Here is a 57,671-nt window from a genome sequence, read left to right on the forward strand (position 1 = left end):
CGGGTACTGACAGGCTTCCGGGTAGATCGTACCGCGATCGTCAGTACGTTTAACACTACGCAGCACGATATCACCAATAAACAGTTTTCCGGCTTTTATAGCAACAAAGTCATATCCGGTCAAACGGGTCCTGATGGCGCCGCAGAGGTGGACGCTCTCCTGGATATTATTTTTGCACAACCGGAAGTAGCTAAGTTTATCTGCCGTAAACTCTACCGCTTTTTTGTATACTACGATATAGACCAGGCTACGGAAGCGAATGTGATTCTGCCGTTGGCAGATATCTTCCGCAGCAGCGGCTATGATATCAAAGCTACGCTCAACGCGCTGTTTACCAGCGAGCATTTCTTTGATCCGCTTAATATGGCCTGTCTGATTAAAAGCCCTGTGGATTTCTGTATCGGGATGTGCCGCGAATTTGGCGTGACATTCCCGACAGATTACACCAACCAGTACCAACGCTGGGGTGATCTGCACAGCGCCATGGCCGTTATGCTGCAAAATCTGGGTGATCCGCCGCTGGTAGCCGGTTGGGAAGCCTATTACCAGGAGCCGGCCTTCCATGAGCTATGGATCAACACGGCCACCTTGCCCCGGAGAAACCAGTTGAGCGATGGTTTGATCACCACCGGATATAAGAATGCGAAAATCGATCCGCTGGCATTTGCAGACAAGCTGTCCAACCCCGGCGATCCGGTAGCACTTGTCAACGATTCGCTGGATATCCTCTATCGTGTAGGCGTGTCCGATAATGTGAAGACTTTCCTGAAAGATACCATCCTGCTGGCCGGACAAAGTACCAACGGCTACTGGACCAGCGCCTGGAACACCTACAAATCCAATCCCGGCGACGCTGCGAATACGAAAGAGGTGACCAATCACCTGCAAGCCCTGTACAAATACATCATGAACCTTTCAGAATATCAATTGTCCTGAAAAACCTTTCTATGAAAAGAAGAGATTTCCTGAAATATACAGCCCCGGCCGCAATATTACCAACCATTATCAACGGCTTTTCTATCAAGGCTTTTGGAAGCTCGCCTATGTTGGCTGCATTAAGCGGCGCTGCTGCTGACAATGACCACGTACTGGTGATGATTCAGCTGACCGGAGGAAATGATGGGCTTAACATGGTCATCCCACTGGATATCTATGGTAAATACCAGTCTGCCAGGACAAATATTGCTATTCCGGAAGGAAAGGTACTGCGGCTCGACAACTATCTTAAATCTGGTCTGCACCCTGCCATGAAAGGTGTGCAGCAGTTATACAACGAGGGCAAGGCAAGCATCATCCAAAGTGTTGGTTATCCTTCTCCCAATTTTTCGCATTTCCGCGCTACGGATATCTGGCTCACCGGATCAGACTCCAATGAGATACTGACGTCCGGCTGGGGCGGCCGTTATCTCGATACGAAATACCCCGGACCGCAGGACACCTACCCTAACGCTGATAATCCGGACCCGCTGGCGATCCAGATCGGCTCCATTGTGTCTCCGGCTTTTCAGGGGGCAGATGCCAGCAGGGGAATGGCCATCACCAGCGCAACAGATTTCTACAACCTGATAGATGGGGTAATGGATCCTGTTCCCAATACCAAAGCCGGTAAAGAGCTGGAGTATATCCGGATGATCGCCAAACAGACCAACAGCTATGAAAAGGCGATCAAAGCGGCAGCGGCTAAAGTGACTTCTCAGGGACCATACCCTGCTAATAATAATCTGGCCGATCAGCTGAAGATTGTGGCCCGTCTAGTGGCCGGAGGGCTTAAAACCCGCATGTACATGGTGAGCACAGGCGGCTTCGATACCCATGCCAGCCAGACAGAATCCGGTGATACCACAACAGGTGGTCACGCCAAATTGCTGGGTGGTGTGTCCGACGCTATCAAAGCCTTTATGGACGACCTGAAAGGACTGAAAGCTTCCCGCAGGGTAGTAGGGATGACGTTTTCCGAATTTGGCCGCCGTATCAAATCCAACTTCAGTATGGGTACAGACCATGGCGCCGCTGCACCTATGATCGTCTTCGGTGACTATGTGAACCAGGGCGTATTGGGTAATTCCCCGGCTATACCTGACAATACCAGCGTGGCAGATAACGTGCCCATGCAGTACGATTTCCGCTCTGTTTACGCATCTATCCTGGAACAGTGGTTCTGCGTGGACCAGACCGATCTGAACAAAATCCTGCAGAAAGATTACCAACGGCTGCCGCTGATCAGCGGTGTGGCCTGTGGTGTAATTACCAATCTGCCTGATCTGAATACAGATGACAAAAAACTGATCACTAACAGCCCCAATCCTTTTACCAGCGCTACTACCATCACCTACATCACGGGCAATGGCAATACCATGATACAAATATTTGATACCATGGGACGGCTGGTGAGCGTGCCTGTCAATAAAACGCATACTCCTGGTACCTACACTTTCACTTTCGATGCGGAATACCTGCCCAACGGGGTTTATTATGCCCGGTTCCAGAATGGTTCCGTACAACAGGTGAGACCTATGCTGAAAGTGAAATAGTGCAATATAAATGCATCGTTGTTGCAAATGAGTAAAGTTTATTACCTTTGTCCCGGTGTATAAACATTTTCAAAAAATATTAGCGGTCATCCTGCTGGGCGTATTCACCCTGAATACGGTCCCACGGGAGTTTATACACCTGTTCGCCGGTCACCACGATACGCAGGATGCGCACACGCCGGTGGGCGGCACCGCGATATCGGAGCAACACCGCCACTGCGATTTTCTGCAGATAGGGGTGGAGCCGTTTGACCAGTACACTACTGATTTTATTTCTCCGGTACGTCCGGTGATATGGGTATTTCAACTGCGGCCGTTGCCGGAAACCAGCTATATTACCCATCGTGATCTCTCTCCCAGGGCGCCACCATCTGTGTTTGCCTGATTTCAACCACACATCATGTATAGCTGTTATTACCTCCAGGTAATAGTCAGTTATTGTTATCCACTGTTTTCTTATTTCTTATTACTTACGTATGCATTATTTGCGTGTATTTATACTCGGATTAATGGCGGCGTTGCTGTCGTTGCATCCCACCGCCCAGGCCGGAACTCCTGAAGACGGCACTTTCTCTAACGTGCTCACCGGAAAAGTAACTGATAAAGTTACCCATGCCATCATTCCCGGCGCTTCTGTTTATCTGCCTGACTTGCATGTTGGCGCAGCTGCTGACGCGCAGGGAAATTATACCATCAAAAATCTGCCGAAGGGAAAATATATTGTGGAAGTACACTCCATCGGATATGCCGCCTACACGGAGACTGTCAATGTAAATGGTACTACCACCAAAGATTTTGAACTGACCGAAACACTGATCGAAAAAAATGAAGTGGTGATCACGGGTGCCAACCTGGCTACTTCTGTGAAAAAAACACCTACGCCTATCAGCATCATCCGCCGGGATGTCCTGGACCAGAGCATTTCCACCAATATCATCGATGCGATCGCCAAAGTACCGGGTGTGAGCCAACTCTCTACCGGTCCGGCTATCTCCAAACCTTTCATCCGTGGTCTCGGCTACAACCGGGTGGTGGTAGTCAGCGATGGTGTCCGCCAGGAAGGCCAGCAATGGGGAGATGAACATGGTATCGAAGTGGATGACTACAATGTCAGCAAAATAGAAATACTGAAAGGCCCTGCTTCACTGGTGTATGGCTCGGATGCGTTGGCTGGCGTGGTAAATATCGTGCCTCCCACTCCGCTGCCGCAAGGAAAAATTAAAGGCAACGTAGAAGCCAACTATCAGACCAACAACGGTCTCATGGCCTATCATGCTGATATCGCCGGCAATAACAACGGCTTCAGCTGGGGAGCCTACATTACCCAGAAACAGGCACATGACTATAAGAATAAATACGATGGCTATGTGTTCAACTCCCGCTTCAACAACACGAACTACGGCGCTAATATCGGTATCAACAAACAGTGGGGCTTCTCCCGCCTGAGCTTTACCTCTTTTAATCAGCACCTTGGTCTGGTAGAAGGCGAACGTAACAGTGAAGGCCGCTTTATTAAACCAATTAATGATAACGGTAATAAAGAAGAAGTACCTGTTACGGATAGCGATAACAAGTCCTACAGTATGACGGTGCCCAAACAACAGATCAACCATCAGAAACTGGTTTGGGACAACAGCCTGTATCTGCATAATGGTGGTCGTATCGGGTTAACACTGGGTTATCAGTGGAATAACCGCCGTGAATTCGGGGAGGTTCTACATCCAGATGAGCCGGGACTCTGGCTGAAATTGCAGACATTCAACTACGCGGCCAAATATTATCTCCCGGAAATGAACGGTTGGCAGACAACAGTAGGCGTAAACGGGATGCAACAGAAAAATGACAACTTGGGAGAGGAATTCCTCATCCCCGCCTATAACCTGTTTGATATCGGCGCTTTTGCTGTAACAAGCAAAACCTTCAACAAACTCACCCTGAGCGGTGGTGTACGTTTTGATAGCCGTTCACTGCGTTCCAAATCACTCTTCCTCGATGCTGATGGCAAGCCCGCAGCATCCGGTGAAACAAAATTTGACGCGTTCAACCGCAATTTCTCTAATGTGTCCGGTAGCGTGGGGCTTAGCTATGAAGTCAGTGATCACGTAGTGCTGAAACTCAATGCTGCCCGCGGATTCCGCGCCCCCAATATCTCCGAACTGGCTGCCAATGGTGTACACGAAGGCACTATCAAATACGAATATGGCAACCAGGACCTGAAGCCGGAAGTAAGCACCCAGATAGACGGAGGAGTAGAATTCAACACCCAGCACGTTTCACTGACTGCCAACGTGTTCTACAATCACATCAACAACTTCATCTTCTCCCGCAAACTGTTTAATGCAGCCGGTACCGACTCTATTCCGGTTAATGATAACGCAGAGGGATTCGCCGCCTTTAAATATCAACAGGCAAACGCTAATCTCTATGGCGGTGAGCTGATGTTGGATATACACCCACATCCTATTGACTGGCTGCATTTTGAAAATACAGTCTCTTATGTACGCGGTACCGCCGTTAATGGTACTGATTCAACTAAAAACCTGCCCAATATTCCGGCCGCCAGATGGCTGTCTGAGCTGAAAGGCAAGTTTAAAAAAGTGGGCGGCCCGCTGCGTAATGCTTACGTAGGGGTGCAGATGGATATGAATTTTGCCCAGAATGATGTGTTCTCTGCTTATCAGACAGAAACCACGACAGGAAGCTATACGCTGCTGAATGCCGGTTTGGGTTCAGAGTTTGTGAATAAACATAACAAAACCCTGTTCTCTCTGCATTTTGCAGTGAATAACATCGGTGACGTGGCTTACCAGAATCACCTGAGCCGTTTGAAATACGCGCCGGTGAATGAGGTAACAGGACGCTCCGGGGTCTTTAACGTAGGGCGTAATTTTAGTGTTAAACTAGCTATTCCTATTGATTTTAAATAGGTTTTGTCCTGATTATTCAGTCATACAAGGCTGGCCCTGCGGGCCGGCCTTTTTTATGCTGCTTCATTGCTGCGCCGTTGTATCCTTCGTTTTCGTATAGGTGGCCCTGTTATCTTTTATTTTAAAGCGGAATGCATCCTGCCGGATATTAAATGTAATAACGGTATCTTTTCCATTGATCGTCATATACGGTGTAGGCAGTGTCTTCTCCGCCGTATCCGCCGACCGGATATAGTTGATCAACCGCTTTTCGTCCTTTTTGATACTGATGGTCTGTGACGCATCAGCTGTTTGATCAAATGATACCGTTATCCCTGATAGCACAAAGGATGCACTACTACTGTCAGGATGCCCGGACTGCAGCTTAAAAGCCACCGGTTTGCCGGTTTTGGAGGTGAAAATACCGCCACTGCTGCGATTGCCAGGTTGCTCCGACTGGTTACAGGCTCCTAAGGATAATACTACTACAGAAAACGATAAAAGGATAATAGCTTTATTCACAATTCACGGTTAAGTTGAATATAAAGCTATTGAATTTTTTTACTTTCCCGGCTATGTTTTAACAGATAGGTCTTCGTCGTGTCTTCGAGGATAGCACTGGAAATGATGTAGTAGTTGGTATCTTTTCGGAAGATTTTGAAAAGAGGTAGTTCAGCATTCCAATATCGCGCCATACCACGAGTATCGTAGCAAAAGTATCCCAGAAGTGTGTCCTTATTGGTTTTAAGCGCACATTTGGCGTCAAAGGCGTATTGTATGCCATCACCAGTGAAGATGCAGCTGTCATTTGTAGTGTTGATTTCGTAAAGTGTACCAACTTGCAATCCATTCATATATTCATTTCTTGATGCGCCTACCTCGTAATGCCCTTGCCAAAATTGTAGATCTTTTTCATTAGAAGAACTATCACATCCTTGAGTAAACATTTTTAGAAAAGAAAGAAAAGCTACAGGTATGTACTTATTTAGCATATTGGTTCTTTTGATTAGGGTTAGTAATTTCTTCTGTATTAAGTTCCTTAATAGCCGATAATGGATCTACTCTTCCTTCAAATCCTCTTCCAACAGGATTCTTTTCTCGTACTTCGAAGTGGAGATGCTCTTGTTCTGGCCTCATGCCTGATGCATTTCCCGTCTTACCCGCATAACCTATGATTGTACCGGCAGTTATACTGTCTCCCACCTCACGGAGTGATTTTTCTTGTAGATGAGCGTAGAAAAAATAGTAGTTGCTATCTTCATAATCTCCATTTAGTATTACGACATAACCATATGAAGTTGAATAATAAGAATCTGTTATGACACTATCAACACATGCATATACGGGTGAACCAGAGGGGGCATAAAAATCTAATCCCTGATGTTTACCACTTTTCCTCCCTTCGATAAATCCATACAAGCTTCTGGAAGGAGCCCAGCAATCATACCACCCTCGGAGCTGTAACCTGTCCGTCGGAGGATGCCAATGAGAACTTTGAATAGCTTTGCTGGAATACCAAAAGGGGCAATCTGAACTACAGCCGTTTTTGTAGTTTAATCCCTCTGTGTATTTTTTCTGGATAATAACACTGACTTCTTTTTTAGTAATTCGACTATCGTCATTTGCATCGAGCCCCTTGTTTTTTACATACCATTGTTTCTTTAATTTCTGGTCTAAATCGGTACTAAATACAGTATAGTTTTCACTCTTTCCTACTCCATCTGGTTTTAGGATAGTCAAATAGAAATCTTCCAGTGAGCTAAGCTTCCCTTTAAAATCACGCAGATAATGATACACATACTCCAGCTGTTCTTCTGCCGACATATGTGCCAACTTCTTTTTTGTAGTCTTTAGCTTCCATCGACGATTCATTTGGTCAATCGCCGTCTGCGTAAACTGCACCAACCCCACCGCATGCTCAGCCAATAACCCCTCTGTTAATTTCTCTACTGCCGGTGTAGTCCCCGGCTTATACCCATTCAATAAATACGGCAGAAATGACCCTCCTGTTTCAAACGCCATGCAAGTCATCAGGTGATTCGGATCTGCCTGTAACTTTCGCGCAATACTGATGACTTTCTTCCGGAAGGCGCAACTTACCTTACTGCCCCATACCAGTGACTGACACGCTGATGGGTCTTGTAAAACAGCTACCCGCTCTATGACAGTGGTGGAACGTGCTTTTATCGCAGGAGATAGCCTGAGCTGTTGCCCAGGGTATACAAATAGCTGTTGTGAATAAACAGCATTATATCCGGGAAGTTGAATCAATGCATAAATCAGGCTGATAGCAGATAAAGATCCCAGTGGAACAGGAAGCAGTGCCGTTCCTGTTTTATCGATCACTACCTGTTGTTTGCTGATGGTGATATCGTGTTCCAGTAATGGCAGCAGTTCCGTCGTCGGGTAGGGGGTGAGTGGCTTTTGTAATGGTGGTGAGCTTTTTCGCCGCAGGATCGTTACTTGCAACTGTTGCCCGGCGAGATTGACGGCGTATATTTTCAGGGCCATCTGTTGATGATGGTCGGTGATGAAATATATCCGTTGGTCCTGGGGATCGGTGAAATACGCTTTCACGATACGTTGCCGGCGATGTAATAACAGCTGTGGGCGGCTTTGCTGCTCGATCGGGATGTTGTCTGTTGGTTTGATCTGAAAATAGAGTTGAGGCTGTCCATTGTCCCATCCCGATGGGAGCTGTGGCTGAAGGCTGCTGACAGATAACGGGTACGATACTTTGGATGCTGTGGTAATCTGTATGGACCGGGAGTATACCAGTTTGCTATGAAACGCTTGCCGGACATATATTTCCAGTGATACTTTTCTCTTTTCGAGGCCGGTATGTTCAAAGTAGAGACAGACTTCCTGATCATGCCCTGCCTGGCGAATGACGTACCCGTTGAGTGTCGTCCATTGCGCGGCGGTAATGGTGGCATTTTTTACTTCGAAACGTAATGTTGCTTCCTGTTGTATGTTATAGAGATACGCATACAGCGTGTAATGTCCACAGTGGATGAACAGATGCCGGAACGTTGTTTCTCCTGCGCAGTGTGTGCTTTCAGGGCCTTCGAGTTTCCAGTGAAGTTTAAGCTGTTCCCTTTCTGTTAAATCCGGTAATGTGGTGGCGATATTAAATGTTACCACTGCACCACTAACGGGCTGTCGGTCGGTTTGAATATTTTGGATCTGATTATTACAGATGGTGACAGCCTGTTGCCATGTCTGATCGCCTGTGATAGCCCGGACAATGTAATGCCCCGGTTGCTCAAACGTCAGTTGAATTTCCGGGCCGGTATTTTCGGGGGCGCTTCGAAAACCTTTGTCATCTGTCCATTCCCACCGGAATGTATCGGTAGGTGTGGCCTCGGCCACGGTGAAGCGGATGCTTTGTCCCGGCCTTGCTGTACGCTGCGAACAGACGATGCCGGTGGGCGTTACCTGTATTGTCTGTGTCAGCATGATGTCTGAATCCTCTCCGCTGAAAATGCGCAGGGTGTAATGTCCGTCGTGTAGGAAACGATGACGGAAAATACTTTCGCCGTGTAAGGAGACTTCCGGTATGCCCTGATCGTTTTCAAGTACCCAGTGTAACAGGTCAATATCCCCGGAAGAAGGTAGACGGTCAAAGGTCACTTCCCAGGAGGCATTGCTGAGTTGACGCACTTTCTCAGGGCCTTTGAGCCGCAGGATGCGCGGTGTTTGCCGAGGGAAGGTCATCGACTGTTTGTCGGCGAGGGCCTGGTTATCGCTGCTATACAGCCCGGGAGGATCGTTGTCGCCGGTGGGAAACTGTCCATGAGTGAGTATCTTCAACAGGCCTCCTTTGGTGAGGCATTGTGCGGTAGCATTGTCCGGCAGGGGATAGGCGCCGTTAGCCAATGCAATGCGTTGTTGACTGGCGGGTATCTGCCATAACAATTGCGGTGTGCACGGAGCAGGCTGCCCACCGGCAAGGCAGCTGCTGAAATGCAGTGCGCGGTGATCATTCTCCTTGGTGGTGACTACCGGACGATCGGTGCCACTGCTGCTGTGAACATAATACCGGTCATGCGACACCACTTTAACAGCGGTGGGTGCTACGGCCTTATCGCAACTGCAAAGGGCGCCTTCGCATACCAGGTGCCTGGCGGGGTTACTGGATGGTATCATATCACGACAGTTTTATTTTTTCTACACTGTTAATAGCAATGGTGCCGGAAGACATCAATGTCAGGTCTTCCCGGATACTGTTGATCAATATGCTTTCTGCCTGTTCTTCCAGTTTGCGTGAAGTGCGGGTGAAACTGTCGTGCGCCTGTTGAATAATATGTGTGGCTAATACCGTGGTGTGACTGCCGGCATACAAACTGATGTTCTCTCCTGCTCCCTGTGTAAGATTGCCGCCTGCGTGCATGTCCAGCTGATCGGCCGCTTCAATGCTGATATGATTGGCTTTCAGGTGCAGCTGACCTGGTGAGGCGATCGTGATATTGCCCCGGTGCGTGTCAAGCTGTATCATGTTACCGTTGCGGTCATGAATCTGTAGTTGTTCTGCACCGCTGCTGTCGTCCAGTTGTATGGTGTGGCCGCTGCGTGTTTTGATGATCTTCAGATTATTTCCGGCATCGCTGAATTTCGTACTGTCTTTGCCGTTATATGCGGTGCCCATGGCAAAAGGTAACTCAGGATTACCACCTTCAAAGTCTACCCATACTTCTTCTCCTTTTTCGGGGATAAAATGAAACCCTTTACCGGCGCCGCCGTGCGGGGCTATCAGCCTTATCCAGGGTGAGCTTCCCTGTTGTTGCCAACGGTACCGTATCCGGATGCGCCCCATGCCTTCGGGATCATGATTGTCGGTGACGATGGCGCTTTGTGCTTCGCAACACGGTGCAATACCGTTATGGCCGGATGGGATGCAACAGTCTGTAGGCGTACAGCTGAACTGATTAAAATAAGCGCCATTTCCCTGGCAATGATGGTCAATACGGGTGACGGTAAAAGTCCCTTCGAGGTCAGGTGAAGAAAGAGACGCTGCGGCTTCAATGATATCACCGATACGGATGCCCGGATGCTCACTTTTCCCGGTAAGTTCCACGGAGGCGGCCAACTGCCGTTTTTCGTGTAGCTGTGCCTGTAAGGCAATACCGGCCAGATGCTGAGAGGCTGTTTTATCATAACCTTCTTCCTGGTAAAGCTGCCTGCTGGCGGCTCTTGCCCGCGCGGTGAGCGGTCCGGCGCCGGCGGTGGGCATCGAAGATAGATCGCTGCTAATGGCTGATCCGGTCTCATAATCATAGCCGGTAAAACGCCGGTTGCCGGAAGTCAGTTGCAGCCTTATATCGAAATGCACGAGCTCTCGCGGATGTGACAGGATAATTTTAGCAGGGGCGTAGGCGCCAAATACCATCTGCTGGCCATTGTAGAAAAACCATTCTCCAAAACGGGCTGCCAGCCGCTGCAGAAAAGCATAATTACTTTCCCTGTACTGTACGAGGTAAGCATGGTGGACGGCGTTGCCCGGCGCTATCTGCAAATCTATATGGGCTGACGCTGCTTTCAGGCAATGCCGCGCAATATGGGAAAGGGTTTGGTTTTCATATACCCGTAACTGAGGTTCTCCGTCCAGTACAATACCCGGGTCTGTGCCTTTCAGTACACAAAATCCCTCGGTGGCATCGCCTTTTTTGCCGGTATGAATGGCGGTGACAAGCCCCTTGAAATGCAGGGTGCCTGTCTGCGGCGCTTTGGCGGCGGATATCTCCACCCATACGTCTTTCCCCAGCAGGTCCTGTCCCTTGCCGGAAGCATCCGGCCATAAGCTGGCCATCCACCCCTGGTCAATATGTATTTCAAATGTATGATGTCCGTCGATTCGCTGCTGTATCAGCAACTCCCGGAAATGCGGAAATGTTTTTCCATCTATGGTTATCCTGGTCAATGTGTTTAAGGGCATGACAATTAGTTTTTTCGGGTTAACAGTAACGTATATACGAATCAGGAATGCGGCCAGGGGTTGTGATAAACACTCTGGTTCAAAGCCAGCTCCCGGGCCGATAATTTTAACCGTACCTGCATCGGGATTTGGCCACTGGCATTGAAATGCTCGCCATACCGGACGCAATAAGCATCGGTGAACCGTAACTCTTTCATCCGCGACATCACATCGCGCCGCCAGAAAGTAACGGTCCCGCTTTTAACGCCGGTATTGGAAATCATCCAGTCGAAAAGCCGGCTGCTGCCGTCTGACTCGATAATAATACGGATAATGCCCCCTCGGGGACGATGGGAAGGTTTGCCGGTTTCGTCCGTTGCCTGTGAAAAGGTAAAATGACATTCCAGCACATTCATGGTCGATCCTTCCAATAACAGGGTCGCTTTAAAAGACATATAATTGCTGATTTATTGGTGAATAAACAACAAGTATATAAGATGAAGACTGGTAGCGGGCTTGATAGGATTTTCCAAAGGAAATGGGGCAGCTGCTTGAACAGTTTTGATCGTCAGAAAATCAGATCATCGCCGTTATTACTGAAGTTACAAATATTCTGTTTACGGATCATTTTCAGCGACGTTTTTTTTCTGTTCATCGCAGAAGATTTACCATTTATATAAAATTATGATTTTTATGTTGACGGATTTTGTAGCTTCGCCATGCTTTGTAAGACTGTGTGATTGGTTGTCCCGCCTTGGAGGCTAAGCAGTTTTCCCTCTGGTTATTTTATTATTGGTTTTTGCTGGTAAAGATTTTCTGACCACCATTGGTTCAGATTTTGGTTGAAAAAGAAAGGGGCTGTTTTCACAGCCCCATATTTTTTTTCAATGAATTCGTTCATGAATTTTTTTAATGATGATGTTGTTGCCGCTCCGGCGCTTTTAACCCGGCTGTACTGTCGTCATAATACACAAAAAAATACAGGTAGATAACACGGGAAATACGCATCAGCCAGGGCTGTATCAACACCAGCAACACACCATTGATGCCCAGCCAGATGAAAATACTGTTATCCCTCCAGGTGATACCAAAAAACAATGCGTACCAAATCAGGTTAAACACACTAAATGCCACGGAAAGCGCATAACTCACATAACCTGTCCCAAACCAGAACCCCGTTTCCAACTCATACTTCTGACCACATACCGGACAGTTATCATACATGTTGAAAATTTTGGAGAACTTCAGATGAAAAGGGTTTTTGTCTTTGAACATATCTCCTCTCCGGCATTTGGGACATTTCATCGTTAACAGGCTGACGAAATAATTCGGGCGTTTGTGTTCCATACTTTTTTACACTGATTCGGTGCAAAAATAAGTTTTTTAATTCACTAGACGGTCTCCAGCTTGCGCTCGCCTATCTGCTGGCGCCACATAGCGTAATACAGGCCTTTTTCTTCCAGCAATTCTTCATGCCTGCCCGTTTCTACGATATGCCCTTTTTCCAGTACGTAGATACGGTCTGCATGCATAATGGTGCTCAACCGGTGGGCGATCATCACGGTGATATGCTGCTTGCTGGCGGTCACCTGGCGCACCGTTTTGGTGATCTCTTCTTCTGTGATGGAATCCAGTGCGGACGTAGCTTCGTCAAATACCAGCAAACGTGGCTTGCGCAATAATGCCCGGGCAATAGACAAACGTTGTTTTTCTCCTCCGGAGATTTTAATGCCGCCTTCTCCGATAACGGTCTCCAGGCCTTTGTCTGCCCTCGCCAGCAGCGAATAACACGCCGCCTTGTTCAAGGCGTCCATGATCTCTGCGTCTGTTGCGCCAGGATTCACAAACAACAGGTTCTCCCGGATAGTGCCGGCAAACAACTGCGTGTCCTGCGTTACAAAGCCCACCTGATGCCGCAGATCGTCCATGTCTGCTTCATTGGCGTCTACGCCATTGTAAAGGATATGGCCGTCATTGGGTTTGTACAGCCCTACCAACAGCTTCACCAGCGTGGTTTTACCGGAACCGGACGGCCCTACAAAGGCAATGGTTTCTCCTACCTGGGCGGAAAAATTCACCTTATCCAGCGCCTTGGTGGCGGCTGTCAGATGTTTGAAGCTTACCTGGCGGAAGGTGAGATCGTCAATATGATTGATCTTCACCGGGTGTGCCGGCGTTTCTTCTACAGGGGTATTCAGGATACCCTGGAAATTCAGCAGCGATACCTGCGCTTCCCTGTAGTTAAGGATAATATTGCCCAGCTCCTGCAATGGGCCGAAAATGAAGAAGGAATACAGCTGAAGCGTCATCAGTTGCCCGATGGACACATAATCCCGGTAGATGTAAAACAACAGCAAAAACAGGATGCTTTGCCGCATCAGGTTCACAAACGTGCCCTGTACAAAGCTGATGCTGCGGATACTGCGTACTTTCTTCAGCTCCAGCATCAATATCTTGATGGTGGTGCTGTTCAGCCGGCGGATCTCCTGGTGGGTAAGCCCCAGGCTCTTCACCAGCTCTATGTTACGCAGCGATTCGGTAGTGGAACCAGCCAAAGCGGTGGTCTCTTTTACGATCGTTTTCTGAATTACCTTGATCTTACGGCTCAGTACACTCATTAGTATGGTCAGCAGCACGCAGCCAATGAGATAAACAAATGGTAAGGTCCAGTGTACCATAGCGGCGTACACCATCACGAACACTACCCCGATCATCGATACGAACAAGACGTTCACAAAAGCGGTGATGAACTTCTCACAGTCTGTCCGTACTTTTTGCAGGATAGCCAGTGTTTCCCCGCTACGTTGGTCTTCAAACTGCTGATAAGGTAGCCGCAGGGAGTGTTTCAGGCCGTCGGTATATACCTGGGCGCCGAACTTCTGTACAATGACGTTCACAAAATAATCCTGGAACGCCTTCGCAATACGCGATACCATCGCCACGCCAATGGCAGCGCCGATCAGCAGCAATACGCCGGACAAATACTGCCCCTCCGGCCGTAAAATATCACCTCCCTTCAAGGTGGTGTGCGGATGGGAGGCAAACCGGTCAATGATCCACCCGAAAATTAACGGGTCCAATAAGGAGAAAAGCTGGTTAATGCTCGCCAGCGCCATAGCCAATACTACTAGCCATTTATATTTCTTCAGATAATGTAGCAACAGTTTCATAATATGTTCTTTACAGGTGCACAAAGTTACTGCATGTTGCAACATATTATGGGTAATCAAAAGGTCATTTTTTTGCGCAAAAATCAGTAACTTAATAGTAGTAGCTCTTTGTTTGGCAACGGTGATAATCGATTACCTGATTAAATCTCCACATATGAAAACGTATGATGAAAAACATATCAAAAACATCGTACTGTTGGGCGCACCCAAAAGCGGCAAAACCACCCTCTCCGAAACAATGCTGTTTGAAGCCGGTATCATCAGCAAGCGCGGGACAGTAGAAGAAAACAATACCATCTCGGATTACCATGAAATAGAACACGAACGCGGTAACTCTGTCTATGCCACCACATTGCACTCCGAATGGAAAGACTACAAAATCAATATCATAGACACCCCCGGCCTGGAAGACTTTATCGGCGAAGTAATTGCCTCCATCCGTGTATGCGATACCGCAGTATTACTGCTCAATGCGCAGTACGGCGTGGAAGTAGGTACTGAACTGATCTGGGATTACGTCGATAAATACCGTAAGCCCACCATCCTGGCGGTGAACCAGCTGGACACGGAACAGGCCAATTTCAACAAAACGGTGGAAGATGCCACCCGTATCCTGGGCAACGCTGTGACGATCATGCAGTACCCCGTCAATCAGGGCCCCGGCTTCAATGCTATCATCGATCTGCTTAAAATGACCCTCTACCGCTTCCCCGAAACCGGCGGTAAACCGGAAAAACTCCCCATCCCCGACAACGAAAAGGAAAGAGCGGAAGCATTGCACAATGCATTGGTGGAAAAAGCAGCGGAAAATGATGATACCCTCATGGAACAATACTTTGAAAAGGGCAGCCTCGATGAAGATGAGCTCCGGCAAGGCATCAAAATAGGCATGCTCAAACACCAGGTGTTCCCGGTTTTCTGCCTGTCGGCTAAAAATGATATGGGCAGCGGCCGCCTTATGGGCTTCATCGATAATGTGGCCCCTTCGGCTGTGGAAATGCCCGCTGAAATGACGGGCGACGGCAGGGAGGTGCCCTGCGACCCCGCCGGCTCCCCCTGCCTCTTTATCTTCAAAACGCTGCAGGAGCCACACGTCGGACGGCTCTCTTTCTTTAAGGTGATGTCCGGCGAAATAAAACCCGGCATGGAGCTGTTCAACGAGGAAGCCAATACATCCGAACGCATCAGCCAGATCTTCATCACCGACGGTAAAAACCGCAACAACGTAGAGTCCCTCAAAGCCGGCGATATCGGTTGTACTATCAAACTGAAAAATACCTTCACCAACCAGACCCTCTCCGATAAAAGTAAATCCATCCAGATAGACCCTATACAGTTTCCCACTCCTAAAGTCCGCGTAGCCATTGAAGCTCAGAATAAAAGCGATGATGAAAAACTCAGCGAAGTGCTGGCGGAACTCCATATGGAAGATCCCACCCTGCTGGTGGAATTCAACCGGGAACTGAAACAGGTGATCCTCCACGGCCAGGGTGACCTCCACCTGCTGGTCACCAAATGGCGCCTGGAAAATATCTACAAAATGCAGGTGGCTTACCTGCCAGCTAAAATACCTTACCGCGAAACCATCCGTAAACCGGCCCTGGCTTCCTATCGCCACAAAAAACAATCCGGTGGCGCCGGCCAGTTTGGAGAGGTGTACATGAAAATTGAACCCTGGTATGAAGGTATGCCGCCCCTGAAGGAATACCCGGTAAGGGAAACGGAAGAGGTGCCGCTGCAGTGGGGCGGGAAACTCGTCTTCAATAACTGCATTGTAGGTGGCGCGATAGATAGCCGGTTCCTGCCCTCCATCCTGAAAGGCGTGATGGAAAAAATGCAGGAAGGGCCGCTCACCGGCTCCTATGTACGCGACATACGGGTAAGCGTATACGATGGGAAAATGCACCCGGTCGACAGTAACGATATCTCCTTCAAAATAGCCGGTATGATGGCTTTCCGCGATGCTTTCCACCAGGCTGCCCCGCAGCTGCTGGAACCGGTATTCGATGTGGAAGCTACGGCTCCCGATACCATGATGGGCGATATCATGAGCGAACTGCAAAGCCGTCGCAGTATTATAACGGGAATGGATACACTGAATGGGTACCAGGTGATCAAAGCCCGTACACCACAGGCGGAACTGGACAAACTCTTCGCTGCGCTGCGTAACGTTACGCAGGGCAAAGCCAAGGTCCACTCTGAATTTGCGGAATACGCGCCCGTTCCCCCTGAAATTCAGAAGAAACTGAGCGACGAATACCAGAAGGAAGAAGTAGTGTAGGTCGTAATTTATTTTGATTTACATCCAGCCTTCCCTGTCAAGGCTTCTGTACTGGATGGCTTCTGCCATATGCGCTACCTCTATGTTGTGGCTCCGCGCCAGATCGGCAATGGTGCGGCTTACCTTCAGTATCCGGTCATACGCCCGGGCAGACAGCTTTAGTTGCTGAATGGCATTTTTCAGCAACTGGTTGCAGTTTTCCTGGATGGTGCAATATTTCCTCAGTTGCTGGCTGCTCACCTGCGCGTTGCAATAAATACCCGGTAAAGCGGCATACCGCGCCGCCTGTACCTCTCTCGCGGCCATCACACGGTCACGTATATACGTGCTTTCCTCTTCTTCCCGGTTACCGGTCAGATCACTGAAAGATACCGGCGTCACTTCTACGTGAAGATCAATACGGTCCAGCAATGGCCCGGATACCCTGTTGAGATATTTCTGCACCATGCCAGGTGAACAGGTACATGCTTTTTCAGGATGATTGAAATATCCACAGGGACAGGGATTCATAGAAGCCAGCAACATAAACCCTGCAGGGAAGTCAATGGCGGACCGTGCCCGCGAAATCGTTACCCGCCGCTCTTCCAGTGGCTGCCGCATCACTTCCAGCACCTGCCGTTTGAATTCCGGCAGCTCATCGAGAAATAACACGCCATGGTGCGCCAGCGATATCTCTCCGGGCTGGGGCTGACTACCTCCGCCTACCAGCGCGGTATCGCTGATGGTATGATGCGGTGAACGGAAAGGGCGCTTCAGTACCAGCGATGCATGTTGCGGTAGCTTGCCGGCCACGGAATGGATTTTGGTGGTCTCCAGCGCTTCCTGCAACGTAAGCGGTGGCAGGATGGTCGGCAGCCGTTGGGCCAGCATCGTTTTGCCGGCGCCGGGCGGCCCTATCAGAATAGCATTATGCCCGCCGGCAGCGGCTATCTCCAAAGCCCGCTTAATGTTGTGTTGTCCTTTTACATCGCTGAAATCAAGATCAAAAGATACCTCCGCCTGCGCTGGCGGCAGTGATGGCAGGGGCGTGAGGCTTTCCGGTTGACTGAAAAACTGCATCACGTCCGACAGATGGGATACGCCATATACTTCCAGTTGTGCTACCATGGCTGCTTCCCGGGCATTTACGGCCGGCAGCACAAATCCCCTGAAGCCTTCCTGCTGTGCCTGTATGGCCATGGACAAGGCGCCACGGATAGGCAGCACGCTGCCGTCCAATGATAACTCACCCATCAACAGGTAACGGTCAAAGGCCCCGGCGGGTATTTTGCCGGATGCGCCTAATATCCCGATGGCAATAGGCAGGTCGTATGCTGCGCCGGCCTTACGGATGGCTGCCGGCGCCATATTAACGACCGTCCTGGTACGCGGCATCCGGAAGCCAAGATGGCTGATCGCTGACTCGATCCGGCGCTCACTCTCTTTGACAGCGCTGTCCGGCAGCCCGACCATGTAAAAACGGTTCCCCTGCGGGGATACATTCACTTCTATGGTGATGGTAATGGCATCTACGCCGTAAATGGCGCTGCCGAAGGTTTTAACAATCATATGGCGTTGGGTTAACAGCTACTAATATAACAAAAAGACTTCTACCGGCCCATTCCTGCTGTTTACCGGTATTTCGGGATGGTTTAACCTTACGGCCGTTGTCCGGCGCTCCCCGGGCGGATATTTTTACACCATGAAAACAAAGACAGTATTGATATCCGGGGCCAGCGTGGCAGGCCCGGCACTGGCCTTCTGGCTGCATAAATTTGGTTTTGAAGTGACCATCGTGGAACAGGCTCCTGCTATCCGGCCTGGCGGCTACGCGGTGGACTTCCGCGGAGCGGTATTGCCTATCATCGAACAAATGGGATTGATGGAAGAAATCCGCCGCTATGAAACAAGATCGGGGAAAATACGGATGGTGGACGAAAACAACCGCACCATCGCCCGTTTCCCGGATGGCTTTACCAGTGGTGAACTGGAAATCATGCGCGGCGACCTGGTAAAAGTACTGTACGAAGCAACCCGTGAGCAGGTCAATTATATTTTTAACGATTCTATTACTGCCCTGTCGCAGGATGAAACCGGCGTGGATGTTACTTTCCGCAATAGCCGGTCTGCCCGCTACGATCTCGTTATCGGGGCAGATGGTGTACATTCCAAAGTGCGCGCTGTTGCATTCGGTGAAGAGAACAAATACCTCTCCCATCTGGGACTGTACATCGCTATCTTTACCACGCCCAATTTTATGAATGTGGGCATGGACGGCCTGTATTATGGTTCACTGGGAAAACGTGTAGGCATTTTCGGTGCCTGTGAAGGTAAAGAGGCCAGGGCTTCTTTTTACTTTTCATCCGAACCTTTGCATTACGACCATCGCGATGTGGAACAACAAAAGACGATCATCCGTAAAAAATTTGCCGGCGAATCATGGCAGGTGCCGCAATTGCTGGAAATGATGGATACGGCGCCTGATTTTTATTTTGATTCCATCAGCCAGATTAAGATGAACAGTTGGTCCAATGGCCGTGTGGCACTCATAGGCGATGCGGCGCATTGTGCGTCACCAATGGCGGGAATGGGTACCAGTATGGCGTTTATCGGTGCCTATATTCTCGCAGGGGAACTGCATGAAGCAAATGGCGACTATCAGAAAGCTTTCCAGCATTATGAAACAACCATGCGGCCGTTTGTAAAGCGCTGCCAAGACCTGGCTACAGGCTCCGACTGGTTTGTGCCCAACACCAGGTTTAAACAGTGGATGAGCAACCAGTTCTGGAAAATACTGCCTTATACGCCGTGGAAAAACATGATGATAGAAATGCCGATGAAGATCGCCCGTTCGATCACACCAAAAGTATATGCGTAGCCCTGGGTATATGCGTCACCGTTAGTGTATCTGGTCAAGCAGGTCCAATACTTTCTCCCGTTTAAGGATCAGATAACCGATTTTCTCTCTGGCGATCCCATCTTTCAACAGATAGGTAAAATGCAGGTCATCCTGGATGACGTCAGATTCAAAATATTTAAAGAGAATTTTGCTCTCGTGGCGCAGGTCTTCTGCTACTTCATACAAGTGGGTAGAAAGAATGAAAAGGCAGTTAGAGCTGCGCAGCAGTCCCCGGATAACTGCCAGTGAACAGTTTTTGGCGTCTTCCACATTAGTGCCTTTAAACATTTCATCGATCAGTACCAGCCAGTTTTTACCATCGTTGACCTGCATGATGGTGTTTTTGATACGTAATACTTCACTATAGAAATAACTTTCTCCTTTGAAGATATTATCCTGTACCTGGATATTGCTGACAATGCCATGGAAGAAACTCAGCTCCATGTGCCTGGCGGGCACGCCCATGCCTATATGCGCCATGAACACGGCAATACCTACGGCTCTGATGAAGGTGGTTTTACCGGCCATGTTGGCACCGGTGAGGAACATAAAGTGGTTCTTTTCATCCAGTGTTACATCGTAGGCAACGGGGTCCTGCAGGATGATATGATACAATTGTTGTGCTTTGATCGCAGGCCGTGGGCTGTCAGTGACAATGGGGAACTGCAGCTGGTAGTGCTTCATCGCTTTGGCCATGGCATAGTAGGCATCCAGCTGATGATAAAGGGTCACCAGCTCTTCCACTATCTTTCTATGTCTTCTCCGGATATAGTTATCATACCGGAGAATTTCTACATAGTTCATTTTACCGGCTGCATCAACTTCCAGGATATCGCTGAAATCTTTTTTGTGCAACAGGTGTTGTGCCCGGTCCAGTAATATTTTCAGTGTCTTGGGAGCATGGTCGGAATTGAATACGTCCACGAAGGTCCGGAAACCACGAAGCAGGTTCACTAACTGTTCAAAGGAGAATTTAATATAGCCGAAGTCCGGTGCATACAGTGTTTTGTTGATGATAGCCTGAATCCGTAATGGCAGGCCCTCTGTATTGGAAATGGGTTCTATCTGGGCTTCCATGTAGTTTTCCACCACTACGATGGTACCGTTGGATATAATGGAAGGCCAGCTGCTTTCCAGTTCGAGGATATATTGCAAGGCTTTCTGCCGTTGCTGGATCGCGTGAATGTCCTGTAGGGGTGAACTGAAAAGCTGGCGCAGATAATCTCTCCCGCCTGCAGTGGTGGTGAAGTCCAACCGGTGGAACAAAGAAAATTCTTCATCGCGGTTGAAAATGGAAAGGTCGTAATAGGAGGTTTTGTCCAGCTGCATGCAATATTCTTTTGGTTAATATATAGGGGAAGATGCAATCATCAGGATTTTCCACATCAATTTATATATTTTGATAGATAGATATTTATTCTAAGGTAGCAAGGCCTCAAAAGATAAGCCAGGCATCCTCAGAATAAATATCTGCATATCAAAATAACTAAATTTCAAAAAGAAGGCGCTCGCCTTTGGTGGATTCGTTGAACTGACCGTTTGCATAAGCGAGGTGACCGCTCACAAACGTATGGGTGATGGCAGCCGGGAAGGTATGGCCTTCAAACGGGCTCCAGCCGCATTTATAGTAGATATTTTCTTTGGCTACAGGTGTTTTGTCGTGCATGTCCACGATGACACAGTCGGCATAGTATCCTTCCTTCAGGAAGCCTCTTTCTTTGATACGGAAGCAGATAGCGGGAGCGTGGCTCATTTTCTCTGCTACTTTTTCAATGCTGAGCGCGCCTTTTTTCACGTATTCCAGCATCAGCAGCAGGCTGTGTTGCACCAGCGGTACGCCTGACGGAGCTTGTTGGTAGGGCTGTTGTTTTTCGGCCCAGGTATGTGGAGCGTGGTCGGTAGCGATGATGTCCAGCCGGTCATCGAGGAGGCCCTGCCACAGCGCAGCTTTATTCTCCGGTGCTTTGATAGCGGGGTTACATTTGATCAGATTGCTGTACAGTTTATAATCATCGGAAGTGAAGTGAAGGTGATGTACACACACTTCGGTCGTGATGCGTTTCTGTGCCAGCGGCATCATGTTGGTGAACAGTTGCAGCTCCTTGGCGGTGGAGATATGGAGGATATGCAGGCGTGCATCATGTTTTTTGGCAAACTGCACGGCTGTCCAGGATGATTCAAAGCAGGCTTCCACATTGCGGATCAACGGGTGGTCGGCGGCGGTGAGATAGTCGCCTTTTTCCTGTTTGAACGCTTCCATGTTGGCGCGGATGATCTTCTCATCTTCGCAGTGGGTAGCGATCAGCAGTTCAGTTTCGGAGAATATTTTTTCCAGTGTCAGGAAATTATCTACCAGCATGTTACCGGTGGATGATCCCATGAATATCTTCACACCGCATACACGGTCTTTTTTGGCGTTGGTTTTCAGTACTTCTTCTGTGTTATCGTTAGATACGCCCATGAAGAAGGAGTAATTGGCAAGGGAATGTTGCCGGGCAATATCATACTTGTCTTCCAGCAGTTCCTGTGTAAGGGCGGCAGGTTTGGTATTGGGCATTTCCATGAAGCTGGTGGTACCGCCGGCAACGGCAGCGCGGGCTTCGGTATAGATGGTGGCCTTTTCGGTGAGCCCTGGTTCACGGAAGTGCACCTGGTCATCGATCACGCCGGGCAGGAGGTATTTGCCTTCACCGTTGATTTCCTGGTAATTGCCGTTCACAGTGAGGTTTGGGCCCATTTTCGCGATGCGGCTGTCCTTAATCCATACGTCCTGTACGGTGGTCGTTCCTTCATTGACCACAGCGATATTCCTGATGAGATATTGTTGCATGGTTACAAAGATAGTTCACACCGGGATTATGCAAAGGAAAAATGCTTATCCTTCCAGGTGGATGGAAAATACAATCATCCGGGACTGCAGTTTGTCAATCACATTGGCATAACGCAGGTTCGGGTCTTTGACCAGCACATTGCCAAAACCGTTGCTGATCTTGAATTCGGGAGAGAAAATGAAGCTTTCAAAGTAAAATTCAAAGCCGGCGCCTACTTCATAACCATAATCGCTTTTCTGGATTTTGATCAGGTTTTCTGCCCGCCGGGCGCGTGCATTGGAGGCCAGGTCATAATCGTATTTCAGGCCGCCAATCACATATACCCGCATGTTGCCGATACGGTCCGATTTGAATTTCAGCTGTAATGGAAAACTTAGCAGGATGGATTCTATCTTTTTATCGGTGCTTTCCGGTTTGGGATAGGTATCACGGTAATACAGGTTTTTGGACGCAAAAAGCAGCTGGGGATTAAAACGGAGGTCAAAATGCTCCGACAGGCGGGCATTGGCCAGTAATCCCAGGTTGAACCCCATTGTTTTCAATGGTTCCGCAATCATGGTCGAATCATCGGCCAGGAAAGCAGTGGAGTGCTTCAGTTTGAAAAAAGACTGGTTGGCGGCCAGTGTAATGCCGAAATAATAGGGTTTTGCATCATGGTCTATCATATTCAGGTTGGTTTGTGCTGTTGCCGGCAGCACAAACAGGATCAACAGGGATATCAGCGCGTAGCGCAGTAGATAGAACATATGCCGAAAGTGAGCGTTTTGCATGTAACGGCCGGGAATCCTGTGTTAAGTAATATGGTTCGCATTTCTTCGCCCTGCGGGAACGCTTTCACAGATTCTGGCAGATAACTGTAGGCCGCTTTGCTTTTGGCTACAAATTTCCCGATCAGGGGTACGATAAGACGAAAATACGAATTATATAATTGTTTAATGGGAAAAACTGTCGGGTTCGAGAATTCAAGAATCACCAATTTTCCGCCTGGTTTCAGTACCCGGCGCATTTCTGCCAACCCTTTTTCGAGGTTCTCGAAATTGCGGACGCCAAAGGCCACTGTTATGGCATCAAACGTCTCATCCGCGAAACTTATTGTCTCACTATCGCCCAACTGCAGGGTGATTTTATGCTCAAGGCCCAGTTTTTTGATTTTTTCCCGTCCATGGGACAGCATGCCTTCAGAGATATCGATACCAATAATACGCTCGGGTTGCAGCTTTTTTTCGGCCATCACGGCAAAATCTCCGGTACCGGTGGCTACGTCCAGCATTTTCTTGGGTTGCAGGCTTTTCAGGTATTTCAGGGCTTTCCGGCGCCAGATCACATCAATTCCCAGCGACATAAAATGGTTGAGGAAGTCATACCGGTAAGCAATATCATCAAACATGGATGCTATCTGCTCCTTCTTGCTTAATTTTGACCCTTCAAAGGGTACGATCTTCTGAACATTTGTATTCGCTGACATGGCCGCAAAGTTAAGTCATCTGAAAGGAATGCAAAAAGGAAGATGCGGGATTTTTAATGGAACAACGTAATATCATGATTATTAAATCTGCAGAATATCTGATCAGCAGCCCCGATTGGGAGAAATGCCCCACACCTAATATGCCGGAATATGCTTTCATAGGCCGGTCCAATGTGGGTAAGTCTTCCCTGATCAATATACTGGCCAATAATGAAAAGCTGGCCAAAACATCCGGTACGCCCGGAAAAACGGTGTTGATCAACCATTTTCTGATCAACAAGGAATGGTACCTGGTGGACCTCCCCGGGTACGGTTTCGCCAAAAGAAGTATGTCCCAGCGCAAACAGTGGGAAAAAATGATTGAAGACTACCTGCGCAATAGGACCAACCTGGTGACCATCTTTATATTGATCGACAGCCGCCATAGCCCACAGAAAATCGACATCGATTTTGTGAACCAGCTGGGTGAATGGAACGTGCCTTTCAGCCTCGTGTTCACCAAGGCCGATAAAAGCACGCAGGCGGAAGTTAGCCGCAACGTGAAAGCTTTCCTGAATAAAATGAGGGAAACCTGGGAGTTCCTGCCGGCTCACTTCGTCACTTCTACGGTCAAAAAATCCGGCCGCGACGCGATACTGGGTTATATCGAAGAATTAAATGCGCAGTTCAGGGCTATCGCCTGAGCTACCACATAACAAAACATTCCGGGCCTGACGTTTATCCTATAACGTTAGGCTTTTTTATTGGGTGGAAGGATGGTAAACAGGAGGTGAAAACGGTTGGATTAGGGGGAGAAAATCACCCGACGTGCAACACACGTCAAAATTTGAGGAAGGTACAAACTACTAACAGGGTTGGGGCCTTGCTTAATTTACGATCTTATTGGCGCAGCTGCTGCTGGCGAAGGCCTCCGGCTTAGCTTTAAAGGCGAAGCCCATACCAAGGATGTAGCCCATGGCTTCCCGCAGTGCCAGATTACTTTTGAACTGGGGATTAGTATTGATGTCAGCATGTACTTCCATGTCTACGTCATATTCAGTAAACAGGTCGCACAGTTCATACGCAGCCTCAATACTTTTGGCCACTTCCACCAGCATACGCTCCTTGATGGAATAGCAGTCCTTGGTCTTTTCATTGTGGATAAACATAAATCCGCCATGACCTTCCCGGAGGAATACGATCACTGTAGCAAATTCAGTATCCAGTCCTTTTACCTGGGAATCTGTGCCTATACATACTTTCAGACGATAACCCCGGGCGGTTTCCCGGATAATGGCCTGCCGCACTTCTTCCTTGATCGGAAGGTGGATAACCTCTCCATTAAACCTTCTCCATTGCATAAAATATATATTAAAGGGTGAAAATGCAATTGCGTCAGATAGGATATTGCCAGCCAAATGAAGTTAATGCCAAGCTATTTGGGTCAACAAGATGGAATCAGTCCATTGGGGGTTAAACGGCTAATCTATATTGATCGAATATACGAAAAGCTGCCAGTTATTTGCTAACAGCTTTTCATAAAATTTTTTTTTGGGGTGATGTACGCTAACGGATCAATACTGCCCGGTGCTCAACAACACCAGTGTGCAGGCTTCCTGCGGTAGGATGTTGTTTTGCCGCGCTAACTCCTCCAGTTCCTCGTTTTCAGCACCGGGATTAAAAATAATGCGCCGGGGCTGCAGCTGTAATATATAGTCGTAATACTCCTTTTGTAATATCGGGTTCATATACAAAGTCACGGTGTCTACATGTTCCAGCGGGGGATGTGTTGTAATGACCGGCACCTCTCCGATAGTGGCGGCCCTTTTACCAATAGCAACCACCGGATGCCCGTGGGCGGTCAACCGGTTAACCGCCAGGTAGCTGTATCGTTCCGGATTAGGCGATGCGCCCAATACAACAGTTAGTTTTTTATCGTTGGTGGTTTCCATATGCCTAAGGTACGAATTTCAAAACAAGTGATAAGCGCTTCGGGGCATATGGGCCAGAATGTCGGAGAAGGCGGTATCAATGTGCGGGTACTGAAAAACAAAGCCTTCCTGCAGGGCACGGGTGGGCAATACCCATCTGCTTTTGAGCAGCAGTTCCGTTTCTGTGCCGATAAGGGCTGCTCCGATGCGCAACAATGGCGCTGGTGCCGGCAGGCCAAACAAATGACCGGCAGTTTTTCGGAGCAGCCGCATGAAAGTATGGTTAGGTATAGGGTGAGGAGAGGTACAATTATATACGCCGCTGGTAGTATCATTTTCGTACAGCCAATCGATCATGCGACATACGTCGGTGATGTGTACCCAGGTAAACATCTGCCGGCCGGTGCCCTGATGCCCGCCCAGACCGAATTTCACAAGATTAAGGTAGGGGTGTATGACGCCACCGGGCTGCCATCCTAAGGTAACGCCTATACGAAGAATGGCTTTGCGTGTATGCGGCAGCGTTATCCCGTTAAAGGTTGCTTCCCAGCGTTTGCATACCTGTACGGAGAAGTCATCGGCTATTTCGCCGCTGAATTCATCCATCGGACGGTCTTCCGCATGGCGGTATATAGTGGCGCTGGCGGCATTGACCCACAGGCGGGGCGGCTTCTCCAGCGTTTGCACTACGGCGCCGAGAATGCGGGTGGCATCTGTACGGCTGTCAAATATAGCCTGACGGTTTTGCTCATTATAACGGCAGTTCACGCTCTTGCCGGTCAGGTTGATCAGCAGATCGGCGCCTTCCAGCGCGGTGGCCCAATCGCCGCGGGTATGGCCGTCCCACGCTACATATTGCACCCGCCCATTGGCCGCTTGCGGCCGGCGGGTCAGTATCACGATGTCATTGTCGGTCCCAAAATATTCTACAAGGCCATGCCCGATAAATCCACTACCGCCGGCTATGATGATGCGCTTGTTTTTCATTTTTTGTTTTTATCATTCAGAACTTTCAGTAAATATTGAAATATAATAGCAAAAAAATAAGCCTACTTGATAAGCTTAAGCAGGCTGCTGTAAAACCAGCTCTCTTCCGATTTAATGAAAGCGCTGATTGTTCTGTCAGTTTGCTGGGCAAACTTGTTGATATTGGAGATAGAATCTTTGAAAGCCTTCAGCTCTCTGTCTTTGGGATCACCCTCTGCCTGTTGCAGTTGCAGCAGCACTTTCATAATGGGATCCAGCTCCCGCTTTTTCCGCTCCCGGGCAATATAGGTCGCTACTTTCCAGATGTCTTTTTCCGCTACGAAAAACTCTTTTCGCTCACCCGGAATCAACACACGCTCTACCAGTCCCCAGTTGATCAGCTCCCGCACGTTCATATTGGTATTACCACGGGAAATATTCAGTTCCGCCATAATATCATCAGCGCTCAACGGGTCAGGCATCACCAGCAATAACGCATGGATCTGGGCCATGGTGCGGTTAATGCCCCATTGTGCTCCCAGAGATCCCCAGGTTTGAATAAACTGCGCTTTTGCATCCACTAAGTTCATGTAGGTCGATTTGTTGAACCCAAAAATATATCAAGTTTTTGAACTTTCAAAAGTTTATGAAACAAAATATGTAGGAGATGACACAGAGATGGCATTTTCAGGAGGAATAGTTGTGTCTTTTGGGTATTTCGGGAGATGGAAGGCGTTTTATCTGCCCGGCTATTTCTTTCCAGTGGGAGCTTTCTACCCCGGGCTTTGGAGGAATGAATATATCGGGGCTTATGTTTTTATATTTCGCAAGATGAGGGAGACTTTTACGAGGCCAGCTGTTTCTTTCCGGAGAGAGCCTTTTGTCCCAGGCCTTGGAGGAATGAATACATCGGGGGCTTATATTTTGGAAAATAAGAGGGCCCTTTATTTCCCTGGCTTACTCCAATAAGAGAAAAAAGAAGCTGCCTGAAAAGCCTGAAGAACATCGTAGCCCAGGGCTTTAGCCCTGGGAAAAAGAAGCCCGAAGCGATAGCTTCGGGCCCATTATTCATAATAAACAAGTTCGTATCGGGAACTACACCAGCATGGTTACCGGATTTTCCAGGTAAGTCTTCAAGGTAGCCAGGAAACGGGCGCCTACGGCTCCGTCCACGCTTCTGTGGTCGCAGCTGAGGGTCAGTTTCATGATATTGGCGATTTTCACCTGGCCTTTTTCAACGATCGCGGTTTCTTTAATGCCACCTACAGCGAGGATAGCGGAATCCGGTGGGTTGATGATAGCGGTGAACTCATCGATGCCCAGCATACCGAGGTTGGAAACAGTAAAGGTGTTACCGGTGAAGTCCTGCGGTTGCAGTTTTTTGTTTTTGGCTTTGTCGTACAGGCCTTTGGCTTCACCAGCGATCTGGCTCAGTGATTTCTGGTCTGCAAAACGGATTACCGGTACAATCAGGCCGTCTTCGATAGCTACAGCGGAACCGATATGTACGTGTTGGTTGTGGCGGATAAAGTCGCCCATCCAGCTGCTGTTCACATCCGGATGCTGACGCAGTGCCAGGGCGCAGGCCTTGATCACCATGTCATTGAAGGAGATTTTCACCGGGGACATCTCGTTGATGGCTTTACGGGCGTCCATGGCTTTATCCATATTCACATCTATCTTCAGATAGAAGTGAGGAGCAGTAAATTTGCTTTCGCTCAGGCGTTTAGCGATCACTTTACGCATCTGAGAGAGCGGCGTATCGGTGTAACCTTCCTGGCCGGCAGGTACGAAGGCCGGAGCAGACGGTGCAGCAGCGCTGGTTTTGGCAGCAGGAGCAGCAGATGGTACGAAGTTGTCCACATCTTTCTTCACGATACGGCCATTGTCACCGGAACCAGCTACCTGGTTGATGTCAATACCTTTTTCAGCAGCCAGTTTCCGGGCCAGCGGAGACGCTTTTACACGGCCATCGGAAGAAGTGGCAGCCTCAGGTGCTGTGGCAGCAGCTGCGCTGGTGGCAGCGGGAGCAGCAGCTTCAGTGGGGGCCGCTTTGGCAGGAGCAGCATTTTCACCAGCGAGGATCGCGTCCACATTAGTGCCCGGTTTACCTACGATAGCGATGATACCATTTACTTTGGCAGCTTCTCCTTCGTTAACGCCAACATACAGCAGTGTTCCATCCGCATAACCTACCACTTCCATGGTGGCTTTGTCAGTTTCTACTTCTGCCAGTACATCGTCGCCTTTTACTACGTCGCCTACTTTTTTATTCCAGGCAACTATTTTTCCTTCTGTCATCGTATCGCTCAGCAGCGGCATACGAACAACAGTCGCATTTTTCAGTGCTTCTTTTAATGCAGCATCATCAGCAGCAGGCGCGGCAGCGGCCGGTGCAGCTTGTGGTGCCGGTGCAGCGGCTTGCTGGGCAGGTGCCGCAGCTGTTGCGCCGGAATTCCCTTCCAGCAAAGGTTTATAGTCTTCGCCCGGTTTACCTACAATAGCGATAATACCATTCACTTTGGCTGCTTTGCCTTTTTCTACACCAATGTACAGTAATGTGCCTTCTACGTAGCCTATTACTTCCATCGTCGCCTTGTCCGTCTCCACTTCAGCAATAACATCGTCTGCCTTTACTTGATCGCCCACCTTTTTATGCCATTCCGCAATCACCCCTTCCGTCATCGTATCACTCAGGAGGGGCATTCTGATAACTTCTGCCATAGTGTTTATTAAAAATTTTGCTCAAACCTACATGTTTTTGCGCAAAAACGCAAAGAAGGAATGCTAAACGGTTTAAAAATGTCTAATGATCGTTAAGATATAATAAGTGAATCTCAATTAAAAATCGAGCTCCATGTTAAGCCTGTCTTTTAGCTCTTTTACCAACGGATATTTTTCCGACATATGTTGGAACTGCTCCCTGCTGGAAAGAGGCGCCGGCCCCAGGTCCTGCACTTGCTGGCTCTCATCCAGCTGAAGGGTCAGCACAAGGGTCGGATTATTGAATTTCTGCTTGAAAAACTCGGAAATCGCCATTTTCTCCTCTTCCATGAACCGGTGCTGCACAATGTTGCGACTCACAATACCAATCTCAGTCGCTCCCAGTAACTTCAATACGGCAAGCGCCAGATTGCTCACTACGGTCATCTTATTGGCCTGACGGAACCGCTCAATGAACTCTTCCCAATAAACCTCTAATGCTCCGGCTGTTAATGGGATGCTCTGTACCTGTGCACTGGTCTGCTGTTTGGCTGCCAGCGCTTCTTTCATGGCTGCCAGACCGGTCAGCTTGCTCGCGGGTGCAGCTGTTTTGGTGGCGGTATCAGGTTGACTGCCACCTGCGGCATAGGTTGCTGTGGGGCTGCCATGGCCTGTTGCGGTCGTGGTACTATTGGTTCCTGTGCTGGCGGCGGGGGCGGTCCGGGTTGGTGCCCCTGGCTGGTTACTAATGGGTGTATTTCCTGTGGATGGCCCGCCTGCATTATATCCCGCCGGTACACCGGTACTGCCGGTAGCGGTTGAGCTGGCTGATTGGCCAGGATTGCCTGCGGCCGGTTGCGCGGCTGCATTGGCGGCCGGTGCTGGTGTACTATCTACTGTCAATCGGGCAGTTTCGGGCGACTGGGCCGCGATGCTGTCTGTGGTCGCCGGTTTGGCGGCAGCCGGCTGTGCGCCGGGAGCTCTTAACCGCTGTGGTGGCGTGCCGTCAGCTACTAACTTTTTTTTTAATACTTCCCCGTTGTTGTCATCGCTCACCAGGCTAACAGCCTGCTGCAGGTAACAAAGCTTGATCAGCGCCATTTCTACGTGCAGGCGCTTGTTACGGGCCAACCGGTAGTTGATCTCCGTATCATTGAGCAGATGAAGGGCGGTAATCAGGTAGGCCGGACTGATCTTGCCGGATAATTGTTTATAACGGTCTTTCAGGTTGCCGGACACTTCTACCAGGTGAAAGGCTTTCTCCTCTTTACTGAGCAACAGGTTGCGCAGAAATTCGGCCCAGCCGTTCAGGAAGTTGTCTCCTTCAAATCCTTTCTGTAAAATTTCATCAAATATTAACAGGGCGGTGGCTACATCCTGCTGCAACACGGTGTCCATGATCCGGAAGAAATAATCATAATCCAGGATGTTCAGGTGCTCTAGCGTGTTCTGATAGGTAAGGTGACCGCTCGTGAAACTCACGATTTTGTCCAGCGTACTCAGTGAGTCACGCATACAGCCGTCCGTTTTCTGGGCTACCAGGTGAAGGGCATCCCCATCTGCCTGAATATGTTCTTTGTCACAGATCTCTTTCAGATGGTCTACAGTGTCCTGTATGGTAATCCGCTTGAAGTCGAATATCTGGCACCGGCTCAGGATGGTCGGTAGTATTTTGTGTTTCTCTGTGGTGGCGAGAATAAAGATCGCATAGGAAGGAGGCTCCTCCAGCGTTTTAAGGAACGCATTGAAGGCAGAAGAGCTCAGCATGTGCACCTCATCTATGATATAGATCTTGTATTTGCCGGCCTGTGGCGAAAAACGTACCTGCTCCACCAGCGTCCGGATATCGTCTACCGAGTTGTTGGAGGCGGCATCCAGCTCATGAATGTTGAAGGAACTGCCTTCATTGAAGGATTTACAGGAATGACATTCATTACAGGCTTCTCCATCGGGCTGCAGGTTCTCGCAGTTAATGGTTTTAGCCAGGATACGGGCACAGGTGGTCTTCCCTACTCCGCGTGGTCCGCAGAACAGGAAAGCGTGCGCCAGCTGATTGTTGCGGATGGCATTCTTGAGCGTGGTGGTGATATGTGCTTGTCCTACAACTGTTGAAAAGTTCTGTGGACGGTATTTACGGGCTGAAACGATAAAATTCTCCATATGACTGCAACGCTTTCGCGAGCGCCGAAAATACGCACAAATTCAGTAAGAGAAAAATAGAAGCCACCGGCGCGGCTTTCGGTTCAGGCTTCAGGCTCCATGGTCAACAAAAACTCCAGGAAAGATTTCCGCAACAGGACATTGCTGTTGTTGTATTGTTCCATCACCGAGGAAATGATTTCGTGCAGCTCCTGGAAAGCCACATAATCCGGTACCTGGTCCTGCATGAAAATACAATCCTGCATGGTAAACCGCTGTACTCTGTCATACAGCTCCGGCGAAAGGCAACTGGTATACCCGGGGGAAGAGGTGACTTCATGCAGCAACCGGCGGAATCGCCAGCATTCGGCGCGCAGCTCCTCCATCCACGGCTCCAGCAGGACAAGGGTGTCATGTCCTACATTAAAGACCTGGCTGATAGCGTGGATAACCCGCACCACCTGATCGTTCAACCGGTTGGCAAACTCCTGGTGCATCAATATCTGCTGGTACCGTGTGGTCAGCAACCGGACGGTATCTGGTCCTTTGGCCAAAGCACGCTGATAGTGATAAAAATAAGCCTGCTGGTCGTGCTGCTGTAACCAGTCCTGTTCGGCGGCTACATGCCCGGCCAGTTTCCGGGCCAGCTCCCTGGCATCGGAAGCCTTTTGTGATTGCCCGTCAAACTCAAAGGTGCGGGTCTGAAACTGCCCGATGGCGATGGCCTGCAATGTTTCTACATCTTGCTTGTCCCGGTAGTAGCTCCTGATCCGCCATACAATGTCCGGATGATACAGCTGCGCCATGTCCGTAACAACAGTTGCTGACAGGGCCCGTTCATCTTCCGTATTAACAGCAGTAAAAGCCCGGTTATCATAATAATCATGGAAAACGGCGGGATATTCGTACAGCCGGTGCCGGTGGGTCAGCTCTGCTACAAATTCAGCCGGCGTGATCGTTTCGCCGGCAACTCCCGGTGACAGGGTGTCATATACCTGCCGGGTGCTTTGCTCCTGTAACAGCTCGGGGTCATTAAATAATTGCCACGCACTGGCATTGACCTGCTCACAGGTAATGCCGGCAGCAAGATAACGTTGTTCCCGGTCTTCACGGGTAGGGTGGGTGGTCCACTGTTCCCGCAGTTGTACCCGGCTCTTCAGAAAGGAATGAAAATAACTGTCGGGGATGACCGGCAACCCTGCTGCATCTGTATCCAGCCGGTTTTGCAAGGCGTAATAATCTATCACGGCACGGTGCGTATGGAAAATGTTCCTGAACTGCTGTCCGCCGGTTTCCAGCTCAGACAGCTTATGCATGCAGTGATCGAGGCAGTAGGTACCCATTTCCACGCGGCGCCCGCCACTAACGGCTGCAGCTGTACCTGCCAGGGACACGGCCAGTGTATCGGCCTGAAACTCCATCTCCCGGCTGAGTTCAAGGTATTGCCGGTTGATCAGGCGGTAAAGTTTACGTAATAAAAATTGTATACTGTTGACCAGCATCATGGTCACATGAGCGAAAAATCCGGGCAGGCTGCCATTGTTGCTCCACCTGATGGCCAGGTCGTTCCAGCTGTCATTCTCGTACAGCATATTATACAATACCTTGTTCAGTGCATATACATAACTGCCCAGCTTCATGCTCCGCCTGGAAAAATGCGCAAACTCCTGCGCCAGTATCATCTTAAACTCGCTGATATTGACGCTGTTCACCAGCCCCAGCCCGATTTCCAGGTTCATCCGCGCGGGCCACAACAAATTGAAAAAGCTGGAGTTGTAAAAAACGGCAACATTCACTTCCGGCACTACAAATACTTTCTCCGGAAAACGGATGCGTGTTTCCTTGACCAGTCTTGATATAAAATCAAATAACCGTGGATGATGAGCCGCGTCTATCGGGGCACGATAAGGGTTTACCGGAGGGCGCCGGTAAAAAAGGAACCGCACAAGGAAAAACAACATCAGGCCTCCCAGTATTACCAATGCCGGGCCGGCAATAAACGTGAAGATATTGGGATAATAGCCGGTTAGTGCGATGCCGGCTGTTATGAAAGCCGCGCCCAGCGTTATAGCTGTTAGTAAAACGATTGCATACAACAGAAAAAAGAGCAATATAAAACCGATCACCTTTACTATCTGTAGCCTAAACGCTGCCGTGGGTTGAAAGACCGCGGGATCTTTAATCCCTGGACTTGCAGGATATAAGTTGGTCATAACAAAACATCAGGTTAAAATACGATAGCCACCGCAAAAGGGATTTAAATATAACCAATATTCAGGGATTTTATTGTCGGGCGCGGTGATATCGGATATTGATATGGTGCCTGTAAAGGCTGTGCTACAGCGGCTGTAAATCGATAGGAACAGGTAAAGTTGTCATGCAATAAAAAGCCCGGCTACCAGGTGGCGCCGGGCTATGCTGTTAACGGATAACACGTTACTTTAAAATCGGATGTCTTTCTACTGGTATGTTAGGATCAAACATGCAACGGTAGGTAGTCAGTATCCTGGAAGGTTCAGCGCCAAGGCTGGTCGCCACATTCAGCATACGGGGGTTGAAATCACCGATCCATTGCATCTCATACTGATTGTAAGGCATGCTTTTGCGTTGTATCACTTTGGCGCCTTCCAAAATAATATAAGCGTCAACACCCTTGCCCTGAAACTCAGGTACAATGCCGAAAATGATACCTACTATCTTGTGGCATTGTTTGGTCAGTTTCATCCAAAGGAAGATCAGTTTGCCCCATAAGCCCATTTTCCCATTCATGTGTTTTACATACTGGTTCAGGTCAGGCAGATTAAGCCACATGGCTATAGGTTCGTCTTTATAATAGGCAAACCAGGCAATCTTTTCATCCATCAATGGTTTCATGTGATTGAAAAGGCTCAGTACCTGCCCTTTGCTCATTTCTTTGCCACCGGCATGTTGGGCCCAGGCTTTATTATAGATGATGCTGAAGTCCTGCGCAAACTTTTCCAGCTGGTTCTTTTTAATATGCCGCGCAGAATAATCCGGGTTCTGGCTAATAGTAGCATGGCGGGTGTAGAATTTGTCCGCCAGTTCGCCATAGATATGCATATCGTAGCAGATCTGATTGAAGAACAGCCTGAAGCCATAAGTTTCAAACAGCCGAACATAATACGGCGGATTGAAGTTCATGCCATATAAAGGCTCGTGGTAACCTTCCGTCAGCAACCCCCACCAGTTGTTACGCTCTCCAAAATTGATGGGGCCATCCATGGCCTCCATCCCTCTTTCCTGTAACCATTTTTTGGCGGTGTCAAATAACAGGTTGGCTGCCTCCTGTTGATCGATACAGTCAAAGAAGCCCATACCGCCTACTGGCACTTTATCCCCTTTATTGGTATACTTCCTGTTTACAAATGCGGCCACTCTGCCAATCAGGTTACCCTGCTTGTCTTTCATGATCCACCGGGCACACTCTCCATGACGGAACGCTTTGTTCTTGTCATGGTCAAATACAGCTTCAATATCCTTGTCCAGTGGTCTGATCCATCCAGGTACGTCCTTGTTTAGCCTGATGTGTACTGCTAGAAACTCCGCCGCTTTTTGGGCATTGTCAACTAAAATCAATTCCATGGATACTATTTGTGCAAATTTGCGCAAAAATAAGAAAAACAGCCATTGGCATTATTTTTTCTGCTGATATCTTATGAATCGAAAATATATCCTTCCTCTCATACTCTGTATCTTCACCATTATCCTGGCACTGGGTTATTGCCGGCAGCAGACGGAAGTTCGCAGGGTGCTCACGGAAAACCAGCGTTTATGGAATGAAAACCGCGACCTGCGCAAAAGCCTGGAACAAAGCAACAATGTAAGCCGCCAGATCGATGACCGGCAGGCTGTTCAACAACGGGTGGCTGGTCAGTTTGTAGAGAGACGGGCGTATTACCGCCGCAACTGGCAACAGTTCATCTCCGTTTCCGCCAGCGATTACCGCACCGGTTTACTGGGTGGCATCAAAAACCTCAGTATCGTCGTCCGTAACCAAACAGAATATCCGATAGATAATGTAGTGGTAACGGTGCAGTATATGCGCAATAACGATGAGGTGTTTAAAACGGAACAATACACGATCAATAATATCCCCGAAAAAAGTGAACGCAGCGTAGCGGCTTCCAACAGTCGTAAAGGCAGTAAGGTTAACCTGAAACTGGTGAGCGTTACCAGTCAGGCCATGAATTTCTGCTGGGCTGCCGGCAAACCCGCACCTGCCAACAACCCCGATCCGTTTGAATGCGTGCCTTCTCCGCCGAAGAATCCTTAACTTTGGCGCATGATCACATTTCAACAGGTAGATATCCCCGGTCAGGCAATAAAAGAACTGTATGAAGAAGCTTTTCCCTACGAAGAGAGACGGGATTGGCCGGTGGTGTTGTCATTGCTGGACAGCGGCAATTTGAAAATATTGCAGCTGGAAAAGGATGGGGAATTTGCCGGGTTTGTATGTTACTGGCCTTTACCGGATTATACCTTTGTAGAGTATTTGGCCGTCCATGCGTCTGCCAGAGGCGGTGGTATCGGTACCCACATTATGGAAGAACTGGAAAAACGTTTCGGCAACCTGGTACTGGAAGTAGAACCACCGCTGACGGAACAGGCAAAACGCCGTATCGTTTTTTACGAAAGATTGGGCTATCAAACTTTTGATCAGCCTTATTACCAGCCTCCTTATCACGAAGGCCACCAGCCTTTGGAGCTGCGCTTAATGCAGAAAGGTTCCACCCATGATGGTGAAACCTTTCTCAAAATTAAAAATCAGATTTATCGTTTCGTCTACAATCTCAACTAGCCTCTTCTAACTCTTTCTCCGCCGCCACCACCGTTGCCGCCGTCGTTACCGGATTCACCGCGGGATGGACGGGATTGTTGTTGTTGCTGTTGCTGCTGTTGCTGTTGTCTTTGCATTTGTTCCTGCTGCTGTTGCTGCTGGCGCTGTATCCTTTCCTGTTGCTGTTGCTGTTGTTGTTGCTGGCGCATCTGTTGTTGTTGCTGTTCACGCTGCATCCTTTGCTGTTGTTCCATTTGTTGCTGCTGTTGTCTCATCTGTTGATCACGTTGCATTTGCTGATCACGCTGCATCCGTTGCTGTTGCTCCTGTTGCTGCTGTTGTCTCATCTGTTGATCACGTTGCATTTGCTGATCACGTTGCATCCGTTGCTGTTGTTCTACCTGTTGTTGCTGTTGTCTCTGTTGATCACGCTGCATCTGTTGATCCCGTTGTACCCGCTGCTGCTGTTGTTGCTGTTGTTGCTGTTGTTGCTGTTGTTGCTGTTGTTGCTGTTGTTGTTGCTGCCATTGCTGGTCACGTTGCATCTGCTGCGGATTATTATTGTTGTTGGGTGTCATTCCCCTTGAAGGGCGGTTGTATCCGGGCTGATTGACACCGTTGCCGTTATTGTTGTTGCTGTTATTATTATTGTTATTGAAATTCGGTTCACGGGACACACGGCCACCGTTGTTGTTACCGTTGTTGATGTTGCCGTTATTATTGTTATTGTTATTATTGTTGTTATTGAAATTCGGTTCGCGGGACACACGGCCACCATTGTTGTTACCGTTGTTGATGTTGCCGTTACCACTGTTATTGTTGTTACCATTTAACACACTGCGGGAAGGCCTGCTGGCGTCTCCTCTGTTAAGTGCGTTAGCATCCGGACGGAAAATCTGCAACTGGTCGTTTTGTATCCTGCCTGCGCCGGGCCTGTCGGTATTGGCTACTCTTACAGGTCTTACGCTACTACCGGTATAACGTTCCACTTCCCGTACATCGGGGCCTCTGGAAATTCGGCCTGAACTACCATAGTTGTTTCGGGTACCACCATAATTATTGTTGATGATGGTGGTGTTGTTGATGATTGTTACGTTACGGCTATTGTTGATATAGTAGTTGTTGATCTGCCGGCTGCCGATATATCTTCTGGGAACGAAAGCCCAGCAGGAAGTCGGCATATTGTAGGATGAAGGGCCCATTGGCGCCCATCCGTAGTAGTCTCCTCCACCTCTCCAGTCTACCCATGCCGGGCCCCATTCGGTGCCGGGTATCCACATCCATCCATACATGCCGTCAAACATCCAGCGGCCATAGTGGAAGGCTGCCCATCCCCAGGAATAGTCAGACATCCACGTCCATCCGTAATCGGAGTAAACCCAGTGCCCGCCGGTATAGTAAGGGCGGAAGTCTGGTCCTGCATTCGGTATCCACACCTGGTTGTAGCCGGGATAGCTGGTCCAGCGGCCGTAAGGACTCAATTCATCATAGAAGGAAATAGAGGCCCCCACCTGTACCTGTGGCCCCGGGCTGTAGGCGGAATAGGTAGTTGCACAACTACCCAAAAAGAAGGATATAAGTAAAAGAGATAATCCTGTGTTTTTAAATAATCTGTTCATACTCCTGTTTTTTAGTCCTGATTGGTTTCGCTGTTATTAGACTTTGCGGAGAGTCAATGTCTTGCTTTTGTTTGTTCCGGTTTATACTTCAATGATCTGCTACTTTCCAGGGTGTCGATTGGTGTTTCAAACGCGGTCTAAATGCAGTTAGTCATTAAGGCAAAATGTTAAACAAAATTGTTAAAATTTTTATAACGCTTTTTGCTGCAGATAGAGCGTTACAACCACTATCAGGCAAAAATGATTCCAATTTATTTGCCTTGATCTAAGTTATACTGGTACAATGTTTTAGGAATTGTGTATTATTGCTTTGTGAATGATTTTTATAATGTGAGATTTTGTTTAACTGCCAACATCCGTTATCGTATTTTTTGAATACATTTTTCTAACCCAAAAACCTATATGTGCAATGCCTGTTTTACCAACGTTGAGGTATAAACGAATTTTTACCTGGCTCATGCTTGTTTTTCTGGCCATGTTCCTGCTCCGCCTGCTATACGGCTATACGCAATCGCATAGAGATGATAGTGCCGGTCAGAGCGAGAGCTTCCTGTCGCAGGTGCAACAGAAAAACTATGCTTCTGAGAAAAAATTCCTGAAAGGAGAAGCTGCCCCAACAGTCTCCAGCCAGAAATATGAGAAAGTGGCTTATGTACACTCCCGCTCCACCAGTTTTACGGAGGATGAAAAACAGCTGCACGGCACTATCCGTCAGTTTGGAGCAGTGATCCAGTATCAGCAGGAATCAGGCAACAAAGGCAACCGCGACCTCCGGCTGATGATCGGCGTGGCGCCGGAAAAATTCGATTCCTGTTATTATGCCATTCAGAAAATCGGTACGATCAAATCTACCAGCATCACCAAAGTAGATAAGACCAATGAATACCGGAAACTCAATGCCAGCAAGGTTTCTCTTGAAAAGAACCTGGCATCGCTGAACGGGCTCACTTCCCAGCAGGGAAAAATCGACGAACGGATACTGCTACACGAAAAAATTGCAGAGGTAGAGCGGCAGTTACAGGAACTGGGCGTGGAACTGGGCAACTTTGATGAGGAGAATGAATTTTGTACGATACAGTTCAGCATGTATGAAGGCGCGGCAGCGAGAGGTATTCCTTTCTATTCCCGTGTGAAGACGGCGCTGGAATGGACCGTTAAGTATTATGTAATGCTAATGGCAGGTATATGTCTGGCTGCGCTGGGTGCCTGGTTGTTGCTGAAAGTACTGACGATGGTAAAAGCGGAATAGTACCATTTAGAGATTTTTTGATTTACGGATTTTTTGATTTTTACTGATGATACCGGAGAAGACCGGAGCGAGAGATTGCTTCGGTCTTCGTTTTTTTCGCAAAATCAAAAAATCCGTAAATCAAAAAATCCCTAAATGGTATATTCGCCTACTTTAGTCCCATCATCGCGCAGCATGGTGAGCGTCAGCTGTTTCTGATCAGCTTTTATTTTGATGAGGGTGCGTTTGCCTTCCTGCGGGCCGCCGCCGATGATCAGCGGGTAGTTGTGCTGACCGGCCACGGGCGCATGTACGCCATAGGTGTGCGTGTGGCCGCATACGAGGATATCTATTTTATATTTGTTGAACAGCGGGCCGAAGAGCTGGCGGCAGTGTGATGCGCCATGCCAGTCGCCACCATGGTAGTGGGGGATGTGCATGAGCACCACTTTATGTTTGGCTTTTTTGTAGGCCGGGCTTTGCAGCTGTTTTTCCAGCCAGCGGGCCTGTTCTTCGCGGTAGCCGTCAAAATCAGCGATGCCGGCATATACCGGGGCGCTGTCTTCTTTGTCTTCTCCGGTGTCCAGCACGATGGTGTGCACGGGGCCCCAGGTGAAAGCGAAATAGCTGCCATGGTCCGGGTTATCGAAGTATTGGTGCCATTCGCGGGCGTATTTGCCGCGGGTTTCGTGGTTGCCTCTTACATACATGAAAGGCTTCCGGGTGGAGAAGGTGTCACCACAGGGTGACAGCAGGTGGTCGATGATCTGTTGTTCGTTGGATTGATAATCGAACATATCGCCGTTGAAGAACACAAAATCGTAAGGGTCGTTGCCGTTCAGTCCCATCAGGTGAGGGATGGATTGGGGCCTGTCGTGGATATCGTTGAGCATGAGCCAGGATACCTCTTTTGCCTGCGTGTTGGGCGCAGTGAAGGTGTAGGTATCGCTGGTAAGGGTGTTGCCATAGGTAAGTTTGTATGGCTGGAAATCGGTGATTTCCTTGGAAAGCACGCGATAGCTGTATTGTTTGCCTGGTTCGAGATGAGATAGTTCTATCCGGTGGAGACGGTTATTGGCGTCTACCAGTCCCTTCGTTACGTGGTGGGCTTTCTGGTTGAGCTGCCCGTCGGTGCCGTATTCCACCCAGCTGTAGCAGGGGCGGGAGGTGAGCCACATGACAGCGATGGTGTCAGGGGCGGGCATTTGCAGATAAGGTTTGCACAGGAAGGCATGGGCGGGTTCATCGGTGGTGGTGGTCGTGGTGTTGGTTTTGCGTACGGCGCCGGCAGCCAGGGGGGACAGGCCGGTTACGCCCAGCAGCCCCGCTTTGGACAGGTTGCCCAGAAAGGAGCGGCGTGACAGTTCATTGTTCATTTTCTTCATATTATAGCCAGATATATGTGAGGAATCGCTAAAAATAATCAGCGATAAAAGAAAAGCGTATTATTTTTATATGAACGGAGGAAGGATGGAAAGAAGAAATGGGTCGATAAGTTATAAATGTTGAAAAATCTATATTTGATAGATTCCGCGTTGTCTGGACAGGAATTTAGCTGTTAGCAACTGAAAACATCGCGTCAATTGAGGACTAAAAAGGTTTTTTTTCCTTAATAGCTTTTTGATTTTCCCCCATTAACTATTACCTTTGCGCCAAATTTTAGAAACCGTTGCGGAGCAACAGTTTTTGAGGAAATAACTTTTTAGTATTTTATAAACCTCTTTAAAAATATGCCTAACACAGGTAAGATCAAACAAATTATCGGTCCCGTGGTGGACGTGCACTTTGATGACAAATTGCCCGAAATCTACAACGCATTGGAAATTACCCGCGAAAATGGTCAGAAAGTAGTATTGGAAGTACAACAGCACCTGGGTGAAGACAGTGTACGTTGCGTGGCAATGGACTCCACTGACGGTATGGTTCGCGGAATGGCCGTAGTGGATAAAGGTGCGCCGATCAAAATGCCAGTTGGCGACCAGGTGAAAGGACGTTTGTTCAATGTGGTAGGTGAGGCTATCGACGGTCTGGGTGATATCGCAACTGACAATGGTTATCCCATCCACCGCCAGCCGCCTAAATTTGAAGATCTGGCTACTGATACAGAAGTACTGTTCACTGGTATCAAGGTAATCGACCTGATCGAGCCTTATGCAAAAGGTGGTAAAATCGGTTTGTTCGGTGGTGCGGGTGTAGGTAAAACCGTATTGATCCAGGAGCTGATCAACAACATCGCGAAAGGTTATGAAGGTCTGTCCGTATTTGCCGGCGTGGGTGAGCGTACCCGTGAAGGTAATGACCTGATGCGTGAAATGATCGAAGCTAACATCGTAAAATATGGCGATAAGTTCAAAGAATCCATGGAACATGGTGACTGGGACGTAACCGCTGTAGATAAAGAATTACTGAAACAGTCACAGGCTACCTTCGTGTTCGGTCAGATGAACGAACCTCCCGGAGCCCGTGCACGTGTGGCCCTGTCTGGTCTGACCCTGGCGGAATACTTCCGTGATGGTGATGGCTCTGCAGGTGGCGGCCGTGATATCCTGTTCTTCGTTGATAACATCTTCCGTTTCACCCAGGCAGGTTCCGAAGTATCCGCGCTGTTAGGCCGTATGCCTTCTGCGGTGGGTTACCAGCCAACCCTGGCCACTGAGATGGGTCTGATGCAGGAACGTATCACCTCTACCAAAAATGGTTCAATTACCTCCGTACAGGCGGTTTATGTACCTGCGGATGACTTGACCGACCCTGCTCCAGCTACCACCTTCTCCCACCTGGATGCTACCACCGTATTGGACCGTAAAATCTCCGACCTTGGTATCTATCCTGCGGTGAGCCCTCTGGATTCTACTTCCCGTATCCTCACTCCGGCTATCGTGGGTGAAGCACACTACAACTGTGCTCAACGTGTGAAACAAATCCTGCAGCGCTATAAAGAATTACAGGACATCATCGCCATCCTTGGTCTGGATGAGCTGAGCGACGAAGATAAACAAACCGTTTCCCGCGCCCGTCGTGTGCAACGTTTCCTGTCACAACCTTTCCACGTGGCAGAACAGTTTACCGGTCTGAAAGGTGTACTGGTACCGATCGAAGAAACTATCCGTGGCTTTAACATGATCATGGACGGTGAAGTGGATGAATATCCTGAAGCAGCCTTCAACCTCGTAGGCTCTATCGATCAGGCTATCGAAAAAGGTAAGAAATTACTGGAAGCAGCTAATAACTAATCCGAATGGTCCTCCGGGACCATTTAATCACCATTCACGATCATAACATGCTATTAGAAGTATTAACACCAGAAAGAAAATTATATGCAGGCGAAGTGTACGGCGTACAATTGCCAGGCATTGATGGTTCTTTTGAAATACTGGATAAACATGCGCCCTTAATCGCAGCGCTCGGAAATGGTAAAATGAAAGTGCTGAAAGATAAAAACCACAGCGAATTCTATACTATCACCGGCGGCTTCGTGGAAGTGCTGCGCAACAAGGCTACTGTGCTCGTAGAAGGTGCGGTGGCATTGGAAAAATAAGATACTACCAGTAATACATATCATTTAACGGACAGGCCGGGTAAGATTACCCGGCCTTCGTTTTGTCCTAACTATTCCAATCTTAGAAGACCCGTCAATCGGGTAAGATTACCTCCCCGGGATTTCCGCTATTCCCACTTCTGTACAATACATCCCCGCAAGGCCCCACATCGCTGTCGGACCGCAGTTATGCACGTACATCCATGAGCAGCCCTTTCACAGGCTGTGTATATTACCTAATGAATAATGCGCTTGTTATGTGTGATATATATTTCTTCCTATCGTTGTCTCAGGTAAATTCGGGCGTCTTTCTGTGAAGGTGCAATGTTTTTCATAGGTAGCCTTCATAGGTGTATTCTATCGGTTGTTCCTTACCTGAACTATAACGGGTTATTTTGTGTTGTTACTTTAGCAAGATATTTAATTTGTTGCAAAAAAAGTCATTCCTTTTTGTTCATTTTTGCACAAATAATCCCTCCCGAAGCACATGTGCTTCGCTTTCAGAATATTAGAAAATTTAATTTAGTGAAGGATCGATGGGAAAATTTGCCATCATGGCGAAATTACTGCCAAGATTTCTCAGTGCCTGCTGCCATATTTGCTGCTCCCTGGATTCAAATACCAATGCCGGAGTACTCTCAGATGGTATCCACGACTTCTCCCGCAACTCCTCTTCCAGTTGACCGGTCGTCCAGCCGGAATATCCTATAAAAAACTTGATCTTCTGCAGGTCCAACGCTCCCTTGTTCAATAACTCCACCACATCATCAAACCGGCCACCCCAATAAACCCCCGGCACTACCTGTAGCCCGCCCGGAATCTGGTCAGGCATCTGATGCAGGAAATGAATCGTATCCACCTGTACCGGGCCTCCGTAATGAACCGGAATACCAGGATAAATGACATCAGGAATCAATGCGTCAAGGGTCTGGTCAAATAACCTGTTGATAACGAAGCCGAAACTGCCCTTTTCGTCATTTTCACACAAAAAAATCACCGTACGGGCAAAATTGGGATCTTTCAGAAAAGGATCGGCTATAAGCAAAATACCGGGCGCCAGACTAACCATATACATGCGTTTTGATCTCTAATCAAATTTAATTAATTGATTACAAAGCAGGAAAGAAATAAGCAGAAAAAGGAAACGGTTAGGAAGGGTAACAAAACTCATTGAAAAAGAAGGAAATAAAAAAAGGAGGCTAGAAAACCTCCTTACCATTTTATCAACCAAAATCTAAATCGCTTATGGAACGAATCCACGTCGATGTATGTAGAAAGTTTAATTACTTTGTTATAGAATGTTACTAATCAAATTTAGTACCAATTCTGTAAAGCAAAGGTAAGGAAAGTCGCATTAATAAAATCAGACATCCCCCGTTAAAATTACGTTAAAGTAATATTGTATTGATGTTAAGAGACCTCGCGACCTTTGTAACTATTTAATTTTGTATCATAGTTGCTATAGCAAATATCTTTTTTAACAATTTTTAATATGTCAGGTTAAGTATATTTAAGGCCTGACTAGACTTTCATGATACCACTAAAGAAAATTTTTCCTGTAATTGTCGTCCTGATCACACTATCTCTCCTGGGCATTATCTATATCCAGGTGAGCTGGATCAAAAACGCCATGGCCATCAAAAAGGAGCAACTGGTGGAACGGTCCATCAACATGATCACCGATGTACAACGTGACATGCTGGCCACCCGCCAAACATATCAGATGTTCCGCCTCAACAACAGAAAGGACCCGGCTGCCCCCAAAGGATTTGCGCTCGATATGGACAGAGGTGTACCTTATGTGCCCTCCATGAGTGACATCTATACCAACCCACAGGCACTGAGAGAGCTCATTCAGTCCAAAATGAGGAAAAATCACCTCGATTCTACCCGTTTTGAGTTCGCCATCCTGGCGCCGGTGGATGGTATCGGTTCCCAACTAAAAGTACACTCCGCCAATTTTGAACGGGCATACCGGGAAAATGAAAAAGACAGTTCGAGTGAACTGAAACGTTACCAGGTGACCTACATGCCGCTGGAAGACATGCTCAATCTCAGCCCGCAAACGGAAAGCCTCATGATCATCATGCCGTCCGACGATTCCATTGCCCGCCAACTGGGCTTTATGATCACCGGCAGCGTGCTGTTCACCCTCATCATCATCACGGCCTTTGCCCTCACCATCCGCACTCTGCTTAATCAGAAAAAACTCTCGGAAATAAAATCGGATTTCATCAACAACATGACACATGAGCTGAAAACACCGCTGGCCACTATCTCCCTGGCCATCGACGCTATCGGCAATGAAAAAGTGATGAGCAACACCGAAAAAATCCGCTACTTCTCCGGTATTATCAAGGAAGAAAACAAAAGGATGAACAAACAGGTGGAAAGCATCCTGCAATCTGCCCTCCTGGAAAAAGATGAGATCGGCCTGAAGTTACAGGTAATGGACGTACATCAGGTGATCCGCAATACCACCGACAACCTGCAACTGCAACTGGCCTCCAAAAATGGCGTGGTAGACCTGCAGCTGGATGCCATCAACCCGGTGATCATGGCTGATGACGTGCATTTCTCGAACGTGGTGTTCAACCTGCTGGACAATGCGATCAAATACTCAAAAGAGAACAACCTGGAAGTCAAAATACAGACATACAATACCCGCAAAAGCCTGTTTATCGTCTTCACCGACAATGGTATCGGTATGAGCCGGGATACTATTTCCCGTATCTTTGAAAAATTCTACCGCGCCCATACAGGAAACGTGCACAATGTAAAAGGTTTCGGCCTCGGCCTCACCTATGTAAAGGCCATCGTAGATGCCCACAAAGGAAAAATAAAAGTGGAAAGTACCCTGGGGAAAGGCAGTAAGTTCACCCTGGAGTTTCCACAGGAATAGATAAAAGATCCAGCGTATGACATTAAGTGAAAAAGAACTGCAGCATTTTAAACATCCTATCGCAGTACCTGGCATAGGCGTAGACATGCAGGATAAACTGAAAAACGCCCGTGTACTGGTGGTAGGCGCCGGCGGCCTTGGCAGCCCGGTATTGCAATATCTCAGCGCCAGCGGCGTAGGCGTGATCGGCATTGCGGACTATGGCGTGATCACCGATGAAGATATGCCCCGTCAGCCGATTTACCAGATGCAGGATATCCGTAAACATAAAGCGAAAATGGCTGCCAGCAGGCTGTGGGCCGTCAATCCTTTCACCAAACATTATCCTATGCTGGTACAGGCCAAGCCCGAAAATATCGCGCTGCTGCTGCCCGGCTTCGATCTGGTGATTGATTGTTCCCAGCACCTGCCTACGCATCTGCTGCTCAATGATGCCTGTGTGAAACACGAGCTTCCGCTGGTGATCGGTGAAGTGCACAACTGGCAAGCCTGGTACGGTGGGTTTAATATGCCGTTGCCCGATGGCAGCAGGTCTGCCACTTACCGCTGTGCACTGGACCTTACAGAAGCATACCGCAATTTCGACGCGGGTGCGCTGGGTGCCACACACGGCGCTACCGGTATGCACATCGTGCTCGAAGTGCTCAAATACCTGATGGACGTGCCTGGTGGCCTCGCCGGTAAATTATACGGCAAAGATTACCTGCATAACCTGACGACTGTACATGATCTCACTGTTAATGCGGAAGTGCTGGAAAACACCCGTGCCGCAGGCGTTCTTACAGCGGAGGACTATGGCCTGGAGATCGTTCCGGATGTGGAAGACTAACTGTGATGGCCATGATTGCTGCTGATTCGCCTGATTAACGAAGATCAGCCCGAAGATTACATAGCATTTAACATTACCAATGATAAATGAAAAAGCACCCGATGGGGGTGCTTTTACTATTTATTTTATGTTACTCGCTTCAATCTCCGCAAATCAGGCGAATCAGCAGTAATCATTTGCAAATCAAAGTTGAGCGAAGTTCTCCTACCTTCAGGTCGTGTTTTACGCCCAGTTTTACGGCATAGTTCTCCGGTTGATGTCCGCAAGGGAAGCCGAAACAAACAGGATAGTCATACTCTTTCACGATGTTGTGAATGATTTCATATTCCGTCTGGCCGAAAGGAGTCGTTGTTTCCTTGCCATCAGTGAAAGCGCCTACTATCAGTCCGGCGAGTTTGTCGAGCCAGCCGGCGCGTTTGAGGTTATACATCATCCTGTCGATATTATAGCGGTATTCTCCGATATCTTCGAGGACGAGGATTTTATCTTTGGTATCGATCTGCGATTTGCTGCCGGAAACGTTGGCCAGCAGGGACAGGTTACCGCCTACGAGCAGGCCGGAGGCGTTGCCTTCGCGGTTGAGTGTATGCGAGGGCGTAGTATAGCGGTATGATTTGCCCTTCAGCACGGCTGCGAGGCTGTTTACATATTCATTATCAACTGTTTCAGGCGTAATACCGCTGCACATCATGGAATGAATGGTTGGGATGCCATAACGTTCATGGATATGGGCATGGAGGGTGGTCACATCGCTGTAGCCACAGAGCCATTTAGGATGTTTGCGGAAGCGGGTGAAGTCGAGTTTGTCAAGGATACACACCATGCCATAACCGCCGCGTCCGAACACGATCGCCTTAATTTCCGGATCGTCCAGCATATCCTGCAGCTCTTCCAGCCGAAGCTCGTCCGGTGCGGAAAAGTTGTGAAAGCTGGTACCCACCGTAATGCCCAGATGTACCCGGTATCCCCAGGATGACAACACGCCGGCAGCATATTCAGCCGCCTGTAGTTCCATTTTGCTGCTGGGGCACATCACTCCAATCAGATCGCCTTTTTTCAGATATGGCGGAATTTTTACCATTGTACTTTTGTTTACCTTTGCAGATTAGTGAATACTTTTACTATTCGCCTGACTAAGGTGATAAATTGTTTGATGATTCCAAAAACAAAAACGAGAAAAGAAATTTATTTAAGCATTCTTTAAGATAGTATGGGAAATTTTAACAGATATCTAATAACTGCGGCATTACCTTATGCCAATGGCCCCGTCCACATTGGACACCTGGCCGGCTGCTACCTGCCTGCAGATATTTACGTGCGTTACCTGCGCGCTAAAAAGGCAGATGTGAAATTTATTTGCGGTTCTGACGAACACGGGGTACCTATCACCATCAAGGCGATGAAGGAAAACGTAACCCCACAGGACGTTGTAGACCGTTACCACAAGATCATCGGTGACAGCTTCGCCGCCATGGGCATCTCTTTCGACATTTTCGCACGCACCAGCGCTCCCATACACCATACCACTGCGTCCGACTTTTTCCTGAAGATGTACAATGACGGCCTCTTTGAAGAAAAAGAATCAGAACAGTACTTCGACCCGGAAAAACAGGTTTTCCTGGCCGACCGCTATATTGTTGGCACCTGCCCTAAATGCGGCAACGACAAAGCCTATGGTGACCAGTGTGAACGCTGCGGCACTTCCCTGAGCCCGGATGAACTGATCAACCCTCACTCCGCGCTCAGCAATGCTGTACCGGTCAAAAAAGCAACCAAACACTGGTACATGCCGCTCCAGAACTACGAGCCATGGCTGAAAGAGTGGCTGCTGGAAGGCCACAAGGACTGGAAAAACAACGTATACGGTCAGTGTAAAAGCTGGCTGGACTCCGGCCTGCAAAGCCGCGCCATGACGCGTGACAGCAACTGGGGCATCAAAGTGCCGCTGCCGGACGCTGAAGGTAAAGTACTGTACGTATGGTTCGACGCGCCGATCGGTTATATCTCCGCCACCAAAGAGCTGACGCCTGATTGGGCCGATTACTGGTGCAAGGACGACACCAAACTGGTACACTTCATCGGGAAAGATAATATCGTATTCCACTGTATCATCTTCCCGGCCATGCTGAAGGCCCACGGCGGATTTGTACTGCCGGAAAACGTACCGGCCAACGAGTTCCTGAACATCGAAGGGGAAAAAGTATCTACCTCCCGCAACTGGGCGGTATGGATACACGATTATATCAAGGATTTCCCTGATCAACAGGACGTGCTCCGCTATGTGCTGTGCAGCACCGCACCGGAAACTAAAGACAATGACTTTACCTGGAAAGATTTCCAGACCCGCAATAACAGCGAGCTGGTAAATAACCTGGGCAACTTCGTGAACCGTACCATGGTGCTCACGCATAAATTGTGTGGCGGCAAAGTACCTCGTTTCCATGAAGAGGTGGCTGATGATACTGATCGTGAAATGCTCGCGGCTTTCCAGACTGCCAAAGACAGTGTGGAAGCCAGCCTGGAAGCTTACCGTTTCCGCGAAGCACAGGCAGGTATGATGGACCTTTCCGATCAGGGCAATAAGTACATGCAGAAGAAAGAGCCGTGGATACTGGCCAAGGTAATGGAAAAGATCAAAGCAGGTACTCCGGTTGATGGTTATACTGAAGTTGACCTGCCTGCATTGCAGATGAAAATCGACAACTGTCTGCATGTATGTCTACAGTTGATGGCTAATCTGGCGATCCTGACCCATCCGTTCCTGCCATTCACTTCCAGGAAGATCTGTCATCTCCTGAAAGTGGTAGATCGTATGCTGGAATGGGAAAATGCAGGTAGCACCAAACTGGTGAACGTAGGCTATTCTCTGCGTGAACCAGAACTGTTGTTTAAGAAAATTGAAGACGACATGATCGCCGCTCAGGTAGAGAAACTGCACGCTGGCCTCGTTAAACCGGCCGCAGAAGCAGCTGCCGCCCCGGCTGCAGCGGAGAAACCTGCCGCTCCGGCCAAAGCAGAAATTCAGTACGACGATTTCGCCAAGCTTGATCTGCGTGTAGGCACTATCATACAGGCGGAAAAAGTGGAAAAAGCAGATAAACTGCTCAAACTGCTGGTAGACATTGGTACAGAACAACGTACAGTCGTTTCCGGTATTGCCATGCATTTTAATCCGGCTGATATCATCGGCAAACAGGTAACACTGGTGGCCAACCTGGCTCCCCGCAAAATGCGCGGTATCGAAAGCCAGGGCATGATCCTCATGGCGGAAGATAACGGTAAACTGATATTTGTGAACCCGGCAGAAACAGTCGCTCCCGGTAGCGGCGTGAGCTGATATCCCGGCAACACAAGTTTTACAGATACTTTAACACGTAAAGGAGCGAAGGTCACTTCGCTCCTTTGCTTTTAAGATAACTGCCATCCCGGCAAGGCTGCGGGGAAATCTCAGTTTTCCCGGTTTTCGACTTATTTGTAAAAAACTTTATGTCTTTGCATCCCGCACGTGTCGTTGCGTGAAAAAAAATCCTAAATTCAAGGATCATAAAAGGCTAAAGCTATGCAAAGACACATCAACAAAGTAGCCGTCCTCGGCTCGGGAGTAATGGGATCAAGAATTGCCTGCCACTTTGCAGGTATCGGCGTACAGGTTTTACTGCTGGATATAGCGCCGAAAGAGTTGAACGATGCTGAAAAGAAAAAGAACCTCTCGCTGGAGAGCCCCGCTGTGAAGAACCGGATTGTGAACGATGCGCTGCAAGCTGCCATTAAATCAAACCCTTCGCCGGTATATACCAAAGATGTGATCAAACGCGTCAAAACCGGCAACTTCACCGATGATATGAAACGGATAGCTGATGTGGACTGGATCATCGAAGTGGTGGTGGAAAACCTGGACATCAAAAAAACTGTTTTTGAACAGGTGGAAAAATTCCGCAAACCCGGTACCCTGATCACTTCCAATACATCCGGCATTCCTATCCACCTGATGACGGAAGGCCGCAGTGAAGACTTTCAGAAACATTTCTGCGGTACCCACTTCTTTAACCCGCCCCGCTATCTCCGGCTACTCGAAATTATACCTACTCCACATACAGACCCCGCGGTGATCGATTTTCTCATGCACTATGGTGATCTGTACCTTGGTAAAACCACCGTGCTGTGTAAAGACACACCGGCGTTCATCGCCAACAGGGTTGGGGTATACTCTATCATGGCCATTTTCCATATCATGCAGGAAATGGGGCTGGGCATCGACGAAGTGGATGCGCTGACCGGTCCGGTGATAGGCCGTCCTAAATCAGCTACTTTCCGTACGGCAGACGTGGTAGGTATCGATACTTTGGTCAAGGTGGCCAAAGGCGTAAAAGAAAACTGCCCCAATGATGAAGAGGCAGCCATCTTCGACATTCCGTCTTTCCTGCAAAAAGTAGTGGAAAACAATTGGTTGGGCGATAAAACAGGGCAGGGCTTCTACAAAAAAACAAAGGGAGAAGGTGGTAAGGAAATTCTTACCCTCAACCTGCAAACGATGGAATACGGGCCTAAGCAGAAACCCAAATTCGCCAGCATCGATGCTGCCAAGCCGGTGGAAGACCTGAAACAGCGCGTCCGTATGCTGGCAGCCGCCACAGACAAAGCCGGACAGTTCTATCAACAGTTCCATGCACGCCTTTTCGCTTATGTGTCTCACCGCATTCCGGAAATAGCCGATGATATCTATAAAGTGGATGACGCCATGAAAGCCGGTTTCGGCTGGGAAATAGGGCCCTTTGAGAGCTGGGACCTGCTGGGTGTGGAAGCATCCGTTAAACTGGTAGAAGAAAAAGGCCTCACCGTGGCACAATGGGTAAAAGACATGCTGGCCAAAGGCATCAAAAGCTTCTACAAAGTAGAAAATGGTAAGAAATTCTATTACGATGTCGCCAGTCAGGCCTATAAAACCGTACCGGGCGAAGGCGAATTCATTATACTGGAAAACTTCTCCAACAATATAGTCTGGAAAAACAGCGCCTGTAACCTGATAGACATCGGTGACGGCGTAGTATGTTTCGACTGGAAAACCAAGATGAACACCATCGGCGGTGAAGTGCTGGAAGGGCTGAACAAAGCGGTAGACCGCGCGGAGAAAGACTTCCGCGGCCTCGTGGTGGGCAACGAAGGGACCAACTTCTCTGCCGGCGCCAACGTAGGCATGATCTTCATGCTGGCAGCAGAACAGGAATACGATGAGCTGGACATGGCCGTACGCCTGTTCCAGCGTTCCACTATGCGTTTACGTTATTCTTCCATTCCGGTAGTGGTAGCGCCACATGCGCTGACGCTCGGCGGCGGCTGCGAAATGGCGCTGCATGCCGATAAAGTACAGGCTGCCGCAGAAACCTACATCGGCCTTGTGGAACTGGGCGTAGGCCTCATCCCCGGCGGCGGCGGCACCAAAGAAATGACGCTGCGCGCCAGCCTGGAGTTTAAAGAAGGCCGCATCGAGGAAGAACCACTGAAAGACTACTTCATGGCCGTAGCTACTGCGAAAGTGGCCACCTCCGGTTTTGAAGGCTTCGATATGGGCGTGCTCCGCAAAGGACATGATGAAATTACCATGAACGCATCCCGCCTCATCGCGGATGCCAAACGCAGCGTGATTGCCCTGGCCGACGAAGGTTACACCCGGCCGGTGGAAAGAACAGATATCAAAGTAATGGGCCGCAGCGCACTGGGCGCCCTGCTCGCCGGCGTGTATGCGATGCGCTTTGGTAACTACATCTCCGACCACGACCAGAAAGTGGCCAACAAACTCGCCTATGTCATGTGTGGCGGTGATTTGACCGAACCATCATTCGTCAGCGAACAATACCTGTTGGACCTGGAAAGGGAAGCATTCCTGAGCCTCTGCGGCGAACGCAAAACGTTGGAACGCCTGCAGAGTGTGATCAAAACCGGTAAACCTGTGCGTAACTAATAAATCTTTATAAACATAAAGGGAAATACAGGAGAGATTTCGCCATAAGATCTTTCACTGTGTTTCCCTTTCCTTTTTCATCAAGCTAAAATACCAACGCCAGCTGTGTCTATCCTGTCCTTACAAAACATCTCAAAGAAGTTCGGCGCCGTACAGGCTTTGTCCGGCGTGTCTTTCGACGTGCCGCAGGGCGCCGTTTACGGCATCCTGGGCCCGAATGGCAGCGGTAAAACTACCCTGCTGGGCATCGTGACCGATGTACTGAAAGCCGATACCGGCAGCTTCATGCTGTTCGATCAGGCTGCCGCTGCCCGGCAACGCCGGCAAATTGGGACTCTATTGGAAACGCCCAATTTTTACCACTATCTCAGCGGGTACCGCAACCTGGAAATAGCTGCTGCTATCAAACAGCGGGATAAAAATGATATCGCCCGTGTGCTGGAAATATGCGGCCTCACCGCCAGACAGCATGCAGCTTTCAAAACATATTCCCTCGGGATGAAACAGCGCCTGGCCATCGCCTCCGTACTGCTGGGCGATCCGGAAGTACTGATACTCGACGAACCTACCAATGGGCTGGACCCCGCCGGTATTGCCGAAGTAAGGGAACTGGTGCGTAACCTGGCCGGAGCCGGTAAAACCATTATCCTCGCCAGCCATCTGCTCGATGAAGTAGAAAAAGTATGTACCCATGTGGCTATTCTGCGTAACGGCAAACTGCTGCGTTCCGGCAGCGTAGACGTGGTGATCAGCCGGCATGACTACCTGGAGCTGGCCGCTGTGAACAATGAAGCGCTCAAGTCCGCACTGCTGGCATACCCTGGCTGCACCAGCGTGCAGCTCAACGGCAATGTGGTGGTGGCAGTATTTAACGCATCGCCCGAACCGGCGCAGGTCAACAGCTATCTGGCGCAGCAGGGCATCTGGCTGCAGCACCTGCAACTCCGCAAAAAGAGCCTCGAAAAAGCATTTCTGGAAATAACCAACGATCCCGCATGAAACAATTACTCTATACCGAATGGCTGAAAGTGAAGAACTACCGCACTTTCTGGATAATGCTACTAGTCGCGGTGATCATGATACCGGCCGGAAACTACGTGCCGGCGGACATTATGTCGAGCCGCGAACTGAACCAGGCAGCGAAAATGCTGGGACAATCACCTTTTGGTTTTCCTACTGTTTGGCAAACCGTCGCCAATATCAGCAGTTACATGACAGCTTTATTTGGACTGATGCTGATAATTTTAGTCACGAACGAATATACTTTCCGTACCAGCCGCCAAAACATCATTGACGGATGGGAGCGCAGGCAGTTTGTATATGCCAAACTGATATGGGTGCTGCTATTGTCTGTCATCGCCCTTGTGGTCGCCATATTGACTGCCGTGGTGATTGGGTTTGCCTATGGCAATAATGCTATCAGCCTCGAGGGTTTCAGTTACCTGTGGTACTACTGGCTGCAGCTGGTGCTGGCATTGAGCCTGGCCTTGCTGCTGGCGGTACTGTTGAAAAGGGCCGGGTTTGCCATGGCCATTTTCCTTGGGTACACCATGATGCTGGAACAAACACTGGTATTGCTGCTGAAACGTTATGTAGGCCCCGTTGGCGGCCTGTTACCTTTGCAGGCCGGTGATGAACTGCTGCCTTTCCCACTGGTCGGAAAAATGGTCGCAGCGAGCGGCGACCGGTATGATGACAGCATTTATTTGTTATTCCTGGTGGGGTACATTGCGTTAGTCATCTATCTGGTTTTCAGGAAAGTATTAAAATCGGATTTGTAAAAAAAGCTATATATTTCACATTCTTTTAAAGCGAAATGTTTGAGAGAGAGCTTAAATTTGTTGAGCAAAGTAAAAATGTGAAATATGGAAAAACAGGAGCGCATCATATTAGTAACGAACGACGACGGTATAACGGCGCCGGGTATACGGGCTTTGATTGAAGCAGTGCGGCCGTTGGGAAAGGTAGTGGTGGTAGCACCGGACAGCCCGCAGTCGGGCATGGGGCATGCCATTACAATAGGTGTACCTTTGCGTTTGAACCAGGTTAATATTTTTGAAGATATAGAAGCGTGGCAATGTTCCGGTACTCCGGTAGATTGTGTGAAGCTGGCGAGAGACAAAATACTGCATCGTAAACCGGATATCTGCGTAAGCGGTATCAATCACGGTGCTAATCACTCCATCAACGTGATCTATTCCGGCACCATGTCAGCAGCCATGGAAGCGGCCATCGAGGGTATTCCCTCTGCTGGCTTTTCCTTCCTGGAATACAGCTATGATGCCGATTTTTCACTACCCGCCAAAGTAGCCCGTGAGGTGACAGAGCGTATGCTGGCTGCTAACCTGCCAGCCGGAAGCCTGTTCAACGTGAATATTCCGGTGGTAGAAGAAAAAGACTTTAGAGGACTGCGCCTTTGCCGGCAGGCAGATGCCAAGTGGGTAGAGGAATTCGACGAACGCCGCGATCCGCATGGTAAAAAATACTACTGGCTCACCGGGCAGTTCAAAAACAGGGACGTAGGAGAAGATACGGATGTATGGGCACTGGAAAACAACTATGCGTCTATGGTGCCGGTACAATTTGACCTGACCAACTATAAGCTGATGAAACAGCTGGAAGAATCCTGGAAGGATCTCTAAGAACAACGGCAATATCGCCACTATTATAACCTTATGTTGAAAAAAGACAATCTTTCGTTAGGAATTGTACTGGGGCTGCTGACTCCCCTGGTAGCATTTTTCCTGTATTACTTTTTCCTTATCAGACCCCATAACAACATAGGGCTGGGACAGTTTTTTAATATCCTGAAAGACAACCGGCAAATGATTCCTAAAATAGTGAGTATCTGTCTGTTGTTGAATGGATTAGTCTTTTTTCTGTATACCAGGACCCGGAAGGATATTACCGCCAAAGGCATCTTTCTGGTGACAATGCTGTATGCTATTGTCATCTTGTTACTTAAACTGATCAGATAATTTTTAATAAACACCAGATTGAAATATTACATTATAGCAGGAGAGGCATCAGGGGATCTGCATGGCAGTAACCTGGTGAAGCAGATGAAGCAGCTGGACACCACAGCGGATATACGGGGATGGGGAGGCGATATGATGGAAGCCGCAGGTGTGAATGTGGTGAAACACTACAAAGAACTGGCCTTCATGGGATTTGTGGAAGTGGTGATGAACCTCCGCACGATCCTGCGTAATATGGAGGTGTGTAAAAAAGACATCGCCGCTTTTAAACCGGATGTGCTGGTGCTGGTGGATTATCCCGGCTTTAACATGCGTATTGCCGAATGGGCCAAACAGCAGGGCATCAAAATAGTGTATTATATCTCTCCGCAGGTATGGGCCTGGAAGGAAAGCCGCGTAAAAAAGCTCAAGCGCGATGTGGATAAGATGCTGTGCATTCTGCCGTTTGAGCAGGATTTTTACCGTAAATGGAACTACGAAACGGAATATGTAGGCCATCCGCTGGTGGAGGTGATCAAGGCGGCCAAGGAAGAACCGGCCGACACGCCACTGTCTGACAAGCCCATTGTAGCTGTGCTACCCGGCAGCCGTAAACAGGAGGTGAGCGTAAAACTGCCGATCATGCTCACCATGGCCAAACATTTCCCGGAATACCAGTTTATTGTGGCGCAGGCGCCCAGCCTCGACGACCATTTCCTGGAAAGCCTCACCGGACAACACCCCAATGTGTCCATGGTGAAAGGCAAAACCTACAAGCTGCTGCGGCAGGCCAAAGCAGCCCTCGTTACCTCCGGTACTGCCACACTGGAAACAGCGCTTTTCGGTGTGCCTGAAGTGGTGTGTTACAAAGGCAATCCTATCTCTTATTTCTTCGCTAAAAGACTGATCAAAGTAAAATACATCTCATTGGTCAACCTCATCATGGACCGGCTGGTGGTGAAAGAACTGATCCAGCACGATCTTACAGAAGAAAATCTGTTGAAAGAACTGACCAGCCTGCTGAAAGATGATAAGGCCCGTCGGCACCTGATGACTGACTACGCAGAACTGTGGCATAAGCTCGGCGAAAGAGACGCCAGCAGAAGGGCCGCGGAAGTAATCGTTAACTATGCTAAAAGTAAATAGTCAAATGACAAAATAACTAAATCGTAAATGATTTAGTGTCTTCTTATCAGCCTCACAATCATTACGATCAGGGCAATCAGAAAAAGAATAATCGAGATGCGGTTCATGCCATGCATCATCGCTACATAACGTGTTTTAGGCGCGTTAGGGTCCCCTTTGCCAATATAGAAGTATCTTAATATTTGTTGCCAGAAACGTTTCATGTACCAAAGATCGGAAATCAATATTATTTTTGAAGCTGGCTGAAAAATCAAGATATGAAATATATGAGATGGGGTCGATGGCTGGTATCGATCTTTTTTTTGACCTGCGTGACTAAATCGATTTATGCAGCGGGAACAGTTACAGACACGCTGGTTTCCGGGTGGGAGTTCTCCCGCGTGGATGAAGGCGTATGGCGTCCTGCCACTGTGCCCGGCACAGTGCATACCGATCTGCTGGCCCTGCATATGATACCCGACCCGTTTGTAGGGTCCAACGAAAAAGCAGTGCAGTGGGTGGACAAGAAAGACTGGCAGTACCGGAAAAAATGGAAACTGTCGGCTGCTGACCTGCAATACGATGTGCTGGAGCTGGATTTCAAAGGACTGGACACCTATGCATCTGTATATGTGAACGGTCAACTGGTGCTGCAATCAGCCAATATGTTCGTGGAGCAGGTAATCAATGTAAAACGCTGGCTGCGCGAAGGGGACAATGAGGTTCGGGTACTCTTCGAAAGCCCCATCAAACACGATATACCGCAGTTTCTGAAAGATCAGGTGATCTATCCTGCCGGCAATGATGCCAGCGATATACCCCTGAGCATCTATGCCCGTAAAGCGCCTTATCACTACGGCTGGGACTGGGGCCCGCGCCTCGTCACCTCTGGTATATGGAGACCGGTACTGCTGAAAAAATGGAATAAAGCAGTTATCCGCGATGTGTGGTGGCAACAGCAACAACTGAATATTGCCAGCGCTACGCTGAATGCGGTCGCTACCATCGAAGCCGCAACCCCC

Annotated in this window: 48 protein-coding genes (2 of these 48 cut by a window edge); 23 read left to right on the top strand and 25 right to left on the bottom strand. The window is 48.8% G+C overall.

The window, feature by feature from the left end; all coding sequences use genetic code 11:
• The 4 genes from HHL17_RS07045 to HHL17_RS07060 all read left to right on the top strand — a co-directional run.
• On the top strand, positions 1 to 936 hold the 3' portion of the coding sequence (locus HHL17_RS07045) for a DUF1800 domain-containing protein (RefSeq protein ID WP_169224048.1). The gene continues 687 nt to the left of window position 1, outside the view; only the last 936 of its 1,623 coding nucleotides appear in the window; the start codon falls outside the window, past its left edge; it ends in the stop codon at positions 934 to 936.
• Between the two features lie 11 nt (positions 937 to 947).
• Positions 948 to 2,531 (top strand): DUF1501 domain-containing protein, encoded by a 1,584-nt coding sequence (locus HHL17_RS07050; protein WP_169224049.1) that lies wholly within the window; start codon positions 948 to 950, stop codon positions 2,529 to 2,531.
• A 55-nt stretch (positions 2,532 to 2,586) separates the two neighbouring features.
• Entirely contained in the window at positions 2,587 to 2,916 is a 330-nt protein-coding gene (locus tag HHL17_RS07055; protein WP_169224050.1) for a hypothetical protein, read from the top strand.
• Positions 2,917 to 3,007: 91 nt separating this feature from the next.
• The gene (locus tag HHL17_RS07060; protein WP_240975104.1) at positions 3,008 to 5,458 is read left to right on the top strand and encodes a TonB-dependent receptor; all 2,451 of its coding nucleotides are present in this window, start codon (positions 3,008 to 3,010) and stop codon (positions 5,456 to 5,458) included.
• 63 nt (positions 5,459 to 5,521) lie between these two features.
• Here HHL17_RS07060 and HHL17_RS07065 read toward each other — a convergent pair whose 3' ends face one another.
• The 7 genes from HHL17_RS07065 to HHL17_RS07095 form a co-directional block, all read right to left on the bottom strand.
• Positions 5,522 to 5,959, bottom strand: coding sequence for a hypothetical protein (locus HHL17_RS07065; protein WP_169224051.1), 438 nt, complete (start codon positions 5,957 to 5,959; stop codon positions 5,522 to 5,524).
• A gap of 26 nt (positions 5,960 to 5,985) precedes the next feature.
• The gene (locus HHL17_RS07070; RefSeq protein WP_169224052.1) at positions 5,986 to 6,429 is read right to left on the bottom strand and encodes a DUF5991 domain-containing protein; all 444 of its coding nucleotides are present in this window, start codon (positions 6,427 to 6,429) and stop codon (positions 5,986 to 5,988) included.
• The gene (locus HHL17_RS07075; RefSeq protein ID WP_169224053.1) at positions 6,419 to 9,586 is read right to left on the bottom strand and encodes a peptidoglycan DD-metalloendopeptidase family protein; all 3,168 of its coding nucleotides are present in this window, start codon (positions 9,584 to 9,586) and stop codon (positions 6,419 to 6,421) included. Before HHL17_RS07075 ends, HHL17_RS07070 begins: the two co-directional genes overlap by 11 nt.
• Before the next feature lies 1 nt (position 9,587).
• Positions 9,588 to 11,372 (bottom strand): type VI secretion system Vgr family protein, encoded by a 1,785-nt coding sequence (locus HHL17_RS07080; protein ID WP_169224054.1) that lies wholly within the window; start codon positions 11,370 to 11,372, stop codon positions 9,588 to 9,590.
• A 41-nt stretch (positions 11,373 to 11,413) separates the two neighbouring features.
• A complete protein-coding gene (gene tssD, locus HHL17_RS07085; RefSeq protein ID WP_169224055.1) occupies positions 11,414 to 11,806 on the bottom strand; it encodes a type VI secretion system tube protein TssD in 393 nt (130 codons plus the stop codon).
• A 454-nt stretch (positions 11,807 to 12,260) separates the two neighbouring features.
• Positions 12,261 to 12,698, bottom strand: coding sequence for a DUF983 domain-containing protein (locus HHL17_RS07090; protein WP_169224056.1), 438 nt, complete (start codon positions 12,696 to 12,698; stop codon positions 12,261 to 12,263).
• A 44-nt stretch (positions 12,699 to 12,742) separates the two neighbouring features.
• Entirely contained in the window at positions 12,743 to 14,521 is a 1,779-nt protein-coding gene (locus HHL17_RS07095; RefSeq protein ID WP_169224057.1) for an ABC transporter ATP-binding protein, read from the bottom strand.
• A gap of 154 nt (positions 14,522 to 14,675) precedes the next feature.
• On the opposite strand from HHL17_RS07095, the gene HHL17_RS07100 reads away from it, so the two are divergent.
• The gene (locus HHL17_RS07100) at positions 14,676 to 16,802 is read left to right on the top strand and encodes an elongation factor G (protein ID WP_169224058.1); all 2,127 of its coding nucleotides are present in this window, start codon (positions 14,676 to 14,678) and stop codon (positions 16,800 to 16,802) included.
• 18 nt (positions 16,803 to 16,820) lie between these two features.
• Here HHL17_RS07100 and HHL17_RS07105 read toward each other — a convergent pair whose 3' ends face one another.
• Positions 16,821 to 18,350: a YifB family Mg chelatase-like AAA ATPase gene (locus HHL17_RS07105; protein WP_169224059.1), complete on the bottom strand. Its 1,530-nt coding sequence runs from the start codon at positions 18,348 to 18,350 to the stop codon at positions 16,821 to 16,823.
• Between the two features lie 133 nt (positions 18,351 to 18,483).
• Between HHL17_RS07105 and HHL17_RS07110 the strand changes: the two genes are divergently transcribed.
• Entirely contained in the window at positions 18,484 to 19,659 is a 1,176-nt protein-coding gene (locus HHL17_RS07110) for an FAD-dependent monooxygenase (protein ID WP_169224060.1), read from the top strand.
• 21 nt (positions 19,660 to 19,680) lie between these two features.
• Here the strand turns inward: HHL17_RS07110 and HHL17_RS07115 are convergent, their stop codons facing one another.
• The 4 genes from HHL17_RS07115 to ubiE all read right to left on the bottom strand — a co-directional run bounded on the left by HHL17_RS07115 (position 19,681) and on the right by ubiE (position 23,976).
• Complete coding sequence (locus HHL17_RS07115) at positions 19,681 to 21,009, bottom strand: MutS-related protein (protein ID WP_169224061.1); 1,329 nt, start codon at positions 21,007 to 21,009, stop codon at positions 19,681 to 19,683.
• Positions 21,010 to 21,166: 157 nt separating this feature from the next.
• Positions 21,167 to 22,510: a dihydroorotase gene (locus HHL17_RS07120; RefSeq protein ID WP_169224062.1), complete on the bottom strand. Its 1,344-nt coding sequence runs from the start codon at positions 22,508 to 22,510 to the stop codon at positions 21,167 to 21,169.
• Between the two features lie 45 nt (positions 22,511 to 22,555).
• The gene (gene porT / locus HHL17_RS07125) at positions 22,556 to 23,257 is read right to left on the bottom strand and encodes a type IX secretion/gliding motility protein PorT/SprT (RefSeq protein WP_169224063.1); all 702 of its coding nucleotides are present in this window, start codon (positions 23,255 to 23,257) and stop codon (positions 22,556 to 22,558) included.
• Positions 23,230 to 23,976 (bottom strand): bifunctional demethylmenaquinone methyltransferase/2-methoxy-6-polyprenyl-1,4-benzoquinol methylase UbiE, encoded by a 747-nt coding sequence (gene ubiE / locus HHL17_RS07130; protein ID WP_169224064.1) that lies wholly within the window; start codon positions 23,974 to 23,976, stop codon positions 23,230 to 23,232. The genes porT and ubiE overlap by 28 nt, the downstream gene beginning before the upstream one ends.
• Before the next feature lie 74 nt (positions 23,977 to 24,050).
• Here ubiE and yihA point away from each other — a divergent pair, with 74 nt between their 5' ends.
• Positions 24,051 to 24,659: a ribosome biogenesis GTP-binding protein YihA/YsxC gene (yihA, locus tag HHL17_RS07135; protein WP_240975105.1), complete on the top strand. Its 609-nt coding sequence runs from the start codon at positions 24,051 to 24,053 to the stop codon at positions 24,657 to 24,659.
• A 183-nt stretch (positions 24,660 to 24,842) separates the two neighbouring features.
• Here the strand turns inward: yihA and HHL17_RS07140 are convergent, their stop codons facing one another.
• The 4 genes from HHL17_RS07140 to HHL17_RS07155 form a co-directional block, all read right to left on the bottom strand.
• Positions 24,843 to 25,316, bottom strand: coding sequence for a ribonuclease H-like YkuK family protein (locus HHL17_RS07140; protein ID WP_169224066.1), 474 nt, complete (start codon positions 25,314 to 25,316; stop codon positions 24,843 to 24,845).
• Between the two features lie 213 nt (positions 25,317 to 25,529).
• Positions 25,530 to 25,907 (bottom strand): CoA-binding protein, encoded by a 378-nt coding sequence (locus tag HHL17_RS07145; protein ID WP_169224067.1) that lies wholly within the window; start codon positions 25,905 to 25,907, stop codon positions 25,530 to 25,532.
• Between the two features lie 18 nt (positions 25,908 to 25,925).
• The gene (locus HHL17_RS07150) at positions 25,926 to 26,873 is read right to left on the bottom strand and encodes a TIGR01777 family oxidoreductase (protein ID WP_169224068.1); all 948 of its coding nucleotides are present in this window, start codon (positions 26,871 to 26,873) and stop codon (positions 25,926 to 25,928) included.
• 62 nt (positions 26,874 to 26,935) lie between these two features.
• Positions 26,936 to 27,442 carry a GbsR/MarR family transcriptional regulator gene (locus tag HHL17_RS07155; protein ID WP_168870107.1) on the bottom strand — a complete coding sequence of 169 codons (507 nt, stop codon included), beginning with the start codon at positions 27,440 to 27,442 and terminating at the stop codon, positions 26,936 to 26,938.
• Between the two features lie 10 nt (positions 27,443 to 27,452).
• On the opposite strand from HHL17_RS07155, the gene HHL17_RS07160 reads away from it, so the two are divergent.
• Positions 27,453 to 27,821, top strand: coding sequence for a hypothetical protein (locus HHL17_RS07160; protein ID WP_169224069.1), 369 nt, complete (start codon positions 27,453 to 27,455; stop codon positions 27,819 to 27,821).
• Between the two features lie 126 nt (positions 27,822 to 27,947).
• Here the strand turns inward: HHL17_RS07160 and HHL17_RS07165 are convergent, their stop codons facing one another.
• From HHL17_RS07165 to HHL17_RS07180, 4 genes are all read right to left on the bottom strand, one after another.
• Positions 27,948 to 29,576 carry a pyruvate dehydrogenase complex dihydrolipoamide acetyltransferase gene (locus HHL17_RS07165; protein WP_169224070.1) on the bottom strand — a complete coding sequence of 543 codons (1,629 nt, stop codon included), beginning with the start codon at positions 29,574 to 29,576 and terminating at the stop codon, positions 27,948 to 27,950.
• Between the two features lie 117 nt (positions 29,577 to 29,693).
• Positions 29,694 to 31,715 (bottom strand): DNA polymerase III subunit gamma/tau, encoded by a 2,022-nt coding sequence (locus HHL17_RS07170; protein WP_169224071.1) that lies wholly within the window; start codon positions 31,713 to 31,715, stop codon positions 29,694 to 29,696.
• Positions 31,716 to 31,798: 83 nt separating this feature from the next.
• Positions 31,799 to 33,907: a M48 family metalloprotease gene (locus tag HHL17_RS07175; RefSeq protein WP_169224072.1), complete on the bottom strand. Its 2,109-nt coding sequence runs from the start codon at positions 33,905 to 33,907 to the stop codon at positions 31,799 to 31,801.
• A 223-nt stretch (positions 33,908 to 34,130) separates the two neighbouring features.
• Positions 34,131 to 35,297 carry a hypothetical protein gene (locus tag HHL17_RS07180; RefSeq protein WP_169224073.1) on the bottom strand — a complete coding sequence of 389 codons (1,167 nt, stop codon included), beginning with the start codon at positions 35,295 to 35,297 and terminating at the stop codon, positions 34,131 to 34,133.
• A 73-nt stretch (positions 35,298 to 35,370) separates the two neighbouring features.
• On the opposite strand from HHL17_RS07180, the gene HHL17_RS07185 reads away from it, so the two are divergent.
• Together HHL17_RS07185 and HHL17_RS07190 are read left to right on the top strand one after the other, a co-directional pair.
• Positions 35,371 to 35,988 (top strand): hypothetical protein, encoded by a 618-nt coding sequence (locus HHL17_RS07185; protein ID WP_169224074.1) that lies wholly within the window; start codon positions 35,371 to 35,373, stop codon positions 35,986 to 35,988.
• Between the two features lie 9 nt (positions 35,989 to 35,997).
• Positions 35,998 to 36,513 (top strand): GNAT family N-acetyltransferase, encoded by a 516-nt coding sequence (locus tag HHL17_RS07190; protein ID WP_169224075.1) that lies wholly within the window; start codon positions 35,998 to 36,000, stop codon positions 36,511 to 36,513.
• Here the strand turns inward: HHL17_RS07190 and HHL17_RS33350 are convergent.
• A complete protein-coding gene (locus HHL17_RS33350) occupies positions 36,510 to 38,111 on the bottom strand; it encodes a DUF6600 domain-containing protein (protein ID WP_206155928.1) in 1,602 nt (533 codons plus the stop codon). The genes HHL17_RS07190 and HHL17_RS33350 overlap by 4 nt on opposite strands.
• Before the next feature lie 457 nt (positions 38,112 to 38,568).
• On the opposite strand from HHL17_RS33350, the gene HHL17_RS07200 reads away from it, so the two are divergent.
• The gene (locus tag HHL17_RS07200) at positions 38,569 to 39,360 is read left to right on the top strand and encodes a DUF4349 domain-containing protein (protein ID WP_169224076.1); all 792 of its coding nucleotides are present in this window, start codon (positions 38,569 to 38,571) and stop codon (positions 39,358 to 39,360) included.
• Between the two features lie 131 nt (positions 39,361 to 39,491).
• Here HHL17_RS07200 and HHL17_RS07205 read toward each other — a convergent pair whose 3' ends face one another.
• On the bottom strand, positions 39,492 to 40,724 hold the full coding sequence (locus HHL17_RS07205; protein WP_206155929.1) for a purple acid phosphatase family protein: 1,233 nt from the start codon (positions 40,722 to 40,724) through the stop codon (positions 39,492 to 39,494).
• A gap of 345 nt (positions 40,725 to 41,069) precedes the next feature.
• On the opposite strand from HHL17_RS07205, the gene atpD reads away from it, so the two are divergent.
• Positions 41,070 to 42,572 (top strand): F0F1 ATP synthase subunit beta, encoded by a 1,503-nt coding sequence (gene atpD, locus HHL17_RS07210; protein ID WP_169224077.1) that lies wholly within the window; start codon positions 41,070 to 41,072, stop codon positions 42,570 to 42,572.
• Between the two features lie 47 nt (positions 42,573 to 42,619).
• Positions 42,620 to 42,877 carry an ATP synthase F1 subunit epsilon gene (atpC, locus tag HHL17_RS07215; protein ID WP_169224078.1) on the top strand — a complete coding sequence of 86 codons (258 nt, stop codon included), beginning with the start codon at positions 42,620 to 42,622 and terminating at the stop codon, positions 42,875 to 42,877.
• A 517-nt stretch (positions 42,878 to 43,394) separates the two neighbouring features.
• On the opposite strand, the gene HHL17_RS07220 is transcribed toward atpC, so the two are convergent.
• Positions 43,395 to 43,946 carry a YqgE/AlgH family protein gene (locus HHL17_RS07220; RefSeq protein WP_169224079.1) on the bottom strand — a complete coding sequence of 184 codons (552 nt, stop codon included), beginning with the start codon at positions 43,944 to 43,946 and terminating at the stop codon, positions 43,395 to 43,397.
• A gap of 462 nt (positions 43,947 to 44,408) precedes the next feature.
• Here HHL17_RS07220 and HHL17_RS07225 point away from each other — a divergent pair, with 462 nt between their 5' ends.
• Complete coding sequence (locus HHL17_RS07225; RefSeq protein WP_169224080.1) at positions 44,409 to 45,779, top strand: sensor histidine kinase; 1,371 nt, start codon at positions 44,409 to 44,411, stop codon at positions 45,777 to 45,779.
• Positions 45,780 to 45,795: 16 nt separating this feature from the next.
• Positions 45,796 to 46,608 carry a HesA/MoeB/ThiF family protein gene (locus tag HHL17_RS07230; RefSeq protein ID WP_169224081.1) on the top strand — a complete coding sequence of 271 codons (813 nt, stop codon included), beginning with the start codon at positions 45,796 to 45,798 and terminating at the stop codon, positions 46,606 to 46,608.
• A 172-nt stretch (positions 46,609 to 46,780) separates the two neighbouring features.
• On the opposite strand, the gene HHL17_RS07235 is transcribed toward HHL17_RS07230, so the two are convergent.
• Entirely contained in the window at positions 46,781 to 47,689 is a 909-nt protein-coding gene (locus tag HHL17_RS07235; protein WP_169224082.1) for a S66 peptidase family protein, read from the bottom strand.
• Between the two features lie 129 nt (positions 47,690 to 47,818).
• Here HHL17_RS07235 and metG point away from each other — a divergent pair, with 129 nt between their 5' ends.
• From metG to lpxB, 7 genes are all read left to right on the top strand, one after another.
• Positions 47,819 to 49,945: a methionine--tRNA ligase gene (gene metG / locus HHL17_RS07240; RefSeq protein WP_169224083.1), complete on the top strand. Its 2,127-nt coding sequence runs from the start codon at positions 47,819 to 47,821 to the stop codon at positions 49,943 to 49,945.
• Positions 49,946 to 50,167: 222 nt separating this feature from the next.
• Positions 50,168 to 52,567, top strand: coding sequence for a 3-hydroxyacyl-CoA dehydrogenase/enoyl-CoA hydratase family protein (locus HHL17_RS07245; protein WP_169224084.1), 2,400 nt, complete (start codon positions 50,168 to 50,170; stop codon positions 52,565 to 52,567).
• Positions 52,568 to 52,672: 105 nt separating this feature from the next.
• Positions 52,673 to 53,566, top strand: a complete 894-nt coding sequence (locus tag HHL17_RS07250; protein WP_169224085.1) for an ABC transporter ATP-binding protein — start codon at positions 52,673 to 52,675, stop codon at positions 53,564 to 53,566.
• Positions 53,563 to 54,348, top strand: coding sequence for an ABC transporter permease (locus tag HHL17_RS07255; RefSeq protein ID WP_169224086.1), 786 nt, complete (start codon positions 53,563 to 53,565; stop codon positions 54,346 to 54,348). The genes HHL17_RS07250 and HHL17_RS07255 overlap by 4 nt, the downstream gene beginning before the upstream one ends.
• Before the next feature lie 84 nt (positions 54,349 to 54,432).
• A complete protein-coding gene (gene surE / locus HHL17_RS07260; RefSeq protein WP_169224087.1) occupies positions 54,433 to 55,209 on the top strand; it encodes a 5'/3'-nucleotidase SurE in 777 nt (258 codons plus the stop codon).
• Between the two features lie 33 nt (positions 55,210 to 55,242).
• On the top strand, positions 55,243 to 55,545 hold the full coding sequence (locus HHL17_RS07265) for a hypothetical protein (protein ID WP_169224088.1): 303 nt from the start codon (positions 55,243 to 55,245) through the stop codon (positions 55,543 to 55,545).
• A gap of 18 nt (positions 55,546 to 55,563) precedes the next feature.
• Positions 55,564 to 56,670 carry a lipid-A-disaccharide synthase gene (lpxB, locus tag HHL17_RS07270; protein ID WP_169224089.1) on the top strand — a complete coding sequence of 369 codons (1,107 nt, stop codon included), beginning with the start codon at positions 55,564 to 55,566 and terminating at the stop codon, positions 56,668 to 56,670.
• Between the two features lie 32 nt (positions 56,671 to 56,702).
• Here lpxB and HHL17_RS07275 read toward each other — a convergent pair whose 3' ends face one another.
• A complete protein-coding gene (locus tag HHL17_RS07275; RefSeq protein ID WP_168870085.1) occupies positions 56,703 to 56,873 on the bottom strand; it encodes a DUF6728 family protein in 171 nt (56 codons plus the stop codon).
• A gap of 108 nt (positions 56,874 to 56,981) precedes the next feature.
• Between HHL17_RS07275 and HHL17_RS07280 the strand changes: the two genes are divergently transcribed.
• Positions 56,982 to 57,671, top strand: the 5' portion of a protein-coding gene (locus HHL17_RS07280; protein WP_317166528.1) for a beta-mannosidase. 1,866 nt of this gene lie beyond the right edge of the window; only the first 690 of its 2,556 coding nucleotides appear in the window; it begins with the start codon at positions 56,982 to 56,984; its stop codon lies beyond the right edge, outside the window.

The organism is Chitinophaga fulva, from assembly GCF_012927205.1.
GTDB classification, from domain to species: domain Bacteria; phylum Bacteroidota; class Bacteroidia; order Chitinophagales; family Chitinophagaceae; genus Chitinophaga; species Chitinophaga fulva.

Excerpts from the sequence above, each read along its gene's own strand:
- HHL17_RS07100 (WP_169224058.1), top strand. The coding sequence starts at position 14,676 with ATGAAAACGTATGATGAAAAACATATCAAAAACATCGTACTGTTGGGC.
- ubiE (WP_169224064.1), bottom strand. The coding sequence starts at position 23,976 with ATGTCAGCGAATACAAATGTTCAGAAGATCGTACCCTTTGAAGGGTCA.
- atpC (WP_169224078.1), top strand. The coding sequence starts at position 42,620 with ATGCTATTAGAAGTATTAACACCAGAAAGAAAATTATATGCAGGCGAA.
- yihA (WP_240975105.1), top strand. The coding sequence starts at position 24,051 with ATGATTATTAAATCTGCAGAATATCTGATCAGCAGCCCCGATTGGGAG.
- HHL17_RS07180 (WP_169224073.1), bottom strand. The coding sequence starts at position 35,297 with ATGGAATTGATTTTAGTTGACAATGCCCAAAAAGCGGCGGAGTTTCTA.
- HHL17_RS07140 (WP_169224066.1), bottom strand. The coding sequence starts at position 25,316 with ATGCAATGGAGAAGGTTTAATGGAGAGGTTATCCACCTTCCGATCAAG.
- HHL17_RS07105 (WP_169224059.1), bottom strand. The coding sequence starts at position 18,350 with ATGATTGTTAAAACCTTCGGCAGCGCCATTTACGGCGTAGATGCCATT.
- HHL17_RS07050 (WP_169224049.1), top strand. The coding sequence starts at position 948 with ATGAAAAGAAGAGATTTCCTGAAATATACAGCCCCGGCCGCAATATTA.
- HHL17_RS07075 (WP_169224053.1), bottom strand. The coding sequence starts at position 9,586 with ATGATACCATCCAGTAACCCCGCCAGGCACCTGGTATGCGAAGGCGCC.
- HHL17_RS07230 (WP_169224081.1), top strand. The coding sequence starts at position 45,796 with ATGACATTAAGTGAAAAAGAACTGCAGCATTTTAAACATCCTATCGCA.
- HHL17_RS07120 (WP_169224062.1), bottom strand. The coding sequence starts at position 22,510 with ATGCAACAATATCTCATCAGGAATATCGCTGTGGTCAATGAAGGAACG.
- porT (WP_169224063.1), bottom strand. The coding sequence starts at position 23,257 with ATGTTCTATCTACTGCGCTACGCGCTGATATCCCTGTTGATCCTGTTT.
- HHL17_RS07255 (WP_169224086.1), top strand. The coding sequence starts at position 53,563 with ATGAAACAATTACTCTATACCGAATGGCTGAAAGTGAAGAACTACCGC.
- HHL17_RS07090 (WP_169224056.1), bottom strand. The coding sequence starts at position 12,698 with ATGGAACACAAACGCCCGAATTATTTCGTCAGCCTGTTAACGATGAAA.
- surE (WP_169224087.1), top strand. The coding sequence starts at position 54,433 with ATGGAAAAACAGGAGCGCATCATATTAGTAACGAACGACGACGGTATA.
- HHL17_RS07205 (WP_206155929.1), bottom strand. The coding sequence starts at position 40,724 with ATGAAGAAAATGAACAATGAACTGTCACGCCGCTCCTTTCTGGGCAAC.
- HHL17_RS07235 (WP_169224082.1), bottom strand. The coding sequence starts at position 47,689 with ATGGTAAAAATTCCGCCATATCTGAAAAAAGGCGATCTGATTGGAGTG.
- HHL17_RS07080 (WP_169224054.1), bottom strand. The coding sequence starts at position 11,372 with ATGCCCTTAAACACATTGACCAGGATAACCATAGATGGAAAAACATTT.
- HHL17_RS07165 (WP_169224070.1), bottom strand. The coding sequence starts at position 29,576 with ATGGCAGAAGTTATCAGAATGCCCCTCCTGAGTGATACGATGACGGAA.
- HHL17_RS07265 (WP_169224088.1), top strand. The coding sequence starts at position 55,243 with ATGTTGAAAAAAGACAATCTTTCGTTAGGAATTGTACTGGGGCTGCTG.
- HHL17_RS07190 (WP_169224075.1), top strand. The coding sequence starts at position 35,998 with ATGATCACATTTCAACAGGTAGATATCCCCGGTCAGGCAATAAAAGAA.
- HHL17_RS07115 (WP_169224061.1), bottom strand. The coding sequence starts at position 21,009 with ATGCAGCTGGACAAAACCTCCTATTACGACCTTTCCATTTTCAACCGC.
- HHL17_RS07070 (WP_169224052.1), bottom strand. The coding sequence starts at position 6,429 with ATGCTAAATAAGTACATACCTGTAGCTTTTCTTTCTTTTCTAAAAATG.
- HHL17_RS07220 (WP_169224079.1), bottom strand. The coding sequence starts at position 43,946 with ATGGTTAGTCTGGCGCCCGGTATTTTGCTTATAGCCGATCCTTTTCTG.
- HHL17_RS07155 (WP_168870107.1), bottom strand. The coding sequence starts at position 27,442 with ATGAACTTAGTGGATGCAAAAGCGCAGTTTATTCAAACCTGGGGATCT.
- metG (WP_169224083.1), top strand. The coding sequence starts at position 47,819 with ATGGGAAATTTTAACAGATATCTAATAACTGCGGCATTACCTTATGCC.
- HHL17_RS07145 (WP_169224067.1), bottom strand. The coding sequence starts at position 25,907 with ATGGAAACCACCAACGATAAAAAACTAACTGTTGTATTGGGCGCATCG.
- atpD (WP_169224077.1), top strand. The coding sequence starts at position 41,070 with ATGCCTAACACAGGTAAGATCAAACAAATTATCGGTCCCGTGGTGGAC.
- tssD (WP_169224055.1), bottom strand. The coding sequence starts at position 11,806 with ATGTCTTTTAAAGCGACCCTGTTATTGGAAGGATCGACCATGAATGTG.
- HHL17_RS07275 (WP_168870085.1), bottom strand. The coding sequence starts at position 56,873 with ATGAAACGTTTCTGGCAACAAATATTAAGATACTTCTATATTGGCAAA.
- HHL17_RS07060 (WP_240975104.1), top strand. The coding sequence starts at position 3,008 with ATGCATTATTTGCGTGTATTTATACTCGGATTAATGGCGGCGTTGCTG.
- HHL17_RS33350 (WP_206155928.1), bottom strand. The coding sequence starts at position 38,111 with ATGAACAGATTATTTAAAAACACAGGATTATCTCTTTTACTTATATCC.
- HHL17_RS07095 (WP_169224057.1), bottom strand. The coding sequence starts at position 14,521 with ATGAAACTGTTGCTACATTATCTGAAGAAATATAAATGGCTAGTAGTA.
- HHL17_RS07150 (WP_169224068.1), bottom strand. The coding sequence starts at position 26,873 with ATGAAAAACAAGCGCATCATCATAGCCGGCGGTAGTGGATTTATCGGG.
- HHL17_RS07175 (WP_169224072.1), bottom strand. The coding sequence starts at position 33,907 with ATGACCAACTTATATCCTGCAAGTCCAGGGATTAAAGATCCCGCGGTC.
- HHL17_RS07185 (WP_169224074.1), top strand. The coding sequence starts at position 35,371 with ATGAATCGAAAATATATCCTTCCTCTCATACTCTGTATCTTCACCATT.
- HHL17_RS07245 (WP_169224084.1), top strand. The coding sequence starts at position 50,168 with ATGCAAAGACACATCAACAAAGTAGCCGTCCTCGGCTCGGGAGTAATG.
- HHL17_RS07225 (WP_169224080.1), top strand. The coding sequence starts at position 44,409 with ATGATACCACTAAAGAAAATTTTTCCTGTAATTGTCGTCCTGATCACA.
- HHL17_RS07200 (WP_169224076.1), top strand. The coding sequence starts at position 38,569 with ATGCTTGTTTTTCTGGCCATGTTCCTGCTCCGCCTGCTATACGGCTAT.
- HHL17_RS07170 (WP_169224071.1), bottom strand. The coding sequence starts at position 31,715 with ATGGAGAATTTTATCGTTTCAGCCCGTAAATACCGTCCACAGAACTTT.
- HHL17_RS07110 (WP_169224060.1), top strand. The coding sequence starts at position 18,484 with ATGAAAACAAAGACAGTATTGATATCCGGGGCCAGCGTGGCAGGCCCG.